Source organism: Vibrio sp. QJM3NY_35 (assembly GCF_057785915.1).
This window is the reverse complement of the sequence record NZ_CM173507.1, coordinates 403700-461370: the sequence shown is the minus strand read 5'-3', so window position 1 is coordinate 461370 and position 57671 is coordinate 403700. Positions and strand designations below refer to the sequence as shown.

Sequence of the window (57671 nt, the reverse complement as noted above, 5' to 3'; positions counted from 1 at the left end):
ATTAAGCGAAGCGGAACAAAAGCAAGCTGGTGTATCACCAGAGATGATTCGCCTCTCAGTAGGCATTGAGCATATTGACGATATCTTGGCTGACCTAGAGCAAGCACTTAGCGCTTAATGACGCTACCGCTAGCTCTAACACTGATCGTTAATTAACAGACACAAAAAAAGCCCATCACAGGATGGGCTTCTTATTATCTAATTTTCTTAGATGGGCTAACGATTACTCAACCGTTACTGCTTTCGCAAGGTTACGAGGTTGGTCAACGTCGGTACCTTTGATCAACGCAACATGGTAAGACAGCAGCTGCATTGGTACTGTGTAGTAGATAGATGCAGTTACTTCACTTACATGAGGCATCTTGATGATCTTCATGTTCTCATCGCTTTCGAAACCAGCAGCTTCATCTGCAAATACATACAGCAGACCGCCACGAGCACGGACTTCTTCAACATTTGATTTCAGCTTCTCTAGCAAGTCGTTACTTGGTGCAATAACGACAACTGGCATATCTGCATCGATAAGAGCCAAAGGACCGTGCTTAAGCTCACCAGCCGCGTAGGCTTCTGCGTGGATGTAAGAGATCTCTTTCAGTTTAAGAGATGCTTCCATCGCGATTGGGTAGAACTCACCACGACCCAAGAACAGTGTGTGGTGCTTATCAGCAAAATCAGGTGCCAGTGCTTCGATCTCTTTATCAAACGCTAATGCTTTCTCGATATCAGCAGGCAGTTGGTGAAGTGCTTGAACGATTTCCGCTTCTTTCTCTTCATTGATACGACCTTGTAGACGACCAATTGACGTTACCATCATCAGCATAGCCGCTAGCTGTGTTGTGAAGGCTTTAGTAGAAGCAACACCGATCTCCGTTCCTGCGCGAGTCATAAAGGCAAAATCAGACTCACGAACAAGCGAAGAACCTGCTACGTTACAGATGGTCATTGCTGACATGTAACCCTTCTCTTTTGCAAGACGAAGTGCAGCAAGCGTATCAGCCGTTTCACCAGACTGAGACAGAGTCACTAAAAGGCTGTTCGGGCGAACAACGAAGTCACGGTAACGGAACTCAGAAGCGATCTCTACGTCACAACTCACGCCAGCTAGAGATTCAAACCAGTAGCGAGCCGCCATACCTGAGTTGTAAGACGTACCACATGCGATGATCTGCACGTGTTCAACCTTGCTTAGGATCTCTTCTGCCTTAACACCAATTGCATTAGTGATAACAGACGTTTCAGAGATGCGACCTTCCATCGTGTTGATTAACGCTGTTGGCTGTTCAAAGATCTCTTTCTGCATGAAGTGACGGTATTGACCTTTATCACCAGCATCGTGCTCTGCGTTTGATTCAACGATGTCACGTTCAACACGCTCACCCGCTACATCAAATACCGTTACATCACGACGAGTAACCTCAGCAACATCACCTTCTTCTAGGTACATGAAACGACGAGTTACGCTTAATAGTGCAAGTTGGTCAGAGGCTAGGAAATTCTCACCGACACCAAAACCGATAACGATTGGGCTACCTGAACGAGCAACTACAATACGGCTAGGATCTTTACGATCAACCGCCACCGTGCCGTATGCACCGACTAATTGTTTCGCTGTCTTTTGAAGCGCTTCAACCAATGAATCAGAAGTGCGAAGTTCCCATTCAACTAAGTGAGCGATAACTTCAGTATCCGTTTGTGAAGTAAACACATAACCACGCTCTTGAAGAAGAGCACGCAGTGCTTCGTGATTTTCGATAATGCCGTTGTGTACAACTGCAATATCACCAGACATATGTGGGTGTGCATTCGCTTCAGATGGTTCACCGTGCGTCGCCCAACGTGTATGAGCGATACCAGTACCGCCAATCACATGTTGCTGATCGACTGCGTCTGCTAGCTCTTGTACTTTACCAAGGCGGCGCACACGAGTTAGGTTAGATTCAGTATCGACTACAGCGACACCTGCTGAATCGTAGCCACGGTATTCTAGGCGACGAAGGCCTTCTACTAAAATTTCAGCTACATCACGCTGTGCTACTGCACCAACAATTCCACACATAGTTTCACTCCATCAATTTTTTTATTCCTATTGGCAGCAAGCAAAGGCCATATCTTTATTAAGATCAATTATAGGAAGGTAAATGCATAATATTTTAATTTGTTTTTACGCTGGATCAGTCAGGATCACGCGAACATCATGTGATTCGATACTTGCTTTAGATTCTTCGCCCAAGTCTGTATCGGTAATTAAGATGTCAATGTGTTCCCATGCCAGCTCTAAGTTCGGGATCTTTCGTCCCACTTTTTCCGACTCAACCATCACGATCACTTCTCGTGACACTTCAGCCATTACTTTGCTCAGGCCAACCAGTTCGTTAAACGTAGTTGTGCCTCTATCAAGGTCGATACCATCTGCCCCGATAAATAGTTGGTCAAAATCGTAAGCGCGGAGCACCGACTCTGCGACTTTGCCTTGGAAAGAGTCCGAATGGGTATCCCAAGTGCCGCCAGTCATTAATAACGTCGGCTCGCTTTCAAGCTCATTAAGCGCATTAGCGACGTGCAATGAGTTGGTCATCACAACCAAGCCACGCTTAGCATTTAGCTGCTGAATTAGGGCACCAGTAGTACTGCCACTATCGATCACGATACGGTTATGGTCGCGAATTAAATCTGCAGCGGCTTTTGCCAATGAAACCTTTCGAGTCGAAACTTTTTGACCCAGTTCTTCGTTGACAACCTCTTTCGGTAACGAAATCGCACCACCATAACGGCGTAAAAGCTGACCGTTTTTCTCTAAAGACGCCAAGTCCTTTCTAATAGTGACCTCTGAGGTTTCGAACTTAGCGGATAATTCATCAACACTAACCTCCCCCTTTTCATTCACTAGGTTAGAAATTGCATGTCTTCTGAGCTGGGTGTTTCGTTTCGACATTTAAAAAAGGCCATTAAGTTTCGATGTGAAACATATTATAGTTACAACGAAACTATTTAGTCCATTTATTTCGATCCAAAAAATTAATAAATAGCGATAAAACCTTGTCCTAAGACAATTGTTAAGCAGTGATATTGAACTCATTAGGTGGTAGAATCCGCACCCGAAAAGAAAAAAAATTACAAAACTGACTGTTATTTTTTTGCAACTCACCCCCTATATAGTGGGGTAAGTCACATAAAACCGATATTGAATCAAAATCTTTTAGTCATAAAATGACTAAAATTGATGAAAGACTTACAACTCTGAAGGACATATTGGAAGTCCCGCGCTTTTACACAACAGGCACAAAATGTTGATGTAGCGAACCAATCTTCAGAACTTAAATAAATTTCAAATTGTAACAATACTTACCGGAGAGTACCTTCCATGAAAAAGACCAAAATCGTATGTACGATTGGCCCTAAAACTGAATCTGTAGAGAAGCTAACTGAACTAGTAGATGCTGGCATGAACGTTATGCGTCTTAACTTCTCTCACGGTGATTTCGCAGAGCACGGCACTCGTATCGCGAACTTCCGTAAAGTAATGGAAAACAAAGGTGAGCAACTTGCTATCCTTCTAGATACTAAAGGTCCAGAAATCCGTACTATCAAACTTGAAGATGGTAACGACGTAGATCTAGTAGCTGGTCAAGAGTTCACTTTCACAACTGACGCAACAGTTGTTGGTAACAAAGACGTAGTAGCAGTAACTTACCTAGGTTTCGCTAAAGACCTAACAGCGGGTAACACTATCCTTGTTGATGACGGCCTAATCGAAATGGAAGTTATCGTAACAACAGAAACTGAAGTTAAGTGTAAAGTTCTTAACAACGGTGCTCTAGGCGAAAACAAAGGTGTTAACCTTCCTGGCGTTTCTGTTCAACTTCCAGCTCTTTCTGAGAAAGACAAAGCTGACCTTAAGTTTGGTTGTGAGCAAGGCGTAGATTTCGTTGCTGCTTCTTTCATCCGTAAAGAAGAAGACGTTAAAGAAATCCGTGAGCTTCTAAACGCTAACGGCGGCGAGAACATCCACATCATTTCTAAGATTGAAAACCAAGAAGGTGTAGATAACTTCGATTCAATCCTTGAAGCTTCTGACGGCATCATGGTTGCTCGTGGTGACCTAGGTGTTGAAATCCCAGCTGAAGAAGTAATCTTCGCTCAGAAGATGATGATCGAGAAGTGTAACCGTGCACGTAAGATGGTTATCACTGCAACTCAAATGCTTGACTCTATGATCAGCAACCCACGTCCAACTCGTGCTGAAGCGGGTGACGTTGCGAACGCAATCATGGATGGTACTGATGCAGTAATGCTTTCTGGTGAAACTGCTAAAGGTAAGTACCCAGTTGAAGCTGTTACTATCATGGCTCAAATCGCGAACCGTACTGATTCAGCTCTTAAAGCTGAGCTAGGTTCTCGTCTAGACAGCCCACGTCTACGCATCACTGAAGCAGTATGTAAAGGCGCTGTAGACACAGCTGAGAAGCTAGCTGCTCCTCTAATCGTTGTTGCAACTGAAGGCGGTAAGTCTGCACGTTCAGTACGTAAGTACTTCCCAACTGCAAACATCCTAGCTCTAACAACTAACGAAAAGACAGCTGCACAGCTAGTTCTTACTAAAGGTGTTAAGCCAGTTCTTGTTGACTCTATCGAGAACACAGACGCGTTCTACATCAACGGTAAAGAAATCGCTCTACAATCTGGCCTAGGTAACAAAGGTGATATCGTAGTTATGGTTTCTGGTGCTCTAGTAGCTTCTGGTACTACAAACACGGCATCTGTTCACGTTCTATAAGAATGAACCGATTCGCATAAAATATAAAAGAGGGCTTCGGCCCTCTTTTTTTATGAAACAAAATCTTGCCTAACTTTTCAGTACGCTGTATTATCAATCACAATAGAACTACGTACTGTTAACTTCCAATTGGCTCTTTCTAAGAGACGGATTAGCAGACTAGAAATCATATATAGATGAGGTTTGTAATGTCTAGTCCTACGCTCACTGACAAAGTATCAAAGATGATTCGCCAAGATATTCTTAATGGTGAGTTAACCCCAGGCCAAAAGCTCGTTGTTGCAGATCTAAAAGCACGCTACAACGTCGGCGCATCACCTATTCGCGAAGCCTTGGTACAGTTATCTTGGAGCAAATACGTAAAGCTAGAGCCACAAAAAGGCTGTTGGGTATCTCCTGTATCAAAGAAAGAACTGAATGACCTATACGAAAGCCTTCGTGTTGTATCATCGGTTCTGCTTAAAAAAGCGATTTCAGCGGGTGATGAGAGCTGGGAACTGGATGTATTAACGTCTTACCATAAACTGTCGCGAGTACAGTACGTATCTGAAGAGTTTGACTGTGTTGAATGGGAAGAGCGCCACCAGCAATTCCATGTCGCACTGCTTGAAGGTGCAGACTCAGAGAACATGTTTAAGTTCTTTGATGACCTAATTAACCAAGTGAAACGTTACCGCTTCCTCGCTATGTCTGCAGAAAGCGCATCTGATGATCTGTTCAATATTGATGAGCATGAAATGATCATGAAACTAGTACTCTCTAAGAATGTAGAACAAGCAACAGAACTACTTGATCAACACTTACTAGGTTCAATGAAACGAATTGAAGAAGTTATCGAAGCGGCATGATGCCAAGATAGATTCTAACCAAATAAAAACGGAGCCCAACGGCTCCGTTTTTTTGTCTCCAGTACCACGACTGAACTACCACCCAAAAAACTCCTTGTGGTGAGTATTGAGCAGCACAACCATAGGTAAAAAATACAATGCACTAAGCTGAAAGCCAAGAATGGCTAATGTGCCTATGGTTAACCTCACTAAAAAATCGACAAACATACCACGCCTCTTTTAACCAGACTGTATGATCCCCAAACTCTTGCTCCAGCTAACCTAATTCTACTGCTGCCTTTCAAGTTATTAATAAGGCTAGCTAACCAGCTGAATTAAGTTAACGGTGTCATCCTTTTACATCTGGTAAACACTCTATTTATTACATCGTTTTACACGATGTAATCTGAAGCAAAGTAGTTTACTTACCGTTCATTTTAGCTCAAATTTCCACCAACATTAGACTTTAGTCTAACTGTATAGATTTTGTGACACAGGTCGCTCAAAAGTGAGATTCCTAATAAAAAGAGGGAAAGGAAAAAGGAGTCGGGGCGCGACTTGAAGAGGTGAAGCAAATAGAAGGCAGGACTAGATAGAAGCGAACCTAAGCGACATCATCATAGCTAGGACACATAGAGACCGTATTACGGCCAGACGATTTAGATTCGTAAAGCGCAACATCCGCACACTTGTATGAGCGAGTGCTGTTACTGGTTAAATCCGTAAAGCCAACACTCACTGTTACCTTAGTTCCGGCCGCTAGTTCAATCTCGATTCGTAAGCGATCCAATACGCGTTTTGCTTCCGGCAATGAGGTGTGTGGCATCAAGAGTGCAAACTCTTCTCCTCCGACACGTGCAACAAAGTCCGTCCCACGAAGGCTATCTTGCAGAAGCTTAGCAACACCAGCGATCACACGGTCACCTTCGTCGTGGCCAAGTTCATCATTGATTCGCTTGAAGTTATCGATGTCGACTAAGGCTAAGCAAGTGGTCGCTTCGTTCGGGTAACGCTCAACCAAGCGAGAATAATAAGCCAGCTGCTCTTCGAATTTTCGTCGGTTCCAGAGGTTACTCAAAGAGTCACGTTCACTTAAGATCCTCAAACGCACCTCTAGCTCCTTCCTTACGGAAATATCAACCAACGAGGTGATGTAGTAACTGACTTTACCCGAATTGTTTTTGACCGCATGCACTCGCATGATCGCAGTAAAAGGAATACGCAGCTTGTTCTTACACTGAACTTCCCCTTCCCATACTTCTTCTTGCTCTAAATGACTCCAAATAGCCGAACTTGAGAGCACTTGGTCGGTATTCTCAAGCAACAGTTGCAATGCATTCTGACCGATCACCTGTTTTTTGCAGTACCCAGTCATGTTCTCAAATTCGTTGTTGATCATCATTGTGCGGTGCTGCTTATCAGAGATCATCACTGCCGACATACCATTCAATGCGGCGCGTGCCAATTTACTCTCTAGGCTTCGGCGTCGGTAGTGCGTCACCAGGTAAGCAAACGGGAAAGCTAATATCAGCACCGTAATCAGAACAATGATCTCTTCATGGGCCAAATCACCTAGATCACGCTCAGCCCGATCCATCAGTTGCTTTTGATTAAGTTGAATCAGTAAATGGACCTTTTGACTGTTCGCGAGCATAACCGTGTTAAAGGCAAACAAATTACCATCTTCAAAAACGTATCCCACCTGATCATTGGAGATCGCATCCCACGTCTTCGGCGCGATATTTTTCAGGTTGTAGCCTTTTCTTTCAGGAATAGAGTCTCCGAACAACTTACCGCTGTTGTTACTCGCGATGAAGTAGCCCGCTTCATTGAGAACTTCTGCTCTAAGATCGTTATCTGGTGAAAAACTAAGACGCGACGATAGGCCCCATACATCGAGATTGATAACAAGATAGCCTACTCTTTTGTCAGGGGTTTCTACAGGGGTAAAAACACGAATTACCGGCGAATAAGGGAAGGTGACTTCACCATGCTCCGTTTCAAGCTCAATACCCCAACCGCCAATCTGTTCGGCTTCTAGTTTTTGAGCGTATTGGAAGTAGTTAGAATCCGACCTATCTTGCAGTTGCTGGGGTAACGTCACCCTACCGGTATCAGAGGAATAGTTAACACGCACCAATTCTTTGCCAGTGACATCTAACAGATGAATTTGTGTATACCACTTCTGGTTCACGAGAACAGATTGCCAGACCTCTTCAAGTAGATGTTTAGTTTGGTCTGAGGGAGAAGAAGCAAAGTTAACCAAGCTCTGGCTATGACTAAGTAGCTCCATTACCGAGACTAACTGAGTCTTGAGAAAATCATAATCTCGCTTGGCATACACCAACTGATGAACAGCTTGCTTAGCTGAGTAGTCAAAACTCTGCTGTTTTACTTCTTTGTAACGCTGCAAATAATACAGACATACTGCAGAAGACAATATGATAGAGATAATCAGCAATGTAATTATTGATTTTTTATTTCGCATTGCTAACTCAGATGAATGGAAGTGCAGCGCGGGATTATAGCACTCTAAAAAATTAACAAAATAAAAGCCGCTTAAAAAAGCGGCTTTAAAGTTATTTTTTAAAGACTTATCGTCTAGGCTTTCAACGCACGTTCGCCTCGTGCGATGCCAACAACACCACTTCGAGCTACTTCAAGCACTTCCGTCACTTCAGACAGTGCCTGAATGAAGGCATCCAGTTTCTCGCTCGTACCCGCCATTTGAACCGTATATTGAGAAGCCGTGACATCAACGATCTGACCACGGAAGATATCTGCTGTGCGCTTCACTTCTGCACGAGCAAAGCCGCTCGCACGTACTTTAACCATCAACAGCTCACGCTCAATGTGCTCAAGTTCAGACACTTCTTGTACTTTAAGTACGTCGATTAGCTTATGTAGCTGTTTCTGGATCTGCTCAAGCTGCATTTCGCTCGAGTTAGTGGTTACGTTCAAACGAGACAGCGTCGGATCATCGGTTGGAGATACGTTCAAAGACTCGATGTTGTAGCCACGCTGAGAAAACAAGCCAACCACACGAGAAAGCGCACCAGGTTGGTTTTCCATTAGTAGTGAAATAATGTGTCTCATATTATGTTCTCTCCGTTTTGCTTAGCCACATGTTATCCATACCCTCGCCTTTGATCTGCATTGGGTATACGTGCTCGGTGTCATCCACACTAATATCGACAAATACCAAACGGTCTTTCATCGCTAGTGCTTTTTCCAAACCTGATTCCAGTTCATCCGGAGATGAAATGCGCATACCAACGTGGCCATAAGCCTCAGCGATAGCAGCAAAATCAGGAACAGAGTCCATATATGAGTTAGAGTAACGGCCTTGATAAACAATGTCTTGCCACTGTTTTACCATGCCGAGGAAACGGTTATTAAGGTTAATAATCTTAACCGGGATATTGTATTGCAGCGCAGTCGACAGCTCTTGGATATTCATTTGAATACTGCCGTCACCGGTTACCACAACCACTTCTTCGTCTGGCTTAGCAAACTTAACGCCCATACCAGCTGGCAGACCAAAGCCCATCGTGCCTAGACCACCAGAGTTAATCCAACGACGTGGCTTGTTAAACGGGTAGTACAAAGCAGCAAACATTTGGTGTTGACCTACATCAGAAGCAACATAGGCATCGCCATTGGTTACTTTATGCAGTGTTTCAATAACTTGTTGAGGTTTAATGCGCTCAGACGATTTCTCATAAGCTAGGCAATCACGCTCTTGCCACTGCTTGATTTCACTCCACCAGCTTTCAATCGCTTCTGCATCGTTAGTGCCGCCTTGCTCAACGAGCAAGTTCACCATGCTCTCTAGAACCTTTTCAGCAGAACCTACAATCGGCAGATCCACTTTTACGTTCTTAGAGATCGAAGATGGGTCGATATCAATGTGCATGATCTTCGCATCAGGGCAGTACTTATCTAGGTTATTGGTCGTTCGATCATCGAAACGTACGCCAATACCAAAGATCAAGTCCGCATTGTGCATCGCCATATTAGCTTCATACAAACCATGCATGCCCAACATACCCAAAGAGTTCTTATGGGTGCCAGGGAAAGCGCCAAGCCCCATTAGGGTGCTTACCACAGGTAAATTCAGTGCCTCTGCTAATTTTAACAGCGGCTTATCTGCCTCAGAAATAACCGCACCACCACCGACATAAAGTACCGGCTTCTTCGCTTCAAGAAGGGCTTTTAGTGCCTTTTTGATCTGACCTTTATGACCCGTAACCGTTGGGTTATACGAACGCATTTTGATCGTTTCTGGGTATTCATAAGGAAGCTTGATTTGTGGGTTTAAGATGTCTTTCGGAAGATCAATAACCACAGGACCGGGACGTCCTGTCGTTGAAATATAGAATGCTTTTTTAACGACTTCAGGAATATCTTCCGCTTTCTTAACTAAGAAGCTGTGTTTAACGATCGGGCGTGATACACCCACGATGTCACACTCTTGGAAGGCGTCATTACCAATAAGGTTATTTGGTACGTTACCAGAAATAACAATCATTGGGATTGAGTCCATGTAGGCGGTTGCAATACCAGTAACGGTATTGGTCGCACCTGGACCAGAACACACAAGTACTACACCCGGTTTACCGGTAGAGCGAGTATAGCCATCTGCCATGTGGGTAGCGGCTTGTTCGTGTCGTACTAATACATGTTTAATTTCAGCAGTTTTAGCATGCAGCGCATCATAGATATCAAGTACAGAACCACCTGGGTAACCAAAGATTTGTTCTACACCCTCTTCAATTAGAGACTGCACCACCATCTCAGCGCCGGATAACATTTCAGCGCCGGATGACATGGCTGTTTCAGGTTTTGTTGTCATATTGCTCTCCTCACCAGTTTCCAATCATATTTGGTGAACATGTTGGGCTGGTTTTTCATAGTCTAGGGCTTATTCGTAGCCTAATTCGAAATACTTCCACTTTTTCGGCTATGGCTGTCTGTCGTGATAACAACAAACAGTAATACGAAACAACTTTAACGCTTTATTATCATCTGGTCTAACACCTGTTATTCGGCAACTATGCCAAAAAACCAACTATTAGCTCAAAGCATCAAATAAAACCCAAACCAACCTTAACAACTAGTTTTAAACACTGGATGACAGATAAAAAAAAGCACTTAATATTTCAATAGATCGCTATTTATCGATAAACCACGAGCTTACTGGTGTGCGCTTTCGCACATTATGCTGTGTCATTAGATACAAAAAATCCCCCTAAAAATGCAATCACATTCGTAGGGGGATTTTTAAACAACTGAAAATTTATCTAAGCAGAAAACTACTTATCTTTAGGCTTTTCGTTGTACATTTCTTCGATTTCGTCTTGATACTTATCGTTGATAACTTTACGACGCAATTTCTGAGTTGGTGTCAGTTCACCATCATCCATAGAAAATGCTTTTGGTAGCAGTTTGAATTTCTTCACTTGCTCAAACTTAGCCAGTTCTTGCTGTAGGTCATTCACACGCTTTTCTAGCATCTCGACGATTTGGTGATGCTTAACAAGTTCAACGCGATCGTGATACTTGATATTAAGCTCTTTGGCATACTCTTCTAGCGAGTCATAACAAGGAACAATCAGCGCAGAAACGAATTTGCGCGTATCAGCGATAACAGCAATCTGTTCGATAAAGTGATCTTTACCAATCGCGCCTTCAACCACTTGCGGTGCAATATACTTACCACCAGAGGTTTTCATCAGCTCTTTGATACGATCAGTAATGAACAGGTTACCATTTTCATCAAAATGACCCGCATCACCGGTTTTCAAGAAACCGTGCTCATCGAATGTCTTAGCCGTCTCTTCTGGCATCTTGTAGTAGCCACGCATCACCATTGGACCACGAACAAGAATCTCGTCCTTCGCACCAATTTTCACTTCTGCGCCCGGCATCGACATACCAATCGAATCTGGGTTAAAACAGCGGTCATCCCAACAAGATACTGTTGCTGTAGTTTCTGTCATACCGTAGCCAAGTTTTACGTTGATGCCGATAGCATGGAAGAAGCGACCAATCGTCTCATCAAGCTTCGCGCCACCACATGGCATGAAGTTGATGTTACCGCCGAGTAGAGCACGCAGTTTAGATAGCACCAGCTTATCAGCTAGCGCATGGCTCTTCTTCAGCATCAACGATGGAGTACGACCTTCTTGGTGACAAACTGAAAGCTTTGCTCCCATGTTCACCGCCCAAGTAAATAGCACTTTACGAATAAATGGTGCTTTAGATACCTTCTCGTGAATCGCAGAGAAAATCTTCTCATAGAAGCGTGGAACCGCACACATTACGGTAGGTTTCACATCACTTAGCGCATCACGTACTTGCATCGTGTCTTGCAGATAGCAGTTGGTTGCGCCTTTATAAAGGACATAGAACGTCCAAGCACGCTCAAATACGTGTGATAACGGTAGGAAACACAATGAGACATCGTCTTTGCTTAAGCTAAGGCGCTCATCGTGGCCTTCTAACTGGTAGCCAATGTTGGTGTAATCAAGCATTACGCCTTTTGGCTGACCTGTAGTACCAGAGGTATAGATAAGAGTTAGTAGGTCGTCCATGCTTGCATCAGCAAGACGCACGTCAAGTTCAGCTTGTTGTGCTTCAACGCCACGCGTCATGAAGTCATTCCAAGAGACGGCAAAGCTGTGTCCTTGTAGGTCGATGTCATCAGACATAGCCACAACAACTTCTAGCTGTTCGCACTCTTCAAACAGGCTAACCGCCGCATCGAATTGAACTTGCTCACCAACGAATAAGATCTTCACATCTGCATTTTGGATGATGTAAGAAGACTGTGCTGCTGTGTTCGTTGGATAAATCGGCACAGTCACAAGGCGTGCTTGTAACGATGCAAAATCTGCCACGGTCCATTGAGGCATATTGTTCGAATAGATACCGATCTTATCCTGAACTCTCAGTCCTTGAGCCAACAGTGCTAATGAAAGCGTATCGATTTGTTGTCCAAACTGTTCCCAGCTAATGCCTTGCCATACATTGTCTACTTTGTGCTTCAAAGCTGTACGGTTGCCGCCTTGGGCAATTTGGTCACGAAGTCTTTTTACGATATGAAAATCTAAATTGGCCATCTCTTTACCTTTGGCTTACACCTGTAAGCTTTTTTGAGCGCACAAGTGTACCTCTGATCATGGAAAAGGCAACTGATGAAGCTCAAAGTTATCAGTAATAGTACGTCTAACGCTAAGTTTTCTACCTACTAAAATAGCGCGCATAAAAAAGCCCCAAGCCAGACTCCTAGCTTAGGGCTTATAAATCATAGGGATTAGTGTCTAGTTAAGTGCCACTACTTCGCCACAGATCATCATTAACTGATCTCGTAACCAAATGTGTCCTTTATCCTTTTCACTTGATTCGTGCCAGCTTAGGAAGCCAGAAATCGCCGCATTATCGAATGGGAAATCTAGAATCTGAAGCTGCTCTTTGTTTGCTGCATGTTCTACCATCCAACGAGGAGCAATTGTTACTAGTTCAGATTGGCCTACAACGTAAAGAACGTTGCTCAAGCTCGTACCTTCGTAGAAAGGCGTGCAATCTAGGTCACGGTAAGCTTGCTCAGAGAAGCTACGTTGACCGTGGATGCGAGACAGTTTCGCGTGCTTTTCATTAAGCAGCTCTGCCGCAGAAACTTCACCGTTGATACGTGGGTGAGAAGCAGAAGCAACCACAACTAATTCGTCTTGGAAGATTTCAGTGCTTGAGAAGCCTTGCTCATCAAAACGAGCGTAATCAATAACGAAGTCGATTTCTTGGTAGCGCATACGCTCAGAAAGTTGACGATCGAATTCAGCATCCATGTGCAGTTTAACGCTCGGTGCTTGGTCGTTGATTGTCGACATAATCTTAGGAGCAAAACGCATGTCACAAGGGCTGCAAATCGCTAGTTTGAACAGGCGAGAAGACGACTCTGGAGAGAACACAGAACTTGGTAGTTCGTTGCGTACTAATTGTAGCGCTTGGCGGATTGGACCAAACAACTGACGAGCACGTTGAGTCGGTTGAATACCACGACCTTGACGCATGAATAGTTCGTCGTTAAACATCACTTTTAGACGAGCAACAGCGTTACTTACAGCAGGCTGAGACATACCCAGATTGTGAGCTGCACGTGTAATGTTTTGCTCTTGCATAACTGCATCAAATACAGTTAAAAGATTTAAGTCGACTCCACGAAGTGTGCTTTCCATTCTGTAGCTTGCAATAGCACTCATTGCGTCTTTTTTATCTAACATTCAAGTTGCCTCTTGTCGGTTCGACAGCGTTAAATTGGTAATGGTATGAGAATAGATAACCACTAATTCTTATATTTATCAGACCGATGTTTTTCGGATTGACATTACTATTAACCACTACATCTCGAGCTACCAACAAGATTGATAAAGAATAATTTTATTTTACCTTAATGATTAAATAACACATAAAAATCAATTGTTTATATAGTTATAAAAAAACATAAAACGCGTCACTTATGAGTTTCCTTTCGACTTATTTAGCTGTTCTATCGTTTGGTTACATTTGTTACAATTTATTGAACTCGTGAATTGTTCAACCAGTCAATTCAGAAATAGTACTTATGAGTTAGGTGAGCGATGCATAACTTGGAAAGTCGACCTTGTCCCAAAGTTGCTTTCTTAAATCATCTTGATTAGACCAATTCCCTGCTAATACCCACTCAACGAGTGCACTTGCCACGTCTGGATAGGTGACCACTTCGGCCTGTTTTTCACTGAGCCAAGCACGCAAGATTGCCGCATCTAAAAAGGTCATGGTTTGAGCTAATCCAAGAGCCTCTAGCGTCGCCACATTGCTCTGTTGTTCGAACTGCCCTTCGAGTGGTTTGAGAAGCAATTTCTTCCCCAAAGTGAGGGCTTCAGATGGCAATTCAAAGCCGCCATTTGCGACTACACCAGAGCACTGATTGAGGTCGAATTGAAAGCCCGCATGACTGAGTGGTTTGAACTCAATATTTTCAACTCGGCTATGCTCAATCACATCCGGGTGGTAACAGACAAAGTTGTGAGAAATAAACTTCATCAGCAGCTCTGAGATCGACTCAAGATCCTCAAATGGCAAATAGACCAACGTAAAGTCTTGTGCTGTTTTGGTTTGTTGCTCACCAACTAGCGTGGGAGCGATAGGCGTATGAACAATAGGTGGAAGTATCGGCTGTTCAAAGTGATACCAGTGTAAGCCAATAGAGTGCTCGGTTGGGGCGAAATGTTGAATCACTGAATGTTCAATCCAGTTCCCTCCTTCTTTGGGTACATCATAACGAAATGCATTCTGATGGCTTATCCCAATGCATGGCACACCTTGTCTCTTAGCCGCCCATGCCGTCACAGGCTCAAAATCATTAATCACTAAGTCATAAGGCGTAAGATCGATCTGGTTAATCTCACGGAGAAATCGCCAGATGTTGTTCTTCATGAATGTTTTGCCGTATTTAACCTGCCCCTGCTCGCTGTAAAAAGTTAAGCCGCTGCGAGTCTGATAGTTGCCAAACGCTTCCATCGAGAAGTATTTGCTCTCGTCTCGCCCTGAGAACAGAAAGTCGACATCAATATTTTGCTGACGAAAAGCGACGGCCATTGCTCTCGCTCGAGCGATGTGCCCATTCCCTGTGCCTTGTACGCCATATAAAATTTTCATGCATGTTCCTTTAAGTTTGCCACTTAAACTCGGCAGTGGTTGCCAACAAAATAATTACAGAATGAAGCTGATAGCGAGGCTAGTACAAGCGATGCCCAAGGCTGCGCCAATCAATACATCCGTTAAAAAGTGCACTCCGAGCAGGATTCGAGAGCCTGCAATCGCAGTTGCCCACACCAAGCTAAAGAGGTACAAGCTCGGATAGAAATGTCCAATTAAGGTCGCCATAACAAAAGCAGCAGCGGAATGCCCTGAAGGCAGGCTGTATTTATCGGATGGCACAATATGAGAGTGAAGCAGTGAAGAGAATTCAGCTGGTCTGCGTCGCTTGAGGGTGTTTTTGGCAAACCAGTAAATAGGTAACTCGATTGCGAAGGCGGTTAAGCCCACCAATAGAAAGTCTCGACCGGTGTTGCTATCGGCCAGCAGTGCAATCAAGGCAATCAAAACATAAAGGTGTCCATCTCCAGTATGAGACACGGCTTTACTGAGCGTTGCATGTTGCCCGCCATAGCGGTTGTTTAAACAGAAAACAGAAAATGCCACATCCCAGCGGACAATAGGTTCGATAGTACGCATACGATCTCCTTAACAATCCTTATTCAGTTAAGGCTCAAGTTATGCTCAACAAATGACAGTTAAGTGACGTTTTGAATGAACTAAAATGAAATTTCCCATGCTTGATAGGCAGGTCAATGGACCAAGTCAGGATAGCAATTGAAGCGACCGATAAAAATAAAGCGGCCCAAGGCCGCTTTATTCATCTATGTGTTTACTTCTTTATATAAGCAAGCAAACACTACTTCTATCGTGTTAATGGTTATAGCGTTCGCTAATGATAATAGAGCTAGCAAATAATTCAGTGTTAAAGGCTATAGCGCTAATGGCTCATGCTTTTTCACCAAACCGAAATCCGCCAATATCGCGTAGGCCGCTGGGATCATAAACAGCACCAGTAAGGTCGAGGCAAATATGCCAAACACGATCGAAATAACCAATGGCTGGATAACCTGAGCCTGTAAGCTGGTTTCCGTCAACAGCGGTAGCAAACCTGCCGCTGTCGTCATTGAGGTCAAGAATACCGCTCGGAAACGCTCACGACTGGCTTTCACCACCGAGTCATGCACACTATCTCCCTCATCGACATGGTGACGAATGTACTGCACCAACAAGATGGAATCATTAACCACAATACCGGCAAGCGACACAAAGCCCATCATACTTGGCATACTCAAAGAATGGCCAAGTATCCAGTGACCAACGACCACTCCAATAAAGGCGAGTGGAATCGCTAACATCACGACCACAGGTTCTAAGTAGCTTCTGAACTGATAGCTAAGAATCGCAAACACGCCGAATAAGCCGAGCAAGAACCCTTTGCCCATCGAAGCGCCCGTCTTGGCTGCATCCTTGGCCTCCCCTTCGAAATCAAAGCGTAAACCCGGGTACTTCTGAATAAGTTTGGCGGCTTCATCTTTTTGGAACTGAGCCAAAATCGCGGATGAACTCGCTTTCTTATTATCAATATCACCAAAGATACTGATGGTTCTCAGCCCATCAATACGCTGAATTCGCACGTAGTTACGCTGGAAATCTAATGTCGCCAACGTTGCTAGCGGGATCTGACTGCCATCTGCGGTAATGATTGGGAAGTTAGCCAGCTGCTGTATGTCGCCCGCTTGCTCCTTATCTAGACGCACTTCAATCGAGATATTTTCAACGCCGATTTGAATCTCATCCGCCGTTTGCCCAAAGAAAGCCGCTCGTAACTGAGATGCAATCATCTGCCCATTCACATTGTAGGTTTCGGCTCCAGGGCGCAGCTTGACTAAAATCTCTTCTTTACCCATGCGCATGTCATCAAGCACACCATGCACGCCATCAAATTGATTAAGGTACTCCTGAATATCCAAAGAAGCAGATTTCAACGCGCTCAGGTCATCATGTTTAGCACGGATTTCAATAGCACGACCGCCTGGCCCCATGGTAGGTTGCTTGAACACTAATGAAATAGGATCCGCTAAGTCGCCAATATCTTCACGCCACGCATCAATGAAGTCATCGATAACTGTGTTACGGCTCTCTGCTCCGCGTAAATCTAAGCGCACTGTGGCTAAGTGCGGGCCAGATTCATTGGCATCGGCGTTGGCATTGAATTGGCTAGTTATGTGTTCGACCAGTGTATTGCCTTCTTCAACCTCTTCGCTCCATTGCTTGTTCAAGCGCTCAGCCGACGCGACAATTTTGTCGACCACTTTCTCGGTTTGAGACAGTGATGCGCCCGGCGGAAGAATAATACGCGCTTCGGCAATATCACCATCCAGCTCAGGGAAAGGTTGAAACTTAACAACGCCACCAGCAATCAAGGCGACCGAAAGCAACAACAACGTAATCACTCCGCCCATAAAGGCATAACGGAACGTCACGACTTTCTCAACCATGTTCATCAAAGTGGTATTACGAAAGTTCTCGAACTTCTCAAGTAACACAACCTTAAAACGCAGCGCTGGCTTGTCATTCTTTTCTTTGTGTAATGAATGAGATAGGTGATTAGGTAGGATCAAGAAGGCTTCAATCAAGCTCAACGACAGCACCAAAATCAAGACTTGAGGAACGGCCTTAAGCACCGCGCCCATCTCACCATCAAGAAACAGCAAGCTACCGAAAATACACACCGTAGTTAAAAAAGAAGATAAGACTCCGGGCAGCACTTTCTTAACGCCGTTGTACACCGCATCATCAACGTTTTGCCCCCTATCTAAATGGGACGCTATCGATTCGGCGATCACAATGGCGTCATCCATCATAATACCGATTGCCATCAATAGTCCGACCAACGACATAATGTTGATCGACAAACCCAGGTTGGCCATTAAGAACAAGCCACCAAGGAAGGCAACAGGTAAGCCAGCTGCAACCCAGAATGAATAGCGTAAGCTGAAGAACAGCCACATGGTGGCAAATACCAACACAATACCTTGCCAGCCATTGCGAACCATCATGGTAAGGCGATCCCACAGCACAGAGGAGAGATCGTTGGTCATTTGTAGCGTCACGCCATCAGGGGCAATCGCGCTCTGATCTTCAACGAAACGCGTCACGTTCTCTTTGATTCGTAGCGCATCATCTTCTTTGTTTTTACTGATTTTCAACAGAGCCGATGGCTTGCCATCAAACAACACCTTCTGTTCATCAAGCTCAAAGCGGTCGGTTATTTTTGCAATGTCCCTCAGACGGATCACTGATCCATTAGGCGCAGAACCAACCACGATACTTTCCAGTTCAACCGGTGTAATACGTCTCTCGTCGAAACGAATCAGAAAGTTCTTGTCTGGTGTTTCAACGTTACCGCTCGGCAGTTTTACATTTTGACGGCCAATCTGATCCGCAATATCACCGACGCTCAAACCCAGCTGACGAATGGCTTGGGTATCCAGTTCAACACGGTATTGATGATCAGAGAAACCGCTAACATCGACCAGTGAAACATCATAATCAAGCTTCATGATACGTTTGAGGTCTTCAGCGTAGGCCTTAAGCTCTGGCCACGACGTTTCTGCTGTGATGGCGATATCAACAACCGGTTCATTCCAATCCAATTCTTGAACAACAGGCGATTCAATCTCAGTCGGGAAATCATTGATCGAGTTGATTTGAGTTTGTACATCCACCAGCATTCGGCCGATATCCGCTTTCTCATTCAACTTCAGGATTAGACGTGCGCTACCTTCGATCGCTTCACACTGAGTCTCTTCAATGTTAGCTAAGCCGTCTACTGCATCTTCCATTCGTACACACAAGCTTTCTTCCACTTCTTGTGGTGATGCTCCGGGATACACGATGGCAGCCATAATGTAAGGCGGATCATAAGCGGGGAAGGTTTCACGCTTGATGGTTGATAATGAGCTGATACCCATGATCAATAACCCAAGCATCAACAAGTTTGCAGCTGTTGGGTGCCTAGAAAAGAACTTGATCATGACGCACTCTCCTGAGTATCAGATTCAAGCTTAACCTCTGTAGAGTTCGACTCTTTCAGTAACATGCCTTCGATAGCTGGCAGGACGTCATTAAGAACCAATTTATCTCCCGTTTGTAGCTCGCCACTCACAACCACTTGGTTATCTCTGCGATAAAGCACTTCAACACTCACCACTTGCAAGCGCTGATTGTCATCCATCAGGTAAACCTTATCACCGTGCAGTGCTCGCTCTGGAACCACCCAACTTAGATTCGCGACACCTTCAATCTCAGCTTTTACAAACATACCGTTGACCAAAGGGGTCGCATTGCTTGGCTGCAGTTGTGAATAGTCTTGAGCGATCTCAAGAATAATTCCGGCTGTCGCTTGGTTTTCATCAACCGTCTCACTGATTCTTGCCACCTTCGCAGGCCAACTCAGCTTCAGGTTGCCGCTGTTAAGTTGAATCGTCGCTTTGATTGGCGCTTCATAAGGATTAGGGATCCCTGCAGCATCGCGAGGGAACTGGTTGAAACTGGAGGCTAAAGTTTGCATATCGTGAATAGAAAGTTGCGCCTCCACTTCCATGACATTAATTCCGTGAGCAATAAACATCTCTTGTTGAAGATTAACCACTTGATTTTGTTCGATATCAACCTGAGCAATTCGCATTGCCCTTGGCAAAGTGATAGTGGTCTTATCGAGAGAGCGCTGCGCCTCTTTTACCTTAGACACGTTGACCTTAATCACCGCCTCCGCGACACGCTTTTCATCTGGCATTAACGCAATTTGGTTCGCAATATCTAATACCAATTTCTGCTGAGACAATGCACTTTGTTGTTGCAGGTCGACATCAGACTGAGAAGTGAGACCTTTCTTACGCAGATCTTGTTTACGCTGTAGCTCTTTATTGCTGATCACCAAACGATTCTTTTCGATCTTAAGAGTCTGATTGAGGTTATCTTCTTCTTGATTCAATTTCGCTAATGAGGTTTGGCTTGATTTTAGATCCGCCTCTGCTTGTATCAGTTTTAATTCATAATCCAATGGATCAACCTTGAGCACGACCGTTCCCGCGGGGATCACCAGGCCTTTTTCAAGATCTGGATGTCGATACACTATTTGGCCTGTCACCTCTGCAATCGCTTTCCATTCGACTTTCGGCACCACTTTGCCAAAACCAACCGCTAACGGTGCTATCAGTTGTTGCTCTAGGCTTACTGTGTCAACTAAGCGAGCTCTATCACCCGCAGGCTTGGTTGGAAGATCCGGCTTCAAATTAATCGCAACCACAAGGCCAATGACACCAACCGCAAGTGCCGGAAAGAAGAGTAGTTTTTTATTTATTTTCATTATCTTTGGTCCTGCACGGAAGAAGGGCTAGGCGTGTTTATAAAGCCTTCTGTCATCAATTGAATGTTGTGTTCGATTAAACGGTTAAGAAATTCTTCATTAATCTCAATACCATGGATTGCTAATAGAGGGGGCGGTGCAATGAATGGAAATACCATCAAGCTTATATACGACACGCGACAGAGCTTGGGATCCATCTCTTTTCTCAAGACACCTTGTGCCACCAACTTTTCAAAAATGACATCTTGGGCTGGCTTCGCCACATCGAGGAAAACCTTTTCGAGCAACTCTCTTTGCACTTCCGAGGGAGGCATATTCATCACTTGGGCAATCAAGCGAGGAAACTTGGGCACCTTGACCATCTCTTTGTAGTAAGTCCGCATTAAATCGAGAAAGTTTTCATGACTGCTCTCTTCAACTAACTTCTGCATTTGTAGCTGCATCGGTCGTAGGGTTTCACGTAGCATCGCCTCAAATAACCCAGCCTTACTGCCAAAGTAATAACGGATCATCGCAATGTTCACACCCGCACGCTCAGCGATCAGGCGTGTCGAGACCTTGTCGTATGGCTGAACAACAAACAGATCGCGAGCATGCTCAATCAATAACTGTCGAACATCTAAGTTCTGCTGAGGCCGCCCCGCTTTTCGTGCCGTCATGGCAAAAATCCATCTCTATAATTAATCATCCGATTAATTATAGAGATAAACAGACGTAACAGTAGAAGATTAATTACTCACTATTTAATCAAGTGATTAATTAATTGGGTCACACTTATAATTTTTTTGGTGAATCGTTCCATCAAAAAGATTTACTACAAAGTTTTAACCTACACATCAGCCAAACGATAAACTAACCCGCCAATACAAAACCACCAATCAGTCGATTTAGCCAACGAGGAGATAAAAAACAGCACAAACCAAACCAAAACACTGCCAATGTACGCTGATATTGGATTTTCTTGTTTGACGCTCAGAATAAATTACGGTAAATATGGTGTTAACAGTTTATTTACGGATATTTGTGTAATGATTTTTTCTTCTTCTCGACTGCTGAAACTTCTCCTTATCGTGAACCAATCGCGCGGGTAAGTTGTGGGTCAAGAACTACACAAATATTAAAACCCGCGCTGAGCGGGTTTTTTTGTAATTGGCACTTTTAAAAGAACATCATTCTTAATAATAATTTGGATAGCAATCGATTCATTATCGATATAAGGAAGCACCCATGAACGATCAAGTGATAATTTTTGACACGACCTTACGTGATGGCGAGCAAGCGTTGGCAGCAAGCCTTACGGTAAAAGAGAAATTACAGATCGCTTATGCACTTGAACGACTGGGTGTAGATGTTATTGAAGCGGGTTTCCCTGTGTCATCGCCAGGCGATTTCGAATCAGTACAAACCATCGCTAAGCACATCAAAGATAGCCGTATTTGTGCACTTTCTCGTGCCGTAGCGAAAGATATCGATGCCGCAGCAGAAGCGCTTAAAGTTGCTGACCAGTTCCGTATTCATACCTTCATTTCTACATCAACGGTTCACGTGCAAGATAAATTGCGCCGTAGCTACGATGACGTAGTAGAGATGGCAGTAAAAGCCGTCAAACACGCTCGTAACTACACCGATGATGTTGAATTTTCTTGTGAAGATGCCGGTCGTACCCCTATCGACAACCTATGTCGCATGGTTGAAGCCGCGATTAACGCAGGCGCGAAAACCATCAACATTCCAGACACGGTAGGCTACACAGTACCGAATGAGTTTGGTGGCATTATCAAAACGCTATTCGATCGCGTTCCAAACATCGACCAAGCTATCATCTCTGTTCACTGTCACGATGACTTAGGTATGTCGGTTGCAAACTCAATTGCTGCAGTGCAAGCGGGCGCTCGTCAAATTGAAGGCACAATCAATGGTATTGGCGAACGTGCGGGTAACTGTTCTTTAGAAGAAATCGCAATGATCATCAAAACTCGCCAAGAGCTTTTGGGTGTTCATACTGGCTTGGATCATAAAGAAATTCACCGTACCAGTAAGTTGGTTAGCCAGCTTTGCCACATGCCAATTCAAGACAACAAAGCAATCGTTGGTGCTAACGCATTCAGCCACTCTTCAGGTATCCACCAAGACGGCATGCTTAAGAACAAGAACACTTACGAGATCATGACGCCTGAGTCTATTGGCTTGAAAAACAAAGCATTGAACCTAACCAGCCGCAGTGGTCGTGCAGCCGTTAAGAGCCACATGGACGCAATGGGCTATAAAGACAATGAGTACAACCTAGATTCATTGTACGAAGACTTTTTGAAACTGGCTGACCGTAAAGGCCAAGTATTCGATTACGACCTAGAAGCACTAATGCACTTCGCAAATCTACGTGACGAAGATGACTTCTATAAACTTAACTACCTAAGCGTACAATCTGGTAGTGTTATGTCTACCACCAGCATCAAGCTGCAATGTGGTGATGAAGAGAAATGCGAAGCGGCTGTCGGTAACGGCCCGGTTGATGCTTTATACCAGTGTATCTACCGCTTAACGGGTTACGAAATTGCATTGGATAAATTCGACCTTACCGCGAAAGGTGAAGGCGAAGATGGCCTAGGCCAAGCTGATATTATTGCGAACTATAAAGGCCGTAAGTACCACGGTACGGGCGTTTCAACCGATATCGTTGAGGCCTCTGGTCAGGCGCTACTGCACGTTATTAATAGCATTCAACGCGCAGACACCATTGCTGAAATGAAACAGCAAAGAATCGCAACAGTTTAAACACCCAATAACAGAGCCCTAGAGCCGATGTTGTTGGCTTTAGGGACAAAATTTAAAACGAGCGAAAGAGCTCAGTAACAAAAATTAAAGGATTAACATGACTGATAAATCATACAAGATTGCCGTACTACCTGGTGATGGCATTGGCCCAGAAGTAATGCAGCAAGCACACAAAGTGCTAGACGCGATTGAAAAGAAGCACGCGATTAGCTTCTCTCGTGAAGAGTATGATGTTGGTGGTATCGCAATTGATAACCACGGCTGTCCACTTCCAGAAGCGACAGTAACAGGCTGTGAAGAATCTGACGCAGTACTATTTGGCTCGGTTGGCGGCCCTAAGTGGGAACACCTTCCACCAAACGATCAACCAGAGCGTGGTGCCCTACTTCCTCTACGTAAACACTTCCAATTGTTCTGTAACCTACGTCCTGCACAAATCCACAAAGGTCTAGAGTCTTTCTCTCCTTTGCGTGCTGACATCTCAGGTAACGGCTTCGATATCGTTGTCGTTCGTGAACTAACAGGCGGCATCTACTTCGGCCAACCTAAAGGTCGTGAAGGCGAAGGCACAACAGAGAAAGCCTTTGATACTGAGGTTTACCACCGCTACGAAATCGAACGTATTGCAAAGATTGCGTTTGAATCGGCACGTTTACGTAACAAAAACGTTTACTCAATCGACAAAGCGAACGTTCTGCAGAGCTCTATCTTATGGCGTGAAGTGGTTGAAGAAATCGCAAAAGATTACCCAGATGTCACGCTAAACCACATGTACATCGACAACGCGACCATGCAGCTAATCAAAGACCCATCTCAGTTTGACGTCATGCTATGTTCAAACATCTTTGGTGACATCATCTCTGATGAGTGTGCAATGATCACAGGCTCTATGGGTATGCTTCCTTCTGCAAGCTTAAATGAAAGCAACTTCGGCCTATACGAACCAGCAGGTGGTAGCGCACCAGATATCGCAGGTAAGAACATTGCGAACCCAGTCGCGCAAATTCTTTCTGCAGCGCTAATGCTTCGTTACAGCCTAGGCGAAGAAGCGGCAGCACAAGACATCGAATCAGCGGTATCTAAAGCACTTTCTGCAGGCGAGCTAACGGCAGACCTTGCAGGTAAGAACCAAGCACTGACTACCTCTGAAATGGGTGACAAGATCGCTGAGTACATCTTAGCTTCATAAGCTAAATGCTCCGATTAGAAGCAAGTACATAAGAATAATATCAAGCCAAGTCAGCGTAAACCGCATGACTTGGCTCGAAACAAACACTGGGACTGATGCTCCCAAGGAAGAAAAGCTATGTCGACAAACCAGCAAGCAAAAACCTTATACGAAAAAGTTTATGACGCTCACGTTGCGGTTGCAGCGAAGGGCGAAACGCCAATTCTTTATATCGATCGTCACTTAGTCCACGAAGTAACGTCGCCACAAGCCTTTGACGGTCTGCGTGAAAAAGGCCGTAACGTTCGCCAAGTAGGCAAAACTTTTGCGACTATGGACCATAACGTATCGACACAAACTAAAGACATCAACGCTTCTGGCGAGATGGCTCGTATCCAAATGGAAACGCTATCGAAAAACTGTGAAGAGTTTGGTGTCACGCTTTACGACCTAAACCACAAATACCAAGGTATTGTGCACGTAATGGGCCCTGAGCTAGGTATTACGCTACCGGGAATGACCATCGTATGTGGTGACTCACACACGGCTACACACGGTGCATTTGGCTCACTAGCATTCGGTATCGGTACTTCAGAAGTTGAGCACGTTCTAGCTACGCAAACACTAAAACAAGCTCGTGCTAAAACGATGAAGATCGAAGTAAAAGGCAAGGTTGCTCCAGGCATCACTGCAAAAGATATCGTGTTAGCGATCATCGGTAAAACTACAGCTGCAGGCGGTACTGGCTACGTTGTGGAATTCTGTGGTGAGGCAATTACAGACCTTACGATGGAAGGTCGTATGACGGTATGTAACATGGCTATCGAGCTTGGCGCTAAAGCAGGTCTAATTGCCCCTGATGCAACGACATACGAGTACATCAAAGGTCGTAAGTTCTCTCCACAAGGCCAAGACTTAGAAGCGGCAATCGAATACTGGGACACATTGAAAACCGATGCTGACGCTGAATTCGATGCAGTTGTTACATTAGAAGCCGCAGACATTAAACCACAAGTTACTTGGGGTACTAACCCAGGTCAGGTTATCTCGGTAGACACACCAATCCCTGCACCAGAAAGCTTCGCTGACCCTGTTGAAAAAGCATCTGCAGAAAAAGCTCTGGCTTACATGGGCCTTGAAGCCGGTAAATCTCTATCTGATTACAACGTAGATAAAGTGTTCGTGGGTTCTTGTACTAACTCGCGTATCGAAGACATGCGTGCAGCAGCAGCGGTAGCGAAAGGCCGTCAAGTAGCGAAACATGTTCAAGCGCTTATCGTTCCGGGTTCAGAGCAAGTTAAAGCACAAGCTGAAGCTGAAGGCCTAGATAAGATCTTCATCGAAGCAGGCTTTGAATGGCGTTTACCAGGCTGTTCTATGTGTCTTGCTATGAACAACGACCGTCTAGGTCCACAAGAGCGCTGTGCTTCTACATCAAACCGTAACTTTGAAGGTCGCCAAGGCCGTGATGGTCGTACGCACCTAGTTAGCCCAGCAATGGCAGCCGCAGCGGCAATCGCTGGTCACTTTGTCGATATTCGTGAACTTTAATTAGAGGATTTAACATGTCAGGTTTTCAACAACACACCGGATTAGTCGTTCCTCTAGATACGGCCAACATCGATACTGATGCGATCATTCCAAAGCAGTTTCTACAGAAAGTAAACCGCATCGGTTTTGGTAAACACTTGTTCCACGATTGGCGCTTCCTAGATGACGCAGGCCAACAACCAAACCCTGAGTTTGTAATGAACGAAGCTCGCTACCAAGGCGCTTCAATTCTTCTAGCTCGTGAAAACTTCGGTTGTGGCTCATCTCGTGAACACGCACCTTGGGCGCTTGCCGATTATGGTATCCAAGTAATGATCGCACCAAGCTTTGCCGACATTTTCTACGGTAACTCGATCAACAACCAAATGGTGCCAGTTCGATTGACTGAGCAAGAAGTGGATGAGCTATTCCAATTCGTTGAAGCGAATGAAGGTGCAGAAATTACGGTTGATCTAGAAGCAATGAAAGTCAGCGCGAACGGCAAAGAGTACTCGTTTGAAATTGATGAGTTCCGTCGTCACTGCTTACTGAATGGTTTAGATAATATCGGCCTTACACTTCAACACGCCGATAAGATTTCAGAGTTTGAAGCTCAGATTCCTAGCTTCCTGAAATAAGAAGTCTTGAAATAGAATCGCACTATTTTGTGTACACATAAAAGGTTGGCCTAGCGCCAACCTTTTTTATTTGGCTGAGCACATTAACTTAATGTGCTTATTAAGCTCAGCCCTTTATTTAGATCAGTTCCGCTATTTAACTGAAGAGCTATGAAAGAAAATGGTAAGCCACAAGGTCTTAGTAGTCAGTCATCAGGAGAATGCCATGAAACAACTACTTTTTATTGTCAGCCTACTTTTCTCAACCTTAGCTTGGTCTGCGCCTAAATCTGATCTTTGGCCATACTGGAACCAAAGCAATGAAACCAACCAAGAACAGGTATCTCATCAAGACTGGCAGCAACTCCTCGATAGCTACTTGGTTAAACAGGGGCAAAACACCCTAGTTCGCTATCAAGCTGTGAGCACTGCAGATAAGACAAAACTTAAGCAATACATCAAGCAACTCGAACAGGTGAATCCGCTCAACTATTCAAAAGCGGAGCAGTATGCCTACTGGGTTAATCTATATAACGCCGTGACTGTCGATTTGATTCTTGATGCCTACCCGATCAAATCCATCACTAAACTTGGCGGACTATTTAGTTTCGGGCCGTGGGGAGATGATGTAGTAGTCGTTAACGGGAAATCACTGACACTCAATGACATTGAACACCGAATCCTCAGACCGATTTGGCAAGACCCTCGTACGCATTATGCAGTGAACTGTGCCAGCCTAGGTTGCCCTAACTTGCAGTCTGAAGCTTTTACCTCTGACAACACTGAAGCCTTGTTAGAACAAGCTGCTAGTGGTTTTGTAAATAGTGATAAGGGCGTGTTAATTGAAAACAACAAACTTCAACTATCATCGATTTACGATTGGTTTTCTGTGGATTTTGGTACAGAAAAACAACTCATTCAACACTTAGACCAGTATCGAACAAAGCCGGTGACGAACACTGAAAAAATCAGTTATGACTATGATTGGTCGCTTAACCAAGCAAACTAGTTTTAACGTTAAAGCTCATGAATTAAGCTAAACAAAAAAGAGGCGAGAGGTTTTTATTAACCACTTGCCTCTTTTTTATCTATTGAACCGTATTTCTACAATTAAAAGCTTGAACCCGGTTGCTGCAAGAACTCAACCTCTTCAGGAGTCGAAGTTCGCCCTAGCACTTCATTACGATGAGGGTAACGACCAAAACGCTCAATGATAACCTTGTGCTTAAACTCAAAATCCAAATTATGTTCTAATCCCGTTTGAGAAAAGAGCTCCACGGCTTGTTCATGGACTAACAAAGACTCACTATGCATATAAGGCATATACAGGAAGCTTTTTTGTTGCTCGTTAAGTTGGTGATCAAAACCACCCGCTACCGCCTCTTGTGCTAGAGCCAACGCCATCGGATCAACCGAAAAAGCTGCCGGACTGTTTCTACCAATATTGCGAGAAAACTGATCAAGCACGATAATCTCTGCCAATCGTCCTTGTGCGTTTTGTCGCCATTCAAATAGCTCACCTTGAGCTGCTGATCGGTGTAAGTCAGAAAAGCGAGCCTCAATCAAAGCATCAATTTCTTCGCCGCCAGTAAACCAGTCTTTTGGCGTCAATTCATCGAACCAAAACTCTAGAACATCCTGATACGTTACCGTCATATAATTCCCTTTAATAAAAAACCGAGTCATTTAATGTCATGGCTCGGCTTATGTTCTGTTACTTAAAACCTTTAACTTTTTTTATCAAGTCATAAGCATTTTGAATTTCTTGCGATTTCTCTTTCGCAACATTCATCATCTCTGGCGGTAAACCTTTCGCCATCAGTTTATCTGGGTGGTGCTCATTCATCAGTTTGCGGTAGGCTTTCTTCACCTCTTTACCGTCAGCACTTTCACTCACACCAAGAACCTTATATGCGTCGCCTAGCTGGTTCTGTTGTGAAGCCTGTTGCCAACCTGATGATTGCCCATGGCCTTGATGGCCACCAAAGCTTCCACCTTGCTGTTGGAAACGGAACGCTGCTTCCTGCATCTGCAAGCGGCGCTCTAGTTGCTCTGCCGAAAACCCTAGGCCTTGCGCTATTTTATGCAGAACTTGGCGCTCACTCGGGTGCAGGCTTCCATCAGCGAATGCAGCTGATACTTGAAGCTCCAAGAAGAACTGAAGAAGATCAAAACGACCACCCGATGAGATTTTCACTCGCTCAAGTACTTCGCTCAGAGGGAAGTCGCTCTCTTTGCCGTCACGGAATGCATCTTGCGCCGCTTTGCGTTGTTCGCCATGCAGGTTCATGCGTTCCATCATGGTGGAAGCGAGTTGAATCTCTTCTGGCGTTACCTGTCCTTTCGCTTTAGCAACGTGCCCCATAACCGCAAAAGCGGATTTAAAAAACTCGTTCTGTCTTTCTGCTTGGCTTGGACCTCGACCAAAACCAGAGCTATTGAAGCCTGATTGGTTCAATCGGCGAGCTTTATCGAATTGGTGTCCTAAAAACAGACCAAAAACTAAACCGAGCGGCCCTCCAAATAAAAAGCCAAAAAACGCGCCCAAAATTTTGCCAAATATTTGCATTATGTGTTCTCTATCTATGAATTTTATCTGAGTAATGCTGTCTGATGATGCTGAATGCTATTATTTCCTTTATCATAAGGAGAATGCTTTATTAATTGGATTGATACTAGATCAACCCTTCATCTAGTGACACAGGATAGTTCAACTTCATGCAATCTTTTTCCCGCACCTTGTTAGCCGCGTCTATAAGTACGGCGTTATACGTGTCGACAACTCAAGCTGAAACAATCACCGATAGTAGTGTGCAGGAAATGCCCTCTATAGATCAATGCTTGATCGAGCCCGCTGCAGAAAACGAGACACAGCTACCCGCTCATGTTGAGTCAGATCGCTTAGAAGCTATCAATGGTGACAAGGCAATATATTCAGGTGACGTAGTCGTTACGCAAGGGAACAAGACCATCCTTGCCGATAACGTAACCCTGCACCAACAAGAAAATATCGTTGTAGCTGAAGGCAACGTAAACTTTAGTGACGGTCAAATCAAATCTATCTCAGACAGAGCGACCAATAATCTGACTACAGATGAAATGACGCTTGAGAACACCGATTATGAATTCCTTTGCGAGCCCGGTCGAGGCGATGCTGTTTATATCGCAAAAACAGGTAAAGCGGTTTATGAGATTGAAGATGGTTCGATTACGTCTTGCCCGGTTGGTGATAACGCTTGGCGCCTAAGAGCGTCGAGTATCGATGTTGACCAAGACGAAGAGCAAGCAACTTTTTATAACCCGCGATTTGAAATTCAAAGTGTTCCGGTATTTTACCTACCGTACTTAACTGTTCCTATTGGTGATACTCGTAAAACCGGTTTCTTATACCCAACAGTTTCATACGGTTCAAGCGATGGTTTTGAAGCTGAAATCCCAGTTTATTGGAACTTGGCACCAAACTACGACTTGGAAACCACTTTTAAGTACATGCAGGAGCGTGGTACACAACTTAACAGTAAATTCCGTTACTTGAGCGATTTTGGCTCAGGTAGTATCGAGTCTGAATATTTGCCGGATGACAAAAAATACTCAGAAAAAGGTGACCGTTGGGGTGCTCAACTCCAGCACTCAGGGATATTCCAGCAATCGTGGTTATTTGAAATCGATTACTCAAAAGTCAGTGATATCGACTACTTCACTGACGTTAGCGGAAGCAGCATTGGTAACCGTGAAGACGGCCAACTATTACAGGAAGGCCAGGCAACTTACCGTTCTCAAAACTGGGATGCTTCTGTGCTTGTTCGAGATTTCCAAGTTCTTACTACAAGCAACAATCTACCTTATCGTCTGATGCCACAGTTAGAGTACAATTACTATGCTCCTGAGGTGATGGAGTACTTAGACTTCGACATGATCAGCCATGTATCTCTGTTTGATACAGATGCTTCAGGTAAACCTTCTGCGACTCGTGTTCACGTTGAGCCAGGGATCACGATCCCTGTAGGAAATACCTGGGGCACATGGACAACAGAAGCTCGACTACTTGGTACTTACTATCAACAAGACCTTGCTGGCGTTGATACCGGCGCAGGCTCTGATTATGAAGGCTTGGAAGAATCGGTAAGCCGAATTATTCCAGAGTTTAGAAGCCACGCAGGTATCGTTCTGGAGCGAGATACCACTATTGTGGGCAATTACACTCAAACACTAGAACCGCAGGTTCAATACTTGTATGTCCCAGAAGAAGATCAAAGCGACATTGGCCTTTACGATACAACGCTCCTGCAGACAGACTACTATGGTCTGTTTAGAAGTCGCAAATACAGTGGTGTAGACCGCATAGCTGCTGCAAATCAAGTCAGCTACGGTGCGTCATCTCGCTTCTTTGATGACGAATACAAAGAACGTCTCAACATATCTTTCGGCCAAATTTTTTATATCGACAAAGAGACCAAACAAAACTTAAACACCAATGAGGCAGATAAGAACTCTAACTACTCATCTTGGGCAGTAGAAGTCGACTTCAACTACGACGATTATCTGTTTTATCACGGCGGTGTGCAGTACGATATCGACACATCAGCGATGCAGCTTGCAAACAGTACGATTGAATACCGTTTTGCAGGCGGTTACGTACAAACTAACTATCGTTACGTTACCAAAGAGTATATTGAAGATACCGTCGATTTTAATGTTGGCTCAATCACGAAAGAAGGTATATCTCAAGCAGGCTTACTCGGCGCTTACCAAATTTCGCCAAAGTGGAATGCAAGCGCTCAATACTTCTATGATCTAACAACAGAAGAAGAGCTCGAATGGTTAGCTCGACTCAATTATAAATCGGATTGCTGGTACATCGGCTTTACTTACAGTAACCAGCTTCGTAGTTGGGAAGGCGATTACATCAACACATCAAACGCGACGCCAGTTTACGAAAATAACTTCAGTGTGAATTTCGGTATTGTCGGCTTCGGTACCAATATCGGTTCTGACTCAGGAGCCGTTGGGGATAGCAGCTCTGACAACTCTCTAAGCTATGGTCGCCCATTCTTCTTAAACAACTAATTTTCTTTATTGATAAAACATCAGTAAATTTAAAGGATTACACATGACATTGTGGAAACGCACATTAATTGCTATCGCAGCGACTTGTACTTTATCAACAAGCTTTGCAGCGCCAGTCGAGCTAGACAGCGTAAAAGTTATCGTTAACGAAGGCGTTATCTTACAAAGCGACATCGATGCTTCGATGAAGACGCTGCGTGCAAACGCTAAGAAAAGCGGGCAAACATTGCCATCGCAAGATGTGCTCAATGAGCAAGTACTAGAAAAACTGATCATCGATACTATTCAAACTCAAGAAGCGGAACGTATTGGTGTACGTATCGATGATGCTCGACTTGATCAAGCAATCGAAGGCATCGCGAAAGACAACAATCAAACAGTTGAACAACTTACCGCATCGGTTGCTGAAGAAGGTCTTAGCTACAACGCATTTCGTGAACAGGTAAGAAAAGAGATCGCAGCAAGCGAAGCACGTAACGCTCTCGTTCGTCGCCGTATCAACATTCTTCCTGCAGAAGTAGACAACCTAGCAGATATTCTTGCTCAAGAAACGAATGCTACGGTTCAATACAAAATTGGCCATATTCAACTTCGCTTTAACGATGACCAAACCAAAGAAGAGCTAGAAGCTCAAGCTACTGAACTAGTCGAGGAACTCAACTCAGGCAAAGATTTCAGCACTATGGCATATACTTACTCTAAGGGCCCTAAAGCACTGCAAGGCGGCGATTGGGGTTGGATGCGTAAAGAAGAGATGCCAACTATTTTTGCAGACCAGATCAAAATGCAGAACAAAGGCAGCATCATCGGACCCTTCCGAAGTGGCGTTGGTTTCCATATTCTGAAAATTGAAGATGTGAAAGGCTTAGAAACTGTTGCGGTAACTGAGGTGAATGCACGTCATATTTTGATTAAGCCTACAGTAATCCTAAGTGATGATGGCGCCAAGGAACAACTAGAAGAGATCACGCGCCGCATAAACGCAGGTGAAGCGAGCTTCGGTGACCTTGCTCAGCAATACAGCCAAGACCCAGGTTCTGCAGTACAAGATGGTGAGCTAGGCTACCAAACACCAGATTTGTATGTACCAGAGTTCAAACACCAAGTAGAAACACTGCCTGAAGGTAAAATCAGCGCACCATTCAAAACGGTTCATGGCTGGCACATTGTTGAAGTGCTTGATCGCAGAGAAGTAGACCGTACAGACTCAGCTTTAAAGAATAAAGCATACCAAATTCTATTTAACCGTAAGTTCAATGAAGAAGCTGGCGCTTGGCTGCAAGAAGTAAGAGCGAGTGCTTTTGTTGAAATTGTTGAGGATGACCAAGATGACAACTAAACGCCTTGTCATTACGGCAGGTGAACCAGCGGGAATTGGGCCAGATTTAACTCTCGCCTTATCCCAAGAAAGCTGGCCACATCAGCTCGTAGTTTGTGCGGACAAAACCCTACTAGCAAAGCGAGCTGAAATGTTGGGGATCGAGGTTGAGCTGTTGGACTACGACTCAACAGCGCCCAAGCAACCTCAACGCTCCGGAACATTGGTTGTGAAACATGTTCCACTCGCTGAAGTCGCTGTTGCGGGTCAACTTAACGAAGCGAACGGCCACTACGTATTAAATACATTAGAAACCGCAGCAATTGGCTGTATGAATGATGAATTTGATGCTATTGTCACCGGCCCTGTTCACAAGGGTGTAATTAACCGAGCTGGCGTTGCTTTTAGTGGCCATACCGAGTTCTTTGCAGAGAAGTCCAATACTCCACTTGTCGTGATGATGTTGGCAACAGAAGGGCTGCGTGTTGCTCTCGTAACAACGCACATCCCGCTAGCTTATGTATCTCAAGCAGTGACCGAAGACAGATTAGAGCAAATCATTGCTATTCTGCATAAAGATTTGGTCGAAAAGTTTGCTATAGAGAAACCAACTATTTACGTGTGTGGATTGAACCCACATGCGGGTGAAGATGGTTGTTTGGGTCGTGAAGAGATAGAAACTATCACCCCTACGCTAGAAAAAATTCGCCAGAAAGATGGTATTAATTTAGTTGGCCCATTGCCAGCAGATACCATCTTTAATGAAAAATATTTGCAAGATGCAGATGCTGTTTTAGGTATGTATCACGACCAAGTACTCCCAGTATTGAAATACAAAGGGTTTGGTCGTTCAGTGAACATCACGCTTGGCTTACCGTTTATTCGAACATCAGTCGACCACGGTACCGCCTTAGACTTGGCAGGGAAAGGCCAAGCCGATACAGGGAGCTTTAGAACAGCGCTCACGCACGCCATTGAATTAGTAGAGAAAAAGCAATGAGAAATGATGTCCACTTAGGGCACAAAGCGCGTAAACGTTTTGGTCAAAACTTCCTTAACGATCCATACATTATTGATGGCATCGTATCGAGCATTAACCCACTACCAGGTCAAAACTTGGTAGAGATCGGTCCTGGCCTAGGCGCAATTACTGAGCCAGTGGGTAAGCTTGTCGATAAATTTACAGTTATCGAATTGGATAGAGACCTGGCTGAACGTCTTCGCAACCATCCCGATCTGGCTGATAAGCTAACGATCTATGAAGGCGATGCAATGAAGTTCGACTTCGAACAACTTGTTAAGCCAAACAACAAGCTACGTATCTTTGGTAACTTGCCATACAACATCTCTACACCATTGATGTTCCACCTTTTTGAATTCCATAAAGACGTGCAAGACATGCACTTTATGCTTCAAAAAGAAGTGGTTAACCGTCTAGCCGCTGGCCCTGGCAGCAAAGCTTACGGTCGCCTTACTGTAATGGCTCAATACTACTGTAAAGTGACGCCAGTGCTAGAAGTGCCACCCACAGCCTTCGTTCCGCCACCGAAAGTAGACTCAGCAGTCGTTCGCCTACAGCCATACGAAGTGCTGCCTTACCCGGCAAAAGATCTGAAATGGCTAGATCGCGTGTGTCGTGAAGGCTTTAACCAGCGTCGTAAAACAGTTCGTAACTGCTACAAGAGCTTAATCGATAAGGAAGTGCTTGAAGAGCTAGGTATCAACCCAAGCATGCGTCCTGAGAACTTAACGCTCGAGCAGTTTGTCGACATGGCAAACTGGTTGTACGACAGTCACAACGCTGACAAATAATTCTAAAAGGCTCCTACACTTCGGTGAGGAGCCTGTTTTTTATGTAATACTTTAAAGTATACCAACAACAAAAGGTGCGAATATGGATATATCTACGCCTTGTATCAAATGTCAGGTTCACTCTAAATACATAGAGGAACAATCTGAACCAACGAAGAACCGCTACGTCTTCGCCTACATCATTACCATCAAAAACCTCAGCAAAACAACGGTTCAACTCATGTCTCGCCGCTGGCTGATTACCGACTCCAACGGCAAACAACTCACCATAGAAGGTGATGGCGTAGTTGGGCAACAACCCGTGATTGAGGCCAACGACGAATACACTTACACCAGTGGTACCGTCATCGAAACTCCTGTGGGTGTTATGCAAGGTCATTATGTGATGACAGATAACAAAGGCATCGACTTCATAACTGAAGTGGATCCATTTAGACTCGCGATCCCTAATATTCTTAATTAGCCGTACATCTGTACCTACAGGAAATTATTGTGTCGAATTATATTGTCGGAGACATCCAAGGGTGCTTCGACGAACTTCAATTACTGCTTGAAACCATCAACTTTGATAAACACCAAGATACTTTATGGGTCGCTGGAGACTTAGTTGCTCGAGGCCCTAAATCATTGGAGACGCTACGCTTTATTCGTAGCCTTGGTGACGCAGCTAAGGTTGTATTAGGCAACCACGACTTACACCTTTTGGCGGTGTCCTTAGGGCTATTTCCAGCGAAACCAAAAGATAAGACTCAAGCGATTCTTGATGCTGAAGATCGTGAAGTGCTACTCGAATGGTTAAGACAACAGCCTTTGCTTCAGGAACATCCAGAGTTCGTGATGTGCCATGCGGGTATCTCACCTCAGTGGAATATAGAAAGAGCACGTATTGAAAATCGAGAGATCGTATCCTTGCTGAAGTCGGACAGGTGGCAATGGCTAATCGAAAACATGTACAGCAACGCACCTGATTTATGGCATCAGGATTTAAATGATATTGAGCGCTATCGTTATGCGATCAATAGCCTGACAAGAATGCGTTTCTGTTTTGAAGATGGCCGTCTCGACATGGCATGTAAGCTACCACCGAATGAAATTACCGATAAACCATTAGTGCCATGGTTTGACCTTCCGCAACGCATAAAGCTCGATAAAACCGTTGTTTTTGGACACTGGGCTGCGCTTGAAGGCTATAACGGAAAAGACGTAATTGGACTTGATACTGGATGCGTCTGGGGAGGTGAATTGACAATTCTTCGCTGGGAAGATAAACAGTTTTTCACTCAGAAAGCGCTATAAAGATACGAGAAACTTGCGCTACCTTGGTAGGGTAACGCAAGCATTTTTCAGAGACTAGCTATTGATAACCACAGTTAACGCTCGAGAATCACAAACTCCATGTTGTGTTTGTTTTTCTCGTCAGCTTGATAGCTCTCGTTAAAGCTCTGCTTCCAACCTTCACCCCAGTCAGGAAATTGTGTATCTCCATCGACGGCGAAATCGATGTAAGTCAGATACAACTTGTCCGCTTTAGGTAAGCAGCTCTCATAAATAGAGCCGCCACCAATGATCATCACCTCTTCAACATCACTGAGTAGCTCTAGAGCCTGTTCAATAGAAGTTACCGTCGTTACACCTTCAATCTTTAAACTCTCATCACGGCTGATTACGACATTCAACCGACCCGGCAAAGGGCGTCCAATAGAATCGTAGGTCTTACGTCCCATCACGACTGGTTTACCCATAGTCGAGCGTTTAAACCATGCAAAATCCGCAGGTAAATGCCAAGGCATCTGATTGTCTTTACCAATTATACGGTTGTTTGCCATTGCCGCTATCATGCTGATGATCATAAATCGAAAGTCCTGTCCCTAAAAAGAAAATTAACGCTAAACGATAGGTCTACGGCGATAGAATAACAGCCCTGGCACAGCTAAGCCAACCGCCAACCCTGCGATAATGAACATCGATTTTAAAAAGTTCTCCATCAACATTGCCAACAACTCAGGCGTGTAGCCTGCCCTGTTAATCTCCACCATCGCAATCATCGCCTTGAAGGCAAACACACCTGGCACCATAGGAATTAGAGCTGCAACCGTAAACACCTTCGGATGTGCTAACAGTTTATGTGACCAATGAACCCCTATCATACCAACCACGGTTGCGGCGAAGAACGTCGCCCATTCGATTGGAATACCAAAGTGCATCATCAGATACCGGCTACCATGACCGATAGAACCACCGAGTGCACAATAAACTAAAGCACGTTGCGGAACGTTAAACACCAATGCAAACCCAACAGCAGGAATAGCGGCGAAAAACATATCGTTGAGCAGACCTAAAAACAGTTCGAAAATACTCATTAGCTTGCCCACCCCCAAACATCTGATAGACTCATCGCCGCGACAATGCCCAAGCTCGTCGCCAGAGTTAATAAGCTGGCCATGGTAAAGCGCGCTAACCCCATATTAATATGGCCTTTAAGCATATCAGCGACGGAGTTAATCAGAGGAAAACCAGGTACTAACATTAATACAGATGAAGCCATCACGATCGTGGGTTGGCCGCCAATATTGTAAAGTACGGCTTGAGCTGAAATGGTCGTGGTAACGAATGCTGTGATAGCAAAGTTTAATAGCGGATTGAAATGGCGGTGCCCAATTTCTTGTCTGACGATCATACCGCAAGCTGAAGCAATAAAAGTCATCATGAAGACTTGCCAGTCTCCGCCCGCAAGGTGGCTAAAAGAGGCGCACGACAACCCTATCATCACAACCACTAACCAACGGTTGTAGCGCTCGGGGCTGATGTTTTGAATCTTTTTATACGCCAAATCATAATCGAGAATTCCCTTCTCCATCATGATGCAAATGCGTTGAATGTCGGTGATAACCTGCATGTTAATGCCACGATCAGCACAACTTCGAGTAGTGGTAATACAGTGATCATCCATTACGGTAGTTACAACAAGCGCATTGGCTGACAGTGCGACTTCAACCTCATTCACCCCACAAGCAATACCGATGCGACGCATGATATCGCCGACCAGAGTGCTCTCTGCCCCGTGCGCCAATAACATTTGTCCTGATTGAGCGACGAGTCTTGAGATCGCTCTTTGCTTTGATGCCATGATTTCCTTCCCATAGGCGTTAATTATCTAAAGATAAATTTTGCATAAAAAACAGCAAGACGTCATGATTTAGATACAAAAAAACCGCAATTTTCATTGCGGTTTAATAAAACTATCAGTGTACTCGTAAGAAGCGACCGATGCGTTATGAGAAACTAAGAGGATTAGTCACGAACATAGATAACATGGCCGTCATCTTCTTCGTCATCCCAATCGTCCCAATCGTCGTCATCTTCAGTAACAACATTCTTACCGCTCATCGCATCTTTATGGTAGTCATCCCACATAAAGTCTACTTTTTCTTCTTCTTCTTCAACTTCTACAACTTCACGAGGTAAGTTTTCCATAAACTCACCTAGTTTGAAGCAAAGATCTTTGGTGCCGATTTTATTCACAGCAGAGATCTTGAAGTACTCGCCTTCCCAGCCCAAAGCATCGATGATTTCTTGAATCTTTTCGTCTGCTTCGTCTTCTGGCATTAGGTCAACTTTGTTGAACACTAACCAACGAGGTTTCTGTGAAACTTTTTCACTGTATTGCTCAAGCTCATCGATGATCGTTAGTGCATTCTGAATAGGATCAGATTGATCGATCGGCATAATGTCGATCATATGCAGAAGAACACGACAACGCTCAAGGTGCTTGAGGAAACGAATACCAAGGCCAGCGCCATCAGCTGCGCCTTCAATTAGACCAGGGATATCGGCAACAACGAAGCTCTTTTCAGGGACAACACTTACCACACCCAAGCTTGGGATCAAGGTAGTGAACGGGTAATCAGCCACTTTTGGTTTCGCAGCAGATACTGAACGAATAAAAGTAGATTTACCTGCGTTTGGTAGGCCAAGCATACCAACGTCAGCTAATAGAAGAAGCTCTAAACGCAGTTCACGAACTTCGCCTTTAGTACCCATTGTCTTTTGACGAGGAGCACGGTTAACAGACGATTTAAAACGCGTGTTACCAAGACCGTGCCAACCACCTTTACCAACCATTACTTTCTTGCCGTGTTCAGCAACTTCAGCAACGATTTCGTTGGTGTGGATATCAACTGCACGCGTACCAACTGGTACTTTCAGCGTAATGTCTTTACCACGTTTACCAGTACAGTTACCGCCGCGACCATTCTCGCCACGCTCTGCATTGTAAAAACGTTGGAAACGGTAATCGATCAGTGTGTTTAAGTTCTCATCCGCTTGGATGTAAACATCACCGCCGTCACCACCGTCGCCGCCATCAGGGCCACCTTTAGCGACGAATTTTTCGCGCCAAAAGCTTACTGTACCATTACCGCCATCACCGGCTTCTATTTTTACTACCGCTTCATCAACGAATTTCATTTTTTAACTCCGCACTTACGTTGCGTTACCACTCATCAAGGAGTGATATAAATTCTAGCAGATCCGTGTTTAGATCGATCACCTAAGATCTAGGCCGACCTGCAACCAAGGAACAAATAAGGAGAGGTTCTTTGCTTCTTATTTTTTACAAAACAAACGGCTTCTTAAAAACCAAACTGTTTCTCAAAAATAAAACGGCTTCTCAAAACCAAAACAAGAGCGTCTGCTTTTTTATTCTTGCTATAAATAAAAAACCCTGCCGAATCGGCAGGGCTTTTGAATTCAGCTTGAAAGCTAATAACATAATCTAGTTAAAGATTAAATTACTCAGCTTCGATGCTTACAAACTTACGGTTTTTAGGACCTTTAACAGCAAATTTCACTTTACCTTCAGTAAGAGCGAAAAGAGTGTGGTCTTTACCGATGCCAACGTTTGTGCCAGCGTGGAACTTAGTACCACGTTGACGAACGATGATGTTACCTGCAAGAACAGATTCACCACCAAAACGCTTAACACCAAGACGTTTGCTTTCTGAATCGCGGCCGTTATTAGTAGAACCGCCAGCTTTTTTATGTGCCATTGTTAAACTCTCCTAATACTTAAGCGTTAATGCCAGTGATTTTCACTTCAGTGAACCACTGACGGTGACCAGCTTGCTTACGCGAGTGCTTACGACGACGGAACTTAACGATTTTTACTTTATCGCCACGACCGTGTTGTACTACTTCTGCAGTAACCTTGCCACCTTCAACAAGAGGTGCACCAACAGCGATTTCTTCGCCGTTAGCAACAAGAAGAACTTTATCAAATTCAACAGTTGCACCAGTTTCAACGTCTAATTTCTCTAAACGAAGTGTTTGACCTTCGCTTACTCGGTGTTGTTTGCCACCAGATTGGAAAACAGCGTACATATTTTACTCCGCTTTTTCCGCACAGCCTATGGTTGTTAATTGTACAACTCGGGTGTGCGCTAAACTAATCAATAGGGCGCAGATTCTACGGGAATCATGGCGCTATGACAAGCCATATTTTTAAAAAATTGGCGAAAACCTGTTCGCCAAAGAAAAGTGCGGCAATCATGCCCTTTAGCGATGTATTAATCAACGTTTTTTAGTGTATTATTCAACAATTAAATACAACGTATAAGCCTTACAGGGTCTAACTTCAGCCGGATGAACAATGGATTTTAAAGCTATCCAAACGCTTACTGCCAATGATATGGCAAAAGTGAATGAAACAATTCAAGCCCAACTTAATTCTGACGTAAGTTTAATCAACCAGCTTGGTTTTTATATCGTTAGCGGTGGTGGCAAACGCCTACGCCCTTTGCTTGCTCTTTTATCTGCTCGCGCACTTGGTTACCAAGGTGAAGCTCATATCACCTCTGCAGCCTTTATCGAGTTTATTCACACAGCAACCCTACTTCATGATGATGTCGTCGACGAATCGGACATGAGACGCGGTAAAGCGACAGCCAACGCAGCTTTTGGTAATGCTGCTAGCGTTTTGGTGGGTGACTTTATTTATACTCGCTCATTCCAAATGATGACAACGCTAGGATCCTTAAAGATCCTTGAACTAATGAGTGAAGCAGTAAACGTGATTGCCGAGGGTGAAGTTCAACAGTTAATGAACTGCAACAACCCAGACACCACTGAAGAAAGCTACATGCAAGTGATCTACTCTAAGACCGCTCGCCTGTTTGAAGCCGCAACACAAATCGGTGCCATCCTTAGCGAATCATCACCAGAAATCGAAACGGCAATGCAAAACTACGGTAAATACCTAGGCACCGCATTCCAACTGATTGACGATGTGATGGACTACACTGCTGATGGTAAAGAGATGGGCAAGAACGTTGGTGACGACCTTGCTGAAGGCAAACCAACGCTGCCTTTACTATATGCAATGCACAATGGTTCTCCTGAACAAGCAAGCATGATTCGTGAAGCAATTGAGAAAGCGAACGGCATGGAACGTCTCGACGACATTATGGCGGTGATGAAAGACACAGGCTCATTAGAGTACACGACTAATAAAGCCTATGAAGAAGCCGACAAAGCGATTGCTGAGCTTTCTGTACTGCCTGACTCTGAATATAAGCAAGCACTAACCACACTTGCACACTTGGCTGTTAAACGCAGCAAGTAACTTTGTAGACTGTCTTCTATATAGCGACATTACATAGATAATAAAAAAGAGCCTCAGGGCTCTTTTTTTGATCCTCACGAAAATCTTTTCAAATCCACTGTCAATAACGACTCGACTCTAACGACAACGGAAGTTGAGCTTCGACTTCTTCTATCTCTTCCAGCGGCACTGCGTACTGCTCGTGGCTATTGTATGACTCAACCAGCGCAAATTGCTCTTGCTCATCTATAACGAGGATCTTTCCCAATCTACCTAAATGGAAATGGACGTTCATTCCTTTTTGAATACGACTCATAACTGCTGCCCCACTTTCATCTCTAAAACACTGTTTACGAACGAGGCAAATCCAAGGATCAAAAAAGCCGATCATAATGACCGGCATTTATTAGCAATTTTAAATTGAGTTAAATGCTGTATCGCTTACTTAGCGAACTCAACACCAATCTCAATATCGCCATTTAGTGTTTCAAGCATGCTGTCTAAAGCGTTACGCTCGAAGTCGCTCAGTTCACCGTAGCTAAGGATCGCTTCTGCTCCCTCTTTACCTAGCTTAACTGGCTGAGCGAAGAATGGTGCGTGTTCGCCTTCACCTTCAACGTATGCACATTCAATCACGTTCTCTTCACCTTGAAGCGCTTTCACTAGAGCAAGACCGAAACGACAAGCCGCTTGACCCATAGACAGTGTCGCACTGCCGCCGCCAGCTTTAGCTTCTACTACTTCAGTACCTGCATTTTGGATGCGAGTCGTTAGCGCTGCAATTTCTTCATCAGTGAACTCTACGCCTTCAACTTGAGAAAGCAGAGGAAGGATCGTTACGCCTGAGTGACCGCCGATAACAGGAACACGAATGTCGCCTGGATCTTTGTCTTTTAGTTCAGCAACGAACGTTTCAGAACGAATCACATCAAGAGTCGTAATACCGAATAGGCGACGCTTGTCGTAAACACCTGCTTTCTTGAGTACTTCAGCCGCGATTGGCACTGTTGTGTTTACTGGGTTAGTGATGATACCAACACAAGCAGTAGGACAAGTAACTGCGATTTTCTCTGCAAGAGACTTAACAATGCCAGCGTTCACATTGAAAAGATCCGCACGATCCATACCAGGCTTACGAGCAACACCTGCTGAAATAAGTACAACATCCGCACCTTCTAGTGCTGGTGTTGGATCTTCACCCGCGTAACCTTTGATCGAAACGGGCGTTGGGATATGGCTAAGATCGGCAGCAACACCCGGTGTTACCGGTGCGATATCGTAAAGTGCAAGATCTGAACCAGCAGGTAGGCGGTTCTTAAGTAGTAGGGCTAGGGCTTGACCGATGCCACCAGCGGCACCAATAACAGCTACTTTCATTGTTATTCTCCTTGAGAGCTTTCTCTTATAGATTCTTTGTAGGGTAATTCTTGAGCTAAATCTAAGTTAAAAAACTATATTAATCACAAAGTGATTACAATCAATTAACGCTAGCTTTGCGACTTCGCGCAAGTCAATAAAACCGTGCTACACAGCAAGTTCGCATTATGGCGATAATCGACTGAAATAACAAAATAAGTCGTCGCAAATAACACATTATTCTATTAAATATTTACAGTGATATGACTAACAAATTACAGGGATGTTTTGGCTAAAATTGAATATGTATGCGAGAATATGCAAACATCTTTGTTAATGAATAAGAATGACATATGCGCAATACAGAAAAGCAAGACAACTTAGTTCGTGCATTTAAAGCCTTACTAAAAGAAGAACGTTTTGGCTCACAAGGCGAAATTGTAGATGCCCTAAAACACGAAGGTTTTGAAAGCATCAACCAGTCTAAAGTCTCGCGTATGTTAACCAAGTTTGGTGCCGTTCGAACTCGTAACGCAAAAATGGAGATGGTTTACTGTCTTCCTGCTGAACTGGGTGTTCCGACAGTTTCTAGCTCTTTACGAGAATTAGTACTAGATATTGACCACAACAATGCATTAGTTGTGATACACACTGGCCCTGGTGCAGCTCAGCTTATCGCTCGCTTATTAGACTCACTAGGTAAGTCGGAAGGCATACTGGGTGTGGTCGCGGGTGATGACACTATCTTTATTACTCCAACGTTATCGGTTACCACTAAGCAACTGTTTGATTCTGTGTGCGAACTGTTTGAATACGCAGGATAATTGATCACTGTTTCATAACTATCAGCCTTACTAATGGATCACGAACATCTATTCGCTTCGTGATCCAAATCACATCCTAGAATATCCATACACCCTTCCCGAAATTACACTAAATCATTGATTTTAAAAAACTCAGTAGCAAATTAAACACGAGATCTAGACATCATTTGTTAGATTTTTTAGCTATATCTTTTAACATTCGAGTAATTTTCTGCCAATTTTTGATATTATTCAGCCACTTTTTCATCACATGGATTGAAAAAGGTGCCGTTTCCAAATAGGAAACTCCAGAAACGACTACACTTGTTTCAGGGTTAATAATGAATAAAGGAAGGGAAATTCATGGCATTTACCAAACTTATTAAAGTTGGTGCTATTGCAGCTGCTGTAATGGGCGCTGGCGCTGTTAACGCTCAAGAGTTCATCACAATTGGTACTGGTTCAGTGACGGGTGTTTACTACCCGACTGGTGGTGCAATTTGTAAACTAGTGAACAAGGGCCGCAAAGACCACAACATTCGTTGTTCTGTAGAGTCTACTGGTGGTTCAATCTACAACGTTAACACCATCCGTGCTGGTGAACTAGATTTCGGTGTTGTTCAATCGGACTGGCAATACCACGGCTACAAGGGTACAAGTAAGTTCAAAGATCAGGGCGAATACAAGAAACTTCGCGCTATGTTCTCTCTACATACAGAACCGTTCAACATCATCGCTCGTACCGATGCTGGCATTAACAATGTTTCTGACCTAGCTGGTAAGCGCGTAAACATTGGTAATCCAGGCTCTGGTGACCGTGCAACGATGGGTGTTGTAATGGACGCAATGGGTTGGACGAACGACAGCTTCAAGCTTGCTTCTGAACTTAAAGGTTCTGAGCGTTCACAAGCACTTTGTGATAACAAGATTGATGCATTTATCTACATGGTTGGTCACCCGAACGGATCAATCAAAGAAGCAACAACGTCTTGTGATGCAAAATTGGTTTCGGCAACAGGTCCACAGATCGACAAGATCGTAGCTGAAAACCCATACTACGCTTACAGCACAGTTCCTGCTGGCATGTACCGTGGTACTGACGCTGACGTAAACAGCTTCGGTGTTGCAGCAACAATGGTAACAACTTCAGACGTTTCTGAAGAAGTTGCATACAACGTTGCTAAGGCAGTATTTGAAAACTTTGACACTTTCAAACGCCTACACCCAGCATTTGCTAACCTGAAAAAAGAAGACATGGTTAAAGCGGGTATCTCTATCCCTCTTCACCCAGGCGCAGCAAAATACTACAAAGAAGTGGGCCTTCTAAAGTAATTCTACTTTAAGCCTACTACACCAATAAGGAGGCTAGCCCTCCTTATTGGCTTTTCACGTTTTATAAAAATAACTTAAGTGAAAAGAGCAACCCTTTAAGTTTCTCCAATTTGGAGGAATTACCTTCGTATCAAGCCTAAGACAAAGACGAACAAAGAACGCATTTCCCTATCCATTCACTACACTAGATAGGAAATAAATAACGTTTAGTTGTTCGTAAGAAAAGGCAGACCATCAATAATAAGGATAAAGTACATGACGCAGACAACATCACCGTCTCCAGATGTGCAAGAAATGGTGGCACAATCAGATACTGGTGCGCGTAGCCCTCGTGGTATCCAAGGCCGTATTTTATGGTTTGTGCCTCTATGTTGGTCACTGTTCCAACTTTGGTATGCATCTCCGCTGCCGTTCATTTTTAACTTCGCAATTTTAAACGACACTGAAGCTCGAGCAATTCACCTTACGTTTGCTATTTTCCTAGCCTTTACCGCTTATCCAGCCATGAAGAATTCGCCTAGGGATCGTATCCCAGCAGTCGACTGGATATTGGCGCTAGTAGGTAGTTTTTCAGCTTCTTATATCTATATTTTCTACACTGAACTTGCCGGTCGTTCGGGCGCGCCAACAACATTCGATATTGTTGCAGCTGTATTTGGTATGATTCTACTGCTTGAAGCAACACGACGCGCTTTAGGTCCACCTCTTATGGTTGTGGCGGCAGTATTCCTACTTTACACCTTTGGCGGTCCACACATGCCAGACGTTATCGCTCATAAAGGTGCGAGCCTGAACAAGGCAATGTCGCACCTGTGGCTAACAACGGAAGGTGTATTCGGTGTAGCCCTTGGCGTATCAACGTCGTTTGTATTCTTGTTTGTACTGTTTGGTGCAATGCTAGAACGTGCTGGTGCTGGTGCTTACTTCATCAAGGTTGCATTCTCTCTGCTTGGTCACATGAAAGGTGGTCCAGCAAAAGCCGCTGTTGTGGCGTCTGGTTTATCTGGTCTTGTATCAGGTTCTTCGATTGCAAACGTAGTAACCACGGGGACCTTTACTATCCCGCTAATGAAGCGTGTTGGTTTCCCAGGTACTAAAGCAGGCGCAGTAGAAGTCGCTGCTTCAACCAATGGTCAATTAACACCACCTATCATGGGTGCAGCAGCATTCTTGATGGTTGAGTATGTGGGTATCTCGTATGTAGAAGTAATCAAAGCCGCGCTACTGCCAGCTCTGATCTCTTACATAGCTCTGATTTACATCGTTCACCTAGAAGCATGTAAAGCTGGCATGACCGGCTTACCTCGTCGTCACACACCAACTATCGTACAAAGCCTACTCTCTTTCACTGGCACCATATTAGGTCTATGTGTTATTAGTGCCGCGGTTTACTACGGTGTGGGTTGGACGAAAGATGTATTTGGCGATGCTGCAACACCGATCGTAACTGTGGCGCTATTGATCGCTTATGTTGCTCTGGTTCGCGTATCAGCAAAATACGCAGCTGAAGGCGGCATGGAAATCGATGCGGACCTGAAAGAAGTTCCAGATCCAGGTCCAACAATTAAATCTGGTTTGCACTTCCTACTGCCTATCGTGGTGCTTGTTTGGTGTCTGACTGTCGAGCGTTTCTCTCCAGGTCTGTCAGCATTCTGGGCGACCGTGTTCATGATCTTCATTTTGATCACTCAGCGCCCTTTAATGACTCTGATGAACAAATCAGATGATCTTGCAGAGCAAACTAAAGCTGGCTTCGTTGATCTCGCAGAGAGCTTGGTTTCAGGTGCACGTAACATGATTGGTATCGGTGTCGCGACAGCGGCTGCAGGTACGGTTGTAGGTGTGGTGACTCTAACGGGTATCGGCCTTGTAATGACGGATTTCGTTGAGTTCATCTCAGGCGGTAGCATCATTCTTATGTTGCTATTCACTGCGGTAATCAGCTTGATCTTAGGTATGGGCTTGCCAACAACGGCGAACTACATCGTGGTTTCAACACTGATGGCACCGGTAATTGTGACCTTAGGTGCAGCGCACGGCTTGATCATCCCACTGATTGCGGTTCACTTATTTGTGTTCTACTTCGGTATTCTTGCGGATGACACACCTCCAGTTGGTCTCGCAGCGTTTGCAGCCGCCGCGATTGCGAAATCAGACCCAATTCGTACAGGTATTCAAGGTTTCACCTACGATATTCGGACCGCGATCTTGCCGTTCATGTTCATCTTCAATACCCAACTACTGTTGATGGGCATTGATTCTTGGTGGCACTTAGCACTAACGATTTTCTCTTCTGTTACTGCGGTACTTATCTTTGCAGCAGCAACTCAAGGTTGGTGGTTCACCAAGAACAAGTGGTGGGAAACTATACTGCTTATCGTTCTGACCTTCTCTTTCTTCCGCCCAGGTTTCTGGTGGGACATGATTTATCCAGAGAAAGTTCTTTCACCTGGAGTTGAGATCGCTCAAATCACAGAAAATCTATCTGTGGGACAATCACTTGAATTGAGAGTAGGTGGCGAAAACTTAGAAGGTAACTATTCTGAGAAAACAGTTCGCCTTCCGTTTGAAGATTCTGCGACAACAAGTGAAGACCGCATTGCTTCAATGGGCCTAATGCTGACACAAGCTGACGACAAGATGATTGTTGATATGGTTGAGTTTGGTAGCCCTGCAGAAGCCGCTGGCATTGACTTTGATTGGGAAATTAAATCCGTTATCCAAGACGCAGAACGACCAATGAAAGAGTGGGTATTCTTACCTGCCCTACTGATTTTGATTGGTTTAGCGATGAACCAAAGAAGACGTGCTCGTAAGGATGAGATTAGCGCGTAATGGATAGAGCCAAGTAGCGCTCTACTCTATTTGGCTTTTTTACTACATGGAAAAGATAATTACAGCGTTTGGTATGTACTAAGCGCTGCTCAAAAAGAGACGAATACATGTATAGACAAATCCTTGTTCCCGTTGATCTTAACGACAAAGGCTTTTCTGATAAAGCAGTCGAGCTAGCGGTATGGCACGCTAAACACAGCAATGCTGAAGTCCACATTCTGAACGTACTACCGGGCATTCACATGTCGATGGTTGCGTCTTACTTCCCGAAAGATGCAGCGAACCAAATGAAGCTTGATGTTAAAAATCAGCTCAAAGAGTTTGCTGACAAGCACATTGACGATGAAGTGGTGTATAAAGTTCATGTTGCCGAAGGCAAGACTTACACAACGATTCTAGATTACGCAGAAAAACTGGGCGCTGACCTTATCGTGATGCCTAGCCATAAGCGTTCGAAAATCGACAAAGTTGTGCTTGGTTCTGTTGCAAGCAAAGTGGTACAGAACTCACCAATCAATGTATTGGTAGTTAAGCCGCAAGGCTAAATCACTTAATCGACACAACGATCTAAAAAGGTTGGCCTAAAAGCCAACCTTTTTGTTTTGCGTTCGCACCGTTTAATTCTTCAATCAACTCACTAAGTTCTGCGGATTACCCGCGACAAACCCATCAATATTATCGATTAAGATATCAGAGAGCTTTTGAATTGAAGTGTCGCTGCCCCACGCAACATGGGGTGTCAGCAATAAGTTAGGTAGGTGACTGTTAGCTAAGAGTGGGTTCGAGTTGTCTGCAGGCTCTTGTGTAAACACGTCCATGCCCGCGCCTGCGATTTCATTACTTTTCAAAGCCTCAACTAGGGCTTCCTCATCAACAAGTCCACCACGCCCCGCATTGATCAACACCGCACTTGGTTTTATCATTGCTAGCTCTCGCTCTGAAATCAGGTTTCGAGTCACTTCGGTCAATGGACAATGCAGGCTGATCGCATCGGCTTGCTGCAACACAGTATCAAAGGGCAGATACCCCTCTCGACAAGACTCTGCCCCCTTGCGCTCTGCAAAAATGACCTTCATACCAATCGCTTTAGCCAATATCGCAGTCGCTTGCCCTAAACTGCCACTACCGATTAAACCCAATGTACTACCAGCCACATCTTGAATAGGATGAGTAAAGAAACAGAACTGCTTATCCTTTTGCCACTCGCCGGCTTCAATGTCTTGATGGTAGCCAACAAGATTTCGTTTTAACGTAAACAGCATAGCAATCACATGTTCAGGTACCGACTGAGTCGCATAGCCTTGCACATTAGCCACTGCGATATTGTTACTCTTGCAGTAGTCGACATCGACATTATTGACGCCAGTCGCTGACACCGCGATCAACTTGAGTTGTTGTGCTTGAGCTAAATTATCAGCGTTGAGCACAACCTTATTGGTGATAACAACATTTGCTCCGACAACGCGTTCAGCAACGAGCTCTGAAGCAGTAAAGTCATACTCTACCCACTCATGTTCAAAGCTGAGAGGTTTTAAATGGATTTGAGATGGGATGGTGGCTCTGTCGAGAAAGACCACTTTCAACTTCGGCATTGTACGTCCTTGAGTTTATGTCAATTGAGTCATTCTAAGCTTTTAGCTTACTGTAGTCTGGAAGCTCTGGCGCAATTTCAAAGTGCTGTTCAATTTGCGGTCGTGCTTGAGGATAAAAGTCACAAGGGACAAAGGCTTTGAATAATTGATTGGTGCTCGGATGATAAAAACTCAATTCACAAGCGTGCAAAGCTAACCTATCGCTATAATTAAACGCATCTGACGTTGCGTAAAACTCGTCGCCTACAATTGGATTCCCTAGCGCCATGCAGTGCACGCGTAACTGATGGGAACGACCCGTAATAGGAAGTAACTTCAACAGTGTGGTTTGAGGCTCTTGTTGTTCGACGATATAACGAGTCTGAGAGGGTTTTCCATCCTCGAAGCACACTTTTTGTCTCGGTCGATTTGGCCAATCACAAATGAGTGGCAGATCAATCAAACCTTCTGCTTCTTCTACTGAACCCCATACTCGCGCGTAATAGAGTTTGTGTGTCAGTCGATATTGAAACTGCTTCTTCAAATGACGCTCAGCTTGTTTGTGTTTAGCAAGCAGCATCAAGCCCGATGTCGACATGTCCAATCGGTGCACGACTTGAATCTCTGGAAACTCAACAACTAACCGACTCCACATACTGTCGTAATGTTCTGGCAACCTACCCGGAACAGAAAGCAAACCCGCAGGCTTGTTCACCACAAGAATATCGTCATCTTGATAAACAATATCAATCCACGGTTCACGCGGTGGTGTGTACTGTTCTAACGCCATTGAAGCCTCTTAATTGCTAGTGAATAAATAATTTACGGTTGATTTGTTTATAAATAAATACAGTTTTCAACATTTTCGTACATAAAAGTTGACGACTTTACAAAACATGGTATTGATAGGGTAACGGATAATAAGAAGTCAGCATCAAAGGAAAAACGATGGACAGTACGGTTAAAACCACCAACACAAAAACACCAACCTCAGCTCCCCTATCAAGTTTAATTAAGTCTCTTGGCCCAGGCATTATGATGGCCGCAGCGGCTGTAGGTGGTTCTCACTTAGTCGCCTCAACCAAGGCGGGTGCGATTTATGGTTGGCAGCTTGCTGCGCTTATTATCCTCGTTAACGTATTTAAATACCCATTCTTCAGAGCCGGCATCCAATACACGCTAGGAACGGGTCAAAGCTTGGTGGAAGGTTACTCTAACCTAGGCCGCCCATACCTTGTGATCTTTTCGATCTTGAGTGCCATATCTGCGGTCGTGAATACCGCTGCCCTGCTATTATTTAGCGCAAGCCTACTCAGTTACTTTATTCCTTTCGATTTAGCCACCAGCACCTTGTGCATGATCGTTTTAGCGACCTGTTTGATCATTCTGTTTGCTGGCCATTATCGTGCTCTAGATACACTATCTAAAGCGATCATGGCGATCTTAACCATCACAACCTTAGCTGCTGTTGCGATTGCTATTGGCTCCCCAGTCCAGCCTGATGCTGCTTTTGTTCCACCGTCGCCTTGGTCACTCGCTGCTATTGGCTTTATCGTGGTGACCATGGGTTGGATGCCTGCGCCGATCGAGATTTCAAGCATCACCTCTATGTGGCTAAAAAGCCAAAAAGAGAAGCAGGAAGTGACCGCACAATCAGCACTGTTCGACTTTAACGTTGGCTACATTGGTACAGCGCTGCTTGCTTTAGTATTCGTTGCGTTAGGCGCGCTAGTGCTTCACGGTTCCGGTGTTGAGCTGTCTCGCTCTGGTGTTGGCTTTACTCATCAGTTGGTCGGCATCTACGCTTCGACAATTGGTGAATGGTCTCGTCCATTAATCGCTCTTATCGCTTTCTTCTGTATCTTTGGTAGTACGATTACCGTTATCGATGGCTACTCACGCGTGCTTGCTGAATCACAGCGTCTATTATTCAAAAAAGATTCAAGCCCTAGAATGCTGCAAGGCTGGATCATCATTGTCTCTCTCGCGGCATTAGCGATTGTGATGTTCTTTAGCGCAGCACTGATGCCAATGCTTGATTTTGCGATGGTACTTGCCTTTGCGACTACGCCATTCTTCGCGCTGCTTAACTTCATCTTAGTGAATAAGGCTAAGCTTCCAGAAGCACTAGCCATTGGCAGCAAGCTAAAATGGCTGTCTGTCGCGGGTCTTGTTTACCTGTTCGGTTTCTTAGCCGTATTTGTTTGGTGGAAGTGGTTGATGTAGCTCTTCTACCTATACATCTTTCAACAACCAATACAGCTTTCAAACGCTAGATAAAAATAAGGCCTTCATGATGAAGGCCTTATTTCGTTGAAGCATCTCGCTAATTCAAAACTAGTTGTGAGAAACCACAATTAAGCGTAATGAATCTAGCTGAACCTGAGCTTTGCTGATGTAACCGGTCAATTCATTGATTTGAGCTTCAATGACTTCTAGCTCTTCATCACGAATGTTAGGGTTCACGGCTTTAAGCGCTTGTAGACGCTCTAATTCACCGTTCAGGTTAGTCTGCATGTCTCGTTGAGCTTGTTCACGCACTTCTTCCACTTTAGGAAGTACATGCGTCTCACCCGCTTCGATTAGCTTGTGAATTTCACCTTGTACCGAGTTAACTAGCTTGCTCGCTAGGTGACGGTTTACAGGGCTTAGTTGACGGTTAAAGCTGTCGAACTCAACCTGAGCTGATAAGTCATTACCACGGCCATCCATCATCAAACGAATTGGCGTCTTAGGTAAGAACTGGCTGATACCGCTGCGTTTCGGTGCTTGCGCATCCACAAGATAGACCAGCTCAAGCAGGATAGTACCCACTGGCAGTGCTTTGTTTTTCAGTAACGATACTGCTGACGCACCAACACCTTCACTCAGTAGCAGATCGATACCGCCCTGAATCATTGGGTGTTCCCAGCTAATGAAGTTCATGTCTTCACGAGAAAGCGCAGTATCACGATCAAACGTGATGGTTGCGCCTTCGTATGGTAAGCCTGGGTAGCTTGGTACCATCATGTGCTCAGATGGTGTCACAACCAACGCATTCTCACCCTTGTCGTCTTGGTTCAAGCCAATCGTATCGAACAGGCTCAGTGCAAACGTCACTAGGTTAGTATCGCCGTCAGTCGAGGCAATCTTATCTGCAATTTCATGCGCTTTGTCGCCGCCGTTTGAATGCATTTCTAATAGGCGATCACGGCCTTTTTCTAGATCTGATTTCAGGCTTTGATTTAGCTTGGCAGACTCTTCAATCACTTCATCAAGCTGCTCTGTATTACCAGAAGCCAGCATATCAATAAGAACGTCTGAGTACTTATCGTAAACCGTGCGACCTGTTGGGCAAGTTTCTGCAAATGCGTTCAGACCTTCATCGAACCAGCGCGCTAGAATCGCCTGTGATGTGCCTTTTAGGTAAGGAACATGAATGTCGATATCACGCAGCTGACCAATACGGTCCAAACGACCAATACGTTGCTCAAGCAAGTCTGGGTTGAACGGTAGATCAAACATCACTAATTGATTCGCGAACTGGAAGTTACGACCTTCAGAGCCGATTTCACTACAGATAAGAACCTGAGCGCCGCCCTCTTCTTGAGCAAAGTAAGCCGCCGCTTTATCTCGCTCTAGAATCGACATGCCTTCGTGGAATACGGTTGCACGCACGCCTTCACGTTCACGCAGTGCTTGCTCTAATTGAAGAGCCGTACTCGCACGCGAAGCGATCACTAGGATCTTCTCGCTGCGCTTGTCTTGAATCTTTTCAATCAACCAGTTCACACGTGAATCGAACTGCCACCAGCTTGAGTCTTCACCTTCAAACTCTTGGAAGATCTCTTCTGGATAAAGCATCTTCATCGCACGAGCTTCAGGAGCCATCTTGCCGCCGATCATGCCAGATACGCGCATCGAAGTTGTGTACTGCGTTGGAATTTCCATCGGCAGTAAGTTTACATTACGCTTAGGGAAACCTTTGATTGCAGCACGTGTGTTTCTGAATAGAACACGACCTGTACCATGGCGATCCATAAGGTTATCAATCAATTCTTGACGAGCTAACGCTTGCTCTTCTTCGCTGCTATCACCTTCAATGATGCGGAACAAAGGCTCAACATCTTGCTCAGAAAGCAGTTCAGTAATCTGGTTCTTCGCGCTGTTTTCAAGCTTCACGCCAGAGAACAGTGCAGTAACTGCATCAGCAACCGGTGCGTATTGGTCTTCTTCTTCAACGAATGCTTCGTAATCGTAGAAGCGATCAGGATCTAGAAGACGCAGACGTGCAAAGTGGCTCTCACGACCAAGCTGTTCAGGCGTTGCTGTTAGTAGTAGCACACCAGACGTATTTTCCGCTAAGCCTTCAACCACTTGGTATTCGCGGCTTGGTTTGTCTTGGCTCCACTCAAGGTGATGCGCTTCATCGACAACCAACAAGTCCCACTCACCCTCAAGTGCTTGTTCGTAGCGCTTGCGGCTCTTACGTAGGAAATCCAAAGAACACAGAACATATTGTTGTGTATCGAATGGGTTATCTGATTCTGCAAAGGCTTCAATACAACGCTCTTCGTCAAAGATAGAGAAGTGCAGATTGAAACGGCGCATCATCTCTACTAACCATTGGTGTTGCAGAGTTTCAGGTACCACAATAAGAATACGTTCAGCACGGCCAGACAAAACTTGTTGGTGGATGATCATGCCCGCTTCGATGGTTTTACCTAGACCCACTTCATCGGCCAGCAAAACACGTGGAGCGTGACGACGACCCACCTCATGAGCAATATACAGCTGATGAGGAATTAAGCCTGCTCGCATACCACACAAGCCACGCATTGGGCTCTTGTGTTGTTGATATTGATTGCTTAGCGCGCGGTAACGCAACACAAAATTATCCATACGATCGATTTGACCTGCATACAATTTATCTTGTGGCTTGTTAAAGCGGATCTGGTTGCTTAAGAAGATCTCACGCAGAGCGACTTCTGTTTCTTGGGTATCTTCGCGAGTACCTAAGTAGGTTAACAGTCCTTTGTCTTCGATAACTTCTTCGACAGACAGAGACCAACCTTCTTGGCATTCGATGACATCGCCTACATTAAACGTTACTCGGGTTACGGGAGCATCAGTACGTGCATACACACGGTTTTCTTCTGACGCTGCAAACATTAGTGTCACTGTGCGAGCATCCATTGCTACAACGGTACCTAAACCTAAATCGCTCTCCGTATCGCTTATCCAGCGTTGCCCCAAAGCAAATGTCATGAATCGACTACCTCAATCTTATAGTTGGAATTTGGTCTTTTTTAACTGCAATTTTGAACAAGAGCATTATCACTCCCGAACTAAAAATATAGCCAAAAATACCTAGTTTGCAGCCACTTTTTAAGTGCGCTCTCAATAATAAATATCTCGAGAAAATGGTGCAGAAAAAGGTCGCTAATCTTACTCGATGCTGTGATTTAGGTCACGCCTAAAGGAGATGATTTCATGCTTTTTTTCTGTTTTCGCCAGTGCAATCAAACTGTCAAAAACTCATGGTTAATCTATAGATAGCAGATTGCTGCTCTCAAACGAACACGCGATATTCACTCGTAACGATATGGCGCTGTTCCTCTAGATGAAGTTTAGGTGAGTAGTTGACTATCACCAGAATCAGATACTAATCTTTATATGAGCTTTATCTACGTTCAATGAATGCAAGGCAAGCCGCACGTCGGCAAGGAGATGCTATGGGCGAGACCAACCGGAAGCTATTTGTTTTAGACACCAATATCCTACTTCACGAACCCTTCGCTATATTTTCTTTCCAAGAGCACGATGTCGTTATCCCCATGACAGTGCTAGAAGAACTCGACAGAATCAAAGACAGTAAAAGAGACGTTGCTCGAGACGCGAGAATTGCGATTCGAACGCTCGAAGACCTGTTCAGGGAAGCCACACCAGACCAAATATCGGAAGGCATCCCTTTTTCTAAAGACATAAATGCATCTGGCAGTATTTCAATACTCGCTGACTACGAACTTCAAGAAAGCATCAAAGCCTTTGCCGATGACAAGGCGGGCGATAACCGAATCCTCAACGCTGTCCTCTATCTTCAAAATAAACGCGCACCACGCGAAGTGGTTCTCATCACCAAAGACATCAATATGCGCTTACGAGCAAAAGGCGCCGGTGTACGTTTTGTTGAAGACTATCAAACTGACCAACTGATTGATGATATCCAATACCTCACCAAGGGCTTTCAACAACTCGAAGGTTCCTTTTGGGATGGTATCGACAATGTCGAGAGCAGAAGTTTAGGTGGTAAGACGCTGCACACTTTAGCAAGAGAACCATTCGAGCCAACCTTCCTCAACCAATATGTGATTGACGAAGAAAGTGACTTTGCAGCTCGAGTCGAGGAGATTGAACCAGAAAGCATCACGCTTAGAGACCTCAGTCGCGAAAGACTGATGAATCGCAGAGCGTGGGACATCACACCAAAGAACGTCTATCAAGGCATGGCGATCGATGCACTGCTCGACCCTGATATCGATCTTGTGATTCTCACTGGCGCCGCAGGTAGTGGTAAGACGCTGTTAGCCATGGCCGCTGCACTTGAACAAACCATTGAGCGTAAGCAATTCGACAAGATCATCGTAACCCGAAACACGCCTGATATTGGTGAGTCGATAGGTTTCCTTCCGGGTACAGAGGAAGAGAAGATGTTGCCTTGGTTAGCCGCAGTGACCGATACACTGGAAGCGCTGCACAAGAACGACCACTGCACAGAAGGCTCGATGAAGTACATCTGTGACAAAGCCAATATCCAGTTCAAATCAATCAACTTCATGCGTGGCCGCTCGATTCAAAATGCGTTTGTGCTTTTGGATGAGTGTCAGAACCTTACCGCTTCACAGATAAAAACCATCATCACCCGTTGTGGTGAAGGCACTAAAATCGTCTGCTCAGGAAACCTAGCGCAGATAGACTCTTCTTACTTAACACCCGTCACCTCAGGCTTAACCTACATGGTTGAGCGTTTTAAAAACTTCGAAGGCAGTGCCAATATCCACCTCAATGGCGTGGTACGTAGCCGACTGGCAGAGTTTGCTGAAGAGAACATGTAGCGACTCTATACGCGCACCGAATCAGTAATCTAAAAACAAAAAGCGCCTCACAATAGAGGCGCTTTTCAATTTATCTTTATAGTGATTTTTCAGAGGCTAGTCTGTTTTACTCAGTACCACCGACGGTTAGCGAGTCTAGCTTCAATGTTGGTTGACCAACACCCACTGGCACACTTTGGCCAGCCTTACCACACACACCAACACCACGGTCGATGCTTAGGTCGTTACCCACCATAGACACCTGCTGCATTGCTTCGATACCAGAACCGATTAGCGTCGCGCCTTTCACTGGGTGAGTGATCTTGCCGTTTTCAATCATGTACGCTTCAGACGCTGAGAATACAAACTTACCTGATGTGATATCAACCTGACCGCCACCGAAGTTCGGTGCGTAGATACCTTTCTCAACCGTTGCAATGATCTCTTCAGGCGTGTGTTCGCCCGGTAGCATGTATGTATTCGTCATACGTGGCATTGGAAGGTGCGCGTAAGACTCACGACGACCATTACCTGTTGGTGCTACACCCATTAGACGAGCGTTCAGCTTATCTTGCATGTAACCTTTTAGGATGCCGTTTTCGATTAGCGTATTGTACTGACCGTTAACACCTTCATCATCGACGTTCAATGAACCGCGTAGATCCGTTAATGTACCGTCATCGACAATCGTACATAGGCTTGAAGTTACTTGCTCACCAACTTTGCCAGAGAATACTGACGACTCTTTACGGTTGAAGTCGCCTTCTAAACCGTGGCCTACCGCTTCATGCAGCAGAACGCCCGGCCAACCAGAACCAAGAACCACAGGCATTGCACCAGCAGGCGCTGCAACCGCTTCAAGGTTAACTAATGCTTGGCGAATCGCTTCATCCGCAAATTGGTAAGCAACTTGAGTGCCTTTGTCATCACTTAAGAAGAAGTCGTAACCAAAACGGCCACCACCACCAGCGCTACCACGCTCACGACGATCACCCTTCTGTGCAAGTACGCTAATAGACAAGCGAACCAGCGGACGAATATCACCAGCGTAGGTGCCATCAGTCGCAGCAACCAGCATCTGCTCATGCACACCACTTAGGCTCACCGATACTTCAGTCACCATCGGCTCTTTAGTGCGAATATAAGCATCTAATGATTTTAGTAATTCTGTTTTCTGCTGCTTTTCCCAGCTCGCTAGC

The 57671-nt window shown here is 44.7% G+C and carries 47 protein-coding genes (2 of these 47 running past the window's edge); 21 read left to right on the top strand and 26 right to left on the bottom strand.

The features are described from left to right. On the top strand, nucleotides 1-118 hold the 3' portion of the coding sequence (locus AC3CH3_RS02135) for an O-acetylhomoserine aminocarboxypropyltransferase/cysteine synthase family protein (protein ID WP_488537644.1). It extends 1151 nt beyond the left edge of the window; 118 of the gene's 1269 nt are visible here — the last part of the coding sequence; the start codon falls outside the window, past its left edge; the stop codon is at nucleotides 116-118. 105 nt (nucleotides 119-223) lie between these two features. On the opposite strand, the gene glmS is transcribed toward AC3CH3_RS02135, so the two are convergent. Then, nucleotides 224-2056, bottom strand: a complete 1833-nt coding sequence (gene glmS, locus AC3CH3_RS02130) for a glutamine--fructose-6-phosphate transaminase (isomerizing) (RefSeq protein ID WP_488537643.1) — start codon at nucleotides 2054-2056, stop codon at nucleotides 224-226. Between the two features lie 105 nt (nucleotides 2057-2161). Continuing rightward, nucleotides 2162-2932, bottom strand: coding sequence for a DeoR/GlpR family DNA-binding transcription regulator (locus AC3CH3_RS02125; RefSeq protein ID WP_081230481.1), 771 nt, complete (start codon nucleotides 2930-2932; stop codon nucleotides 2162-2164). A 429-nt stretch (nucleotides 2933-3361) separates the two neighbouring features. Here AC3CH3_RS02125 and pykF point away from each other — a divergent pair, with 429 nt between their 5' ends. Both pykF and AC3CH3_RS02115 read left to right on the top strand, forming a co-directional pair. After that, nucleotides 3362-4774 (top strand): pyruvate kinase PykF, encoded by a 1413-nt coding sequence (gene pykF / locus AC3CH3_RS02120; RefSeq protein WP_488537642.1) that lies wholly within the window; start codon nucleotides 3362-3364, stop codon nucleotides 4772-4774. Nucleotides 4775-4998: 224 nt separating this feature from the next. Further along, nucleotides 4999-5622, top strand: coding sequence for a GntR family transcriptional regulator (locus tag AC3CH3_RS02115; protein ID WP_029405749.1), 624 nt, complete (start codon nucleotides 4999-5001; stop codon nucleotides 5620-5622). Nucleotides 5623-6205: 583 nt separating this feature from the next. On the opposite strand, the gene AC3CH3_RS02110 is transcribed toward AC3CH3_RS02115, so the two are convergent. The 10 genes from AC3CH3_RS02110 to AC3CH3_RS02065 all read right to left on the bottom strand — a co-directional run bounded on the left by AC3CH3_RS02110 (nucleotide 6206) and on the right by AC3CH3_RS02065 (nucleotide 21276). Next, nucleotides 6206-8089 (bottom strand): sensor domain-containing diguanylate cyclase, encoded by a 1884-nt coding sequence (locus AC3CH3_RS02110; RefSeq protein ID WP_488537641.1) that lies wholly within the window; start codon nucleotides 8087-8089, stop codon nucleotides 6206-6208. Between the two features lie 113 nt (nucleotides 8090-8202). Beyond that, entirely contained in the window at nucleotides 8203-8697 is a 495-nt protein-coding gene (ilvN, locus tag AC3CH3_RS02105; protein WP_008219984.1) for an acetolactate synthase small subunit, read from the bottom strand. A gap of 1 nt (nucleotide 8698) precedes the next feature. Beyond that, nucleotides 8699-10456 (bottom strand): acetolactate synthase 3 large subunit, encoded by a 1758-nt coding sequence (locus AC3CH3_RS02100; protein WP_019826887.1) that lies wholly within the window; start codon nucleotides 10454-10456, stop codon nucleotides 8699-8701. Between the two features lie 460 nt (nucleotides 10457-10916). Next, nucleotides 10917-12725: an AMP-dependent synthetase/ligase gene (locus AC3CH3_RS02095; protein WP_019826888.1), complete on the bottom strand. Its 1809-nt coding sequence runs from the start codon at nucleotides 12723-12725 to the stop codon at nucleotides 10917-10919. A 201-nt stretch (nucleotides 12726-12926) separates the two neighbouring features. Continuing rightward, nucleotides 12927-13886 carry a transcriptional regulator LeuO gene (leuO, locus tag AC3CH3_RS02090; protein WP_019826889.1) on the bottom strand — a complete coding sequence of 320 codons (960 nt, stop codon included), beginning with the start codon at nucleotides 13884-13886 and terminating at the stop codon, nucleotides 12927-12929. Between the two features lie 346 nt (nucleotides 13887-14232). Then, nucleotides 14233-15303, bottom strand: a complete 1071-nt coding sequence (locus AC3CH3_RS02085; RefSeq protein WP_488537640.1) for an MJ1255/VC2487 family glycosyltransferase — start codon at nucleotides 15301-15303, stop codon at nucleotides 14233-14235. 54 nt (nucleotides 15304-15357) lie between these two features. Further along, complete coding sequence (locus AC3CH3_RS02080; protein ID WP_017068816.1) at nucleotides 15358-15882, bottom strand: phosphatase PAP2 family protein; 525 nt, start codon at nucleotides 15880-15882, stop codon at nucleotides 15358-15360. A 293-nt stretch (nucleotides 15883-16175) separates the two neighbouring features. Continuing rightward, nucleotides 16176-19283, bottom strand: coding sequence for an efflux RND transporter permease subunit (locus tag AC3CH3_RS02075; protein ID WP_488537639.1), 3108 nt, complete (start codon nucleotides 19281-19283; stop codon nucleotides 16176-16178). Further along, entirely contained in the window at nucleotides 19280-20617 is a 1338-nt protein-coding gene (locus AC3CH3_RS02070) for an efflux RND transporter periplasmic adaptor subunit (RefSeq protein WP_488537638.1), read from the bottom strand. The genes AC3CH3_RS02075 and AC3CH3_RS02070 overlap by 4 nt, the downstream gene beginning before the upstream one ends. Then, the gene (locus AC3CH3_RS02065) at nucleotides 20617-21276 is read right to left on the bottom strand and encodes a TetR/AcrR family transcriptional regulator (protein ID WP_065207192.1); all 660 of its coding nucleotides are present in this window, start codon (nucleotides 21274-21276) and stop codon (nucleotides 20617-20619) included. Before AC3CH3_RS02065 ends, AC3CH3_RS02070 begins: the two co-directional genes overlap by 1 nt. 568 nt (nucleotides 21277-21844) lie before the next feature. On the opposite strand from AC3CH3_RS02065, the gene leuA reads away from it, so the two are divergent. From leuA to AC3CH3_RS02040, 5 genes are all read left to right on the top strand, one after another. Further along, nucleotides 21845-23392, top strand: a complete 1548-nt coding sequence (gene leuA, locus AC3CH3_RS02060; protein WP_488537637.1) for a 2-isopropylmalate synthase — start codon at nucleotides 21845-21847, stop codon at nucleotides 23390-23392. A gap of 97 nt (nucleotides 23393-23489) precedes the next feature. Next, entirely contained in the window at nucleotides 23490-24581 is a 1092-nt protein-coding gene (leuB, locus tag AC3CH3_RS02055; protein ID WP_019826903.1) for a 3-isopropylmalate dehydrogenase, read from the top strand. Nucleotides 24582-24698: 117 nt separating this feature from the next. After that, nucleotides 24699-26111, top strand: coding sequence for a 3-isopropylmalate dehydratase large subunit (leuC, locus tag AC3CH3_RS02050; protein WP_019826905.1), 1413 nt, complete (start codon nucleotides 24699-24701; stop codon nucleotides 26109-26111). Between the two features lie 14 nt (nucleotides 26112-26125). Beyond that, nucleotides 26126-26728 carry a 3-isopropylmalate dehydratase small subunit gene (gene leuD / locus AC3CH3_RS02045; protein ID WP_488537636.1) on the top strand — a complete coding sequence of 201 codons (603 nt, stop codon included), beginning with the start codon at nucleotides 26126-26128 and terminating at the stop codon, nucleotides 26726-26728. Between the two features lie 205 nt (nucleotides 26729-26933). Further along, on the top strand, nucleotides 26934-27716 hold the full coding sequence (locus AC3CH3_RS02040; protein WP_488537635.1) for a DUF547 domain-containing protein: 783 nt from the start codon (nucleotides 26934-26936) through the stop codon (nucleotides 27714-27716). A 101-nt stretch (nucleotides 27717-27817) separates the two neighbouring features. On the opposite strand, the gene AC3CH3_RS02035 is transcribed toward AC3CH3_RS02040, so the two are convergent. Both AC3CH3_RS02035 and djlA read right to left on the bottom strand, forming a co-directional pair. After that, nucleotides 27818-28363: a DUF924 family protein gene (locus tag AC3CH3_RS02035; RefSeq protein ID WP_488537634.1), complete on the bottom strand. Its 546-nt coding sequence runs from the start codon at nucleotides 28361-28363 to the stop codon at nucleotides 27818-27820. A gap of 58 nt (nucleotides 28364-28421) precedes the next feature. Beyond that, entirely contained in the window at nucleotides 28422-29276 is an 855-nt protein-coding gene (djlA, locus tag AC3CH3_RS02030) for a co-chaperone DjlA (protein ID WP_019826912.1), read from the bottom strand. Between the two features lie 149 nt (nucleotides 29277-29425). Between djlA and lptD the strand changes: the two genes are divergently transcribed. From lptD to AC3CH3_RS02000, 6 genes are all read left to right on the top strand, one after another. Continuing rightward, the gene (gene lptD / locus AC3CH3_RS02025; RefSeq protein ID WP_488537633.1) at nucleotides 29426-31774 is read left to right on the top strand and encodes an LPS assembly protein LptD; all 2349 of its coding nucleotides are present in this window, start codon (nucleotides 29426-29428) and stop codon (nucleotides 31772-31774) included. Nucleotides 31775-31817: 43 nt separating this feature from the next. Then, nucleotides 31818-33113 (top strand): peptidylprolyl isomerase SurA, encoded by a 1296-nt coding sequence (gene surA, locus AC3CH3_RS02020; RefSeq protein WP_488537632.1) that lies wholly within the window; start codon nucleotides 31818-31820, stop codon nucleotides 33111-33113. After that, a complete protein-coding gene (gene pdxA, locus AC3CH3_RS02015; protein ID WP_488537631.1) occupies nucleotides 33103-34092 on the top strand; it encodes a 4-hydroxythreonine-4-phosphate dehydrogenase PdxA in 990 nt (329 codons plus the stop codon). Before surA ends, pdxA begins: the two co-directional genes overlap by 11 nt. After that, nucleotides 34089-34904, top strand: a complete 816-nt coding sequence (gene rsmA / locus AC3CH3_RS02010) for a 16S rRNA (adenine(1518)-N(6)/adenine(1519)-N(6))-dimethyltransferase RsmA (RefSeq protein ID WP_488537630.1) — start codon at nucleotides 34089-34091, stop codon at nucleotides 34902-34904. Before pdxA ends, rsmA begins: the two co-directional genes overlap by 4 nt. A gap of 82 nt (nucleotides 34905-34986) precedes the next feature. Beyond that, nucleotides 34987-35367: a Co2+/Mg2+ efflux protein ApaG gene (apaG, locus tag AC3CH3_RS02005; protein WP_004735899.1), complete on the top strand. Its 381-nt coding sequence runs from the start codon at nucleotides 34987-34989 to the stop codon at nucleotides 35365-35367. Nucleotides 35368-35396: 29 nt separating this feature from the next. After that, entirely contained in the window at nucleotides 35397-36200 is an 804-nt protein-coding gene (locus AC3CH3_RS02000; protein ID WP_488537629.1) for a symmetrical bis(5'-nucleosyl)-tetraphosphatase, read from the top strand. 74 nt (nucleotides 36201-36274) lie between these two features. Here the strand turns inward: AC3CH3_RS02000 and folA are convergent, their stop codons facing one another. The 6 genes from folA to rplU all read right to left on the bottom strand — a co-directional run bounded on the left by folA (nucleotide 36275) and on the right by rplU (nucleotide 40283). Beyond that, on the bottom strand, nucleotides 36275-36754 hold the full coding sequence (gene folA / locus AC3CH3_RS01995) for a type 3 dihydrofolate reductase (RefSeq protein ID WP_017062944.1): 480 nt from the start codon (nucleotides 36752-36754) through the stop codon (nucleotides 36275-36277). 36 nt (nucleotides 36755-36790) lie between these two features. Then, nucleotides 36791-37264, bottom strand: a complete 474-nt coding sequence (locus AC3CH3_RS01990; protein WP_017068807.1) for a threonine/serine exporter family protein — start codon at nucleotides 37262-37264, stop codon at nucleotides 36791-36793. Further along, entirely contained in the window at nucleotides 37264-38031 is a 768-nt protein-coding gene (locus AC3CH3_RS01985) for a threonine/serine exporter family protein (protein WP_017061378.1), read from the bottom strand. The genes AC3CH3_RS01990 and AC3CH3_RS01985 overlap by 1 nt, the downstream gene beginning before the upstream one ends. A gap of 164 nt (nucleotides 38032-38195) precedes the next feature. Then, on the bottom strand, nucleotides 38196-39371 hold the full coding sequence (cgtA, locus tag AC3CH3_RS01980; protein WP_123962118.1) for an Obg family GTPase CgtA: 1176 nt from the start codon (nucleotides 39369-39371) through the stop codon (nucleotides 38196-38198). A 323-nt stretch (nucleotides 39372-39694) separates the two neighbouring features. Then, the gene (gene rpmA / locus AC3CH3_RS01975; RefSeq protein WP_004735905.1) at nucleotides 39695-39952 is read right to left on the bottom strand and encodes a 50S ribosomal protein L27; all 258 of its coding nucleotides are present in this window, start codon (nucleotides 39950-39952) and stop codon (nucleotides 39695-39697) included. A 19-nt stretch (nucleotides 39953-39971) separates the two neighbouring features. Next, nucleotides 39972-40283, bottom strand: a complete 312-nt coding sequence (gene rplU, locus AC3CH3_RS01970; RefSeq protein WP_004740823.1) for a 50S ribosomal protein L21 — start codon at nucleotides 40281-40283, stop codon at nucleotides 39972-39974. Nucleotides 40284-40551: 268 nt separating this feature from the next. On the opposite strand from rplU, the gene ispB reads away from it, so the two are divergent. Beyond that, nucleotides 40552-41523 carry an octaprenyl diphosphate synthase gene (gene ispB, locus AC3CH3_RS01965; protein WP_048657974.1) on the top strand — a complete coding sequence of 324 codons (972 nt, stop codon included), beginning with the start codon at nucleotides 40552-40554 and terminating at the stop codon, nucleotides 41521-41523. Nucleotides 41524-41623: 100 nt separating this feature from the next. On the opposite strand, the gene AC3CH3_RS01960 is transcribed toward ispB, so the two are convergent. Together AC3CH3_RS01960 and mdh are read right to left on the bottom strand one after the other, a co-directional pair. Next, nucleotides 41624-41818, bottom strand: coding sequence for a hypothetical protein (locus tag AC3CH3_RS01960; RefSeq protein WP_102432791.1), 195 nt, complete (start codon nucleotides 41816-41818; stop codon nucleotides 41624-41626). A 125-nt stretch (nucleotides 41819-41943) separates the two neighbouring features. Next, a complete protein-coding gene (gene mdh / locus AC3CH3_RS01955) occupies nucleotides 41944-42879 on the bottom strand; it encodes a malate dehydrogenase (protein WP_009847834.1) in 936 nt (311 codons plus the stop codon). Between the two features lie 332 nt (nucleotides 42880-43211). Here mdh and argR point away from each other — a divergent pair, with 332 nt between their 5' ends. From argR to AC3CH3_RS01935, 4 genes are all read left to right on the top strand, one after another. Beyond that, nucleotides 43212-43682, top strand: coding sequence for a transcriptional regulator ArgR (argR, locus tag AC3CH3_RS01950; RefSeq protein WP_004740827.1), 471 nt, complete (start codon nucleotides 43212-43214; stop codon nucleotides 43680-43682). Nucleotides 43683-44024: 342 nt separating this feature from the next. Next, nucleotides 44025-44993 carry a TAXI family TRAP transporter solute-binding subunit gene (locus tag AC3CH3_RS01945; protein WP_488537628.1) on the top strand — a complete coding sequence of 323 codons (969 nt, stop codon included), beginning with the start codon at nucleotides 44025-44027 and terminating at the stop codon, nucleotides 44991-44993. Nucleotides 44994-45248: 255 nt separating this feature from the next. After that, entirely contained in the window at nucleotides 45249-47828 is a 2580-nt protein-coding gene (locus AC3CH3_RS01940; protein WP_488537627.1) for a TRAP transporter permease, read from the top strand. Nucleotides 47829-47935: 107 nt separating this feature from the next. Further along, nucleotides 47936-48373, top strand: coding sequence for a universal stress protein (locus AC3CH3_RS01935; RefSeq protein ID WP_048609641.1), 438 nt, complete (start codon nucleotides 47936-47938; stop codon nucleotides 48371-48373). An 84-nt stretch (nucleotides 48374-48457) separates the two neighbouring features. On the opposite strand, the gene AC3CH3_RS01930 is transcribed toward AC3CH3_RS01935, so the two are convergent. Both AC3CH3_RS01930 and rluA read right to left on the bottom strand, forming a co-directional pair. Continuing rightward, complete coding sequence (locus tag AC3CH3_RS01930) at nucleotides 48458-49420, bottom strand: D-2-hydroxyacid dehydrogenase (RefSeq protein ID WP_488537626.1); 963 nt, start codon at nucleotides 49418-49420, stop codon at nucleotides 48458-48460. Nucleotides 49421-49454: 34 nt separating this feature from the next. Further along, a complete protein-coding gene (gene rluA / locus AC3CH3_RS01925; protein WP_488537625.1) occupies nucleotides 49455-50189 on the bottom strand; it encodes a bifunctional tRNA pseudouridine(32) synthase/23S rRNA pseudouridine(746) synthase RluA in 735 nt (244 codons plus the stop codon). A 158-nt stretch (nucleotides 50190-50347) separates the two neighbouring features. Here rluA and AC3CH3_RS01920 point away from each other — a divergent pair, with 158 nt between their 5' ends. Then, nucleotides 50348-51625: an NRAMP family divalent metal transporter gene (locus AC3CH3_RS01920; protein ID WP_488537624.1), complete on the top strand. Its 1278-nt coding sequence runs from the start codon at nucleotides 50348-50350 to the stop codon at nucleotides 51623-51625. Between the two features lie 111 nt (nucleotides 51626-51736). Here the strand turns inward: AC3CH3_RS01920 and rapA are convergent, their stop codons facing one another. Further along, nucleotides 51737-54646 (bottom strand): RNA polymerase-associated protein RapA, encoded by a 2910-nt coding sequence (rapA, locus tag AC3CH3_RS01915; RefSeq protein WP_488537623.1) that lies wholly within the window; start codon nucleotides 54644-54646, stop codon nucleotides 51737-51739. 467 nt (nucleotides 54647-55113) lie between these two features. On the opposite strand from rapA, the gene AC3CH3_RS01910 reads away from it, so the two are divergent. Continuing rightward, complete coding sequence (locus AC3CH3_RS01910; protein ID WP_061019100.1) at nucleotides 55114-56493, top strand: PhoH family protein; 1380 nt, start codon at nucleotides 55114-55116, stop codon at nucleotides 56491-56493. Between the two features lie 106 nt (nucleotides 56494-56599). Here the strand turns inward: AC3CH3_RS01910 and tldD are convergent, their stop codons facing one another. Further along, nucleotides 56600-57671 carry the 3' portion of a metalloprotease TldD gene (gene tldD, locus AC3CH3_RS01905; RefSeq protein ID WP_017061366.1) on the bottom strand. 374 nt of this gene lie beyond the right edge of the window, so 1072 of the gene's 1446 nt are visible here — the last part of the coding sequence; the start codon falls outside the window, past its right edge; it ends in the stop codon at nucleotides 56600-56602.

Excerpts from the sequence above, each read along its gene's own strand:
- glmS (WP_488537643.1), bottom strand. The coding sequence starts at position 2,056 with ATGTGTGGAATTGTTGGTGCAGTAGCACAGCGTGATGTAGCTGAAATT.
- AC3CH3_RS02125 (WP_081230481.1), bottom strand. The coding sequence starts at position 2,932 with ATGTCGAAACGAAACACCCAGCTCAGAAGACATGCAATTTCTAACCTA.
- pykF (WP_488537642.1), top strand. The coding sequence starts at position 3,362 with ATGAAAAAGACCAAAATCGTATGTACGATTGGCCCTAAAACTGAATCT.
- AC3CH3_RS02115 (WP_029405749.1), top strand. The coding sequence starts at position 4,999 with ATGATTCGCCAAGATATTCTTAATGGTGAGTTAACCCCAGGCCAAAAG.
- AC3CH3_RS02110 (WP_488537641.1), bottom strand. The coding sequence starts at position 8,089 with ATGCGAAATAAAAAATCAATAATTACATTGCTGATTATCTCTATCATA.
- ilvN (WP_008219984.1), bottom strand. The coding sequence starts at position 8,697 with ATGAGACACATTATTTCACTACTAATGGAAAACCAACCTGGTGCGCTT.
- AC3CH3_RS02100 (WP_019826887.1), bottom strand. The coding sequence starts at position 10,456 with ATGACAACAAAACCTGAAACAGCCATGTCATCCGGCGCTGAAATGTTA.
- AC3CH3_RS02095 (WP_019826888.1), bottom strand. The coding sequence starts at position 12,725 with ATGGCCAATTTAGATTTTCATATCGTAAAAAGACTTCGTGACCAAATT.
- leuO (WP_019826889.1), bottom strand. The coding sequence starts at position 13,886 with ATGTTAGATAAAAAAGACGCAATGAGTGCTATTGCAAGCTACAGAATG.
- AC3CH3_RS02085 (WP_488537640.1), bottom strand. The coding sequence starts at position 15,303 with ATGAAAATTTTATATGGCGTACAAGGCACAGGGAATGGGCACATCGCT.
- AC3CH3_RS02080 (WP_017068816.1), bottom strand. The coding sequence starts at position 15,882 with ATGCGTACTATCGAACCTATTGTCCGCTGGGATGTGGCATTTTCTGTT.
- AC3CH3_RS02075 (WP_488537639.1), bottom strand. The coding sequence starts at position 19,283 with ATGATCAAGTTCTTTTCTAGGCACCCAACAGCTGCAAACTTGTTGATG.
- AC3CH3_RS02070 (WP_488537638.1), bottom strand. The coding sequence starts at position 20,617 with ATGAAAATAAATAAAAAACTACTCTTCTTTCCGGCACTTGCGGTTGGT.
- AC3CH3_RS02065 (WP_065207192.1), bottom strand. The coding sequence starts at position 21,276 with ATGACGGCACGAAAAGCGGGGCGGCCTCAGCAGAACTTAGATGTTCGA.
- leuA (WP_488537637.1), top strand. The coding sequence starts at position 21,845 with ATGAACGATCAAGTGATAATTTTTGACACGACCTTACGTGATGGCGAG.
- leuB (WP_019826903.1), top strand. The coding sequence starts at position 23,490 with ATGACTGATAAATCATACAAGATTGCCGTACTACCTGGTGATGGCATT.
- leuC (WP_019826905.1), top strand. The coding sequence starts at position 24,699 with ATGTCGACAAACCAGCAAGCAAAAACCTTATACGAAAAAGTTTATGAC.
- leuD (WP_488537636.1), top strand. The coding sequence starts at position 26,126 with ATGTCAGGTTTTCAACAACACACCGGATTAGTCGTTCCTCTAGATACG.
- AC3CH3_RS02040 (WP_488537635.1), top strand. The coding sequence starts at position 26,934 with ATGAAACAACTACTTTTTATTGTCAGCCTACTTTTCTCAACCTTAGCT.
- AC3CH3_RS02035 (WP_488537634.1), bottom strand. The coding sequence starts at position 28,363 with ATGACGGTAACGTATCAGGATGTTCTAGAGTTTTGGTTCGATGAATTG.
- djlA (WP_019826912.1), bottom strand. The coding sequence starts at position 29,276 with ATGCAAATATTTGGCAAAATTTTGGGCGCGTTTTTTGGCTTTTTATTT.
- lptD (WP_488537633.1), top strand. The coding sequence starts at position 29,426 with ATGCAATCTTTTTCCCGCACCTTGTTAGCCGCGTCTATAAGTACGGCG.
- surA (WP_488537632.1), top strand. The coding sequence starts at position 31,818 with ATGACATTGTGGAAACGCACATTAATTGCTATCGCAGCGACTTGTACT.
- pdxA (WP_488537631.1), top strand. The coding sequence starts at position 33,103 with ATGACAACTAAACGCCTTGTCATTACGGCAGGTGAACCAGCGGGAATT.
- rsmA (WP_488537630.1), top strand. The coding sequence starts at position 34,089 with ATGAGAAATGATGTCCACTTAGGGCACAAAGCGCGTAAACGTTTTGGT.
- apaG (WP_004735899.1), top strand. The coding sequence starts at position 34,987 with ATGGATATATCTACGCCTTGTATCAAATGTCAGGTTCACTCTAAATAC.
- folA (WP_017062944.1), bottom strand. The coding sequence starts at position 36,754 with ATGATCATCAGCATGATAGCGGCAATGGCAAACAACCGTATAATTGGT.
- AC3CH3_RS01990 (WP_017068807.1), bottom strand. The coding sequence starts at position 37,264 with ATGAGTATTTTCGAACTGTTTTTAGGTCTGCTCAACGATATGTTTTTC.
- AC3CH3_RS01985 (WP_017061378.1), bottom strand. The coding sequence starts at position 38,031 with ATGGCATCAAAGCAAAGAGCGATCTCAAGACTCGTCGCTCAATCAGGA.
- cgtA (WP_123962118.1), bottom strand. The coding sequence starts at position 39,371 with ATGAAATTCGTTGATGAAGCGGTAGTAAAAATAGAAGCCGGTGATGGC.
- rpmA (WP_004735905.1), bottom strand. The coding sequence starts at position 39,952 with ATGGCACATAAAAAAGCTGGCGGTTCTACTAATAACGGCCGCGATTCA.
- rplU (WP_004740823.1), bottom strand. The coding sequence starts at position 40,283 with ATGTACGCTGTTTTCCAATCTGGTGGCAAACAACACCGAGTAAGCGAA.
- ispB (WP_048657974.1), top strand. The coding sequence starts at position 40,552 with ATGGATTTTAAAGCTATCCAAACGCTTACTGCCAATGATATGGCAAAA.
- AC3CH3_RS01960 (WP_102432791.1), bottom strand. The coding sequence starts at position 41,818 with ATGAGTCGTATTCAAAAAGGAATGAACGTCCATTTCCATTTAGGTAGA.
- mdh (WP_009847834.1), bottom strand. The coding sequence starts at position 42,879 with ATGAAAGTAGCTGTTATTGGTGCCGCTGGTGGCATCGGTCAAGCCCTA.
- argR (WP_004740827.1), top strand. The coding sequence starts at position 43,212 with ATGCGCAATACAGAAAAGCAAGACAACTTAGTTCGTGCATTTAAAGCC.
- AC3CH3_RS01945 (WP_488537628.1), top strand. The coding sequence starts at position 44,025 with ATGGCATTTACCAAACTTATTAAAGTTGGTGCTATTGCAGCTGCTGTA.
- AC3CH3_RS01940 (WP_488537627.1), top strand. The coding sequence starts at position 45,249 with ATGACGCAGACAACATCACCGTCTCCAGATGTGCAAGAAATGGTGGCA.
- AC3CH3_RS01935 (WP_048609641.1), top strand. The coding sequence starts at position 47,936 with ATGTATAGACAAATCCTTGTTCCCGTTGATCTTAACGACAAAGGCTTT.
- AC3CH3_RS01930 (WP_488537626.1), bottom strand. The coding sequence starts at position 49,420 with ATGCCGAAGTTGAAAGTGGTCTTTCTCGACAGAGCCACCATCCCATCT.
- rluA (WP_488537625.1), bottom strand. The coding sequence starts at position 50,189 with ATGGCGTTAGAACAGTACACACCACCGCGTGAACCGTGGATTGATATT.
- AC3CH3_RS01920 (WP_488537624.1), top strand. The coding sequence starts at position 50,348 with ATGGACAGTACGGTTAAAACCACCAACACAAAAACACCAACCTCAGCT.
- rapA (WP_488537623.1), bottom strand. The coding sequence starts at position 54,646 with ATGACATTTGCTTTGGGGCAACGCTGGATAAGCGATACGGAGAGCGAT.
- AC3CH3_RS01910 (WP_061019100.1), top strand. The coding sequence starts at position 55,114 with ATGGGCGAGACCAACCGGAAGCTATTTGTTTTAGACACCAATATCCTA.